This window comes from Phocaeicola sp. RTP21359st1_B8_RTP21360_211022, from assembly GCF_040911965.1.
GTDB classification, from domain to species: Bacteria; Bacteroidota; Bacteroidia; order Bacteroidales; family Bacteroidaceae; genus Phocaeicola; species Phocaeicola vulgatus.
In genome coordinates this window covers 57672-107351 of the sequence record NZ_JBDFXP010000016.1, presented here as the reverse complement: position 1 = coordinate 107351, position 49680 = coordinate 57672, and the positions used below count along the sequence as shown (strand labels likewise).

The following is a 49680-nucleotide window of genomic DNA, read 5'->3' as shown; positions in this document are numbered from 1 at the left end:
TCTGACTGAGCGAAGTTAGGACTTGCCCGATTTTTTTGCAAACACAAAAAAAGGCCGTCTCATTTTGAGACAGCCTCTTTTCTCGTTTTATTATTTTTCAAATTGGATTAGTGGCAATGTCCGCATCCACAGTTGTTTTCATCACTACAACCATCACCGCATCCACCTCCGCAGTCACCACAACCACAGCCGCATCCTTCTCCACTCATCATTTTTACCATTTCCTGAATTTCTTCATTAGTGGCTGTGCGGGATTCTACTACTTCACCTTCAAAAGTGAGATCTTTACCTGCATGAGGATGGTTTAAATCTACAGTAACAGTGTCATTGGTTACTTCGCTTACGGTAGCGTAGAAGTGATGGCCTTCATTGTCCTGTAAGGGAATGACAGCCCCCGGGAAGATACGTTCTTCATCAAAAACACCATCAATGGTGAACATATCTTTAGATACAGTGCGCACACCTTCGGGCATATATTCTCCGTAGGCTTCTGCGGTAGGAATGACAAATTCAAATTTATCACCCTTCTTCAAGGCTGTTATTTCTGTTTCAAAGCGTTCCAGTGTGGTTCCTAAGCCGGATATGAACTGGAAAGGATGTTCTACAGTTGCTTCTTCTACCAATGTTTTCTGGCCGTCTTGCATTACATAAAGTTTGTATGCTACGGTGATGTACTTATTTTCCATGTTTTCTTATTATAATAATGTAATATAAACTACTTACGTAAGTTTTCCGTTGGCAAAGATACGAATTAATTCCCCTTAATCCTTTGTTATTACGTTTATATTACATAAATTTGTTATTATGATACTATAAATGCATTTTCGGTGGCGTTTAATCCTTGATATAAATCAATTAACTGCTCGTTTTGATAGATGTTTGCTTTAATTAACAGATATATGACAACATGTTATAAAGCATGTTGTTATATTTGCAACGTAAAGAGAAAGAGATAACGAGATTGTTTTTAAAAGGTATTATTTAGTTCTTAGGTACTAAGTAAATTGTTTTTAGGTTTAACAAATTAAAATTTTAGGTATTATGAAACGTTTAGTATTGTTGGTTGTAGTGGCATTAGGAATGTCAGCTACAAGTTTTGCAGGAGAAAAAGTAGAAGGTAAAGATTGGAAGGTAGATGTTAACGTCGCAAAGTTGAGCAAATATTTGAATCTGGATGCACGTCAGATGGAGGAGGTTGCTAATATTTCTGATTATTTTGCTGACAAAGTGCAAAGCGCAAGCTACGCAAAAGAAGCTAAACAAGGTAAAAAATTGCGTGAAGCCGTATATGGAAACTTCAAACTGATGAAACGTACATTGACAAATGAGCAGTACAAGAAGTATGTGCAGTTGTTGAATGTCACATTGAAAAACAAAGGGTTGGATTCCTATATGGAAGATGCGGTGAATAAATAAATTTATAAAGTGAAATAAATGAATAGAAAAGAGAGTGCATTGGTTTGTATTCTCTTTTTTATTTATCCGTCGGAAGATATAGTGTATATTTGTGATAAAATGATTGTTTAAAGCCCGATTTAGTTACGAATGATAATTTATAAGAAAAAAAATCTTCATTTTATTTGTTTGTTACAAAAAACGCTTTACCTTTGCAGTCGTTAAAGAAACAAAGAAAACAGATATATGAATATTACTACTCTAAATAACCTGGCAGTCCTGCATATTATTCGCGTCGTGGTGGTCACACTGGGAGCGTGAGAAAGGTTGTGTATGTGTAGTTGTACATATAAAGAAATAATTGAAAGCCTTTCTCACATGGTGAGGAAGGCTTTTTCAATAAGTATAGGACGTTATAGATTTAGAATAAGATGAAGAATCAGTTACGCAGTTCGTTTAGCACACAGGGTCGCCGTATGGCAGGAGCGAGAGCTTTATGGGTAGCTAACGGCATGAAAAAAGAAATGATGGGCAAGCCCATTATAGCCATAGTAAATTCGTTTACACAGTTTGTTCCGGGACATACCCATCTGCATGAAATAGGTCAGCAAGTGAAAGCCGAGATCGAAAAACTGGGATGTTTTGCAGCAGAGTTCAATACAATTGCCATTGATGACGGAATAGCTATGGGACACGATGGTATGCTATATTCACTGCCCAGTCGTGATATCATTGCCGACAGCGTGGAATATATGGTGAATGCTCATAAGGCGGATGCAATGGTGTGTATCAGTAATTGTGACAAAATCACTCCGGGTATGCTGATGGCTGCCATGCGGCTGAACATACCGACTGTTTTTGTATCGGGTGGTCCTATGGAGGCAGGAGAATGGAATAACCAGCATCTTGATTTGATAGACGCCATGATTAAATCTGCTGATGCATCGGTCAGCGATGAGGATGTGGCTCAAATAGAAGATAATGCGTGTCCCGGCTGTGGATGCTGTTCAGGTATGTTTACGGCTAATTCCATGAATTGTCTTAATGAGGCTATTGGTCTGGGACTTCCGGGTAATGGCACTATTTTGGCAACTCATGCCAACCGTACTCAGTTGTTTAAAGATGCGGCTGCTCTGATAGTGAAGAATGCTTATAAATACTATGAGGAAGGAGATGACAGCGTGTTGCCACGCAGCATTGCTACTCGTGATGCTTTTCTGAATGCCATGACATTGGATATTGCAATGGGTGGTTCCACCAATACTGTGCTCCATCTTTTAGCTATCGCCCACGAGGCGGAAGTAGATTTCAAGATGGATGATATTGATATGCTTTCACGCCATGTGCCTTGTTTGTGTAAAGTAGCTCCGAACACACAGAAATATCATATCCAGGATGTGAACCGTGCCGGCGGTATCCTTAATATATTGGGAGAATTATCCAAGGGTGGTTTGCTGAAAACCGATGTGAAACGAGTGGACGGTCTGACATTGGCGGAAGCTGTCGAAAAATATAATATATGTAAGAAGGAAGTGGATACTGAAGCAAAACGTATCTATTCAAGTGCTCCGGGAAACAAATTCAATATAAAGCTGGGTTCTCAGAATGCTGTTTATAAAGAACTGGATACAGATCGTGCCAATGGTTGTATCCGTGATTTGCAACATGCTTATAGTAAGGACGGAGGTTTGGCTGTTTTGAAAGGGAACATTGCACAGGATGGTTGCGTAGTGAAAACAGCCGGAGTGGATGAAAGTATTTGGAAATTCTCGGGACCTGCCAAGGTGTTCGATTCGCAGGATGCTGCTTGTGAAGGTATTCTAGGAGGAAAGGTAGTCAGCGGAGATGTTGTTGTTATCACTCATGAAGGTCCGAAAGGTGGTCCCGGTATGCAGGAAATGCTTTATCCTACTTCTTATATCAAATCCAAGCATTTAGGAAAAGAATGTGCTCTGATTACCGACGGACGTTTTAGTGGAGGAACCTCGGGATTAAGCATCGGGCATATTTCTCCCGAAGCTGCAGCGGGTGGTAATATCGGAAAAATAGTGGATGGTGATATAATTGAAATCGATATTCCGAACCGCAGTATCAATGTGAAACTGAGCGACGAAGAATTGGCCGCCCGACCGATGGCACCGGTGACCCGCGACCGTAAAGTTCCTAAAAGCTTGAAGGCATACGCTAGTATGGTAAGTTCTGCAGATAAAGGAGGAGTGAGAATCATTGACTAAATTAGAAATTAAAAATTGAGAATAAAAAACAGTTTCGTTGTCATCGGCCAGTTGTCCGGCATCGTATTTTTTTGAATCTCAATTCTCAACTAAACAATTATGGCAAAAGAAAAGATAACAGGAGCAGAGGCGATGATGCGTTCTTTGGAGTATCAAGGAGTAAAAACTCTTTTCGGATATCCTGGAGGTTCTATCATGCCTACTTTTGATGCTTTATATCATCATAAAGATACATTGAACCATATATTGGTCCGTCATGAACAGGGAGCTGCCCATGCAGCACAGGGATTTGCCCGCGTATCCGGGGAGGTTGGTGTCTGTTTGGTGACTAGCGGACCCGGTGCGACAAATACCATCACCGGCATTGCCGATGCTATGATTGACAGCACGCCTATTGTGGTGATTGCCGGACAGGTAGGAGCTTCTTTTTTGGGTACGGATGCTTTTCAGGAAGTAGATCTGGTGGGTATCACTCAGCCTATTACCAAATGGAGTTACCAAATTCGCCGTGCGGAAGATGTAGCTTGGGCTGTAGCCCGTGCTTTCTATATAGCCAAAAGCGGACGTCCCGGTCCTGTTGTTCTGGACTTTGCCAAGAATGCACAAGTGGAGATGGTGGATTATGAACCGATGAAGCTTGATTTTATCCGTAGTTATGATCCGGAACCTAATCCTGATAAGGAATCTCTTCAGGAGGCTGCCGAATTGATAAACAATGCCCAAAGGCCATTAGTGTTGGTAGGGCAGGGGGTAGAGTTGGGTAATGCACAAGATGAGTTACGTGCATTCATAGAAAAAGCCGATATGCCTTGTGGCTGTACTTTGCTGGGACTTTCGGCTATACCGACTTCGCATCCTTTAAATAAAGGAATGTTAGGTATGCATGGAAATCTGGGGCCCAATGTCAAGACTAATGAATGTGATGTGTTGATTGCCGTAGGTATGCGCTTTGACGACCGTGTAACCGGAAAATTAGATACATATGCTAAACAGGCAAAGGTGATTCATTTGGATATTGACCATTCTGAAATAGACAAGAATGTAAAAGTGGATGTACCCGTATTAGGTAATTGTAAACATACGCTAGCTATGCTGACGCAACTTATCCGGGAGAATAAACACTCCGAATGGATTGATAGCTTTGCTGAATATGAAAAGACGGAATATGAACATGTTATCAGTAAAGAAATTCATCCTGTTGACGGGGCGTTGAATATGGGTGAAGTGGTGCGTGCGGTGAGTGAGGCTTCGAATAATGAGGCCGTACTGGTGACAGATGTGGGACAGAACCAAATGATGGCTGCTCGTTATTTTAAATACAGTAAGAACCGCAGCATCGTAACTTCAGGTGGATTGGGAACAATGGGATTCGGTCTTCCCGCTGCTATAGGCGCTACTTTCGGTTGCCCGGATCGTACTGTATGCGTATTTATGGGTGATGGCGGTTTGCAGATGAATATTCAAGAATTGGGAACTATCATGGAGCAAAAAGCGCCGGTAAAGATTATTTTGTTGAACAATAACTATTTGGGTAATGTTCGTCAGTGGCAAGCTATGTTTTTCGGTCATCGTTATTCATTTACTCCGATGTTGAATCCGGATTACATGAAGATTGCCGAGGCATACGAGATTCCTGCCCGTCGTGTCATGAAGCGCGAGGAATTGCAGGATGCTATCCATGAAATGCTGGCTAATGACGGGCCGTTCCTGTTGGAGGCTTGTGTGATAGAAGAGGGAAATGTATTGCCGATGACACCTCCGGGAAGCTCGGTGAATCAGATGTTACTGGAATGCTAATTTAATAATTATGGATAAGACATTATATACATTAATCGTTCATTCAGAAAATATCGCCGGTTTGCTGAATCAGATTACGGCTGTGTTTACTCGTCGCCAAATCAATATCGAAAGTCTTAATGTTTCTGCGTCTTCCATCAAGGGAGTGCATAAATATACTATTACTGTCTGGACTACTCAGGATGTGATAGAAAAGGTGGTGAAGCAGATTGAGAAGAAAATAGATGTTTTGCAGGCACATTATTTTACTGATAGTGAGATTTATCAGCATGAGATTGCTTTGTACAAGGTTTCTACTCCTGAATTTCAGGAGAATCCTATGGCATCTAAAGTTATCCGCCGTTATAGTGCCCGCATTGTAGAAGTAAATCCGGTTTTCTCTATTGTTGAAAAGAATGGAATGAGTGAGGAAATTACCGCTCTTTATGAGGAGTTGCGCGGATTGGGGTGTGTATTGCAGTTTGTACGTTCGGGACGTGTGGCGATTACTACCAGCTGTTTCGAGCGTGTGAACGAATATCTGACCCAACGCGAGGAAAAGTATCGCCAGCAAAAAACGGAATAATGATGAGTGAGAATAAAGTAGGAACATACAGATTTGTGGCAGAACCCTTTCACTGTGATTTCAGTGGAAAGTTGACTATGAGTGTGCTGGGTAACCATTTGCTGAATTGTGCCGGCTTTCATGCTGCCGACCGGGGATTTGGAATTGCTACACTCAATGAGAATCATTATACATGGGTACTTTCCCGTTTAGCTGTAGAGTTAGAGAATATGCCTTGTCAATATGAGGGATTCAGTATTCAGACATGGGTGGAGAACGTGTATCGCCTTTTTACAGACCGTAATTTTGCAATTTTGGATAAGGAAGGAAAAGCTGTCGGATACGCCCGTTCCGTATGGGCGATGATCAGTATGGAAACTCGCAAACCAGCTGACTTGCTTACGCTTCACGGAGGTAGTATCACTGATTATGTATGCGATAAGGAATGTCCTATAAGCAAGCCCGGTCGTATTAAGGTGACAGAGAAAACTCCGGTTTCTGAATACCAGACCAGATATAGCGATATTGATATCAATGGTCATGTGAACAGTATTAAGTATATAGAACATATTCTCGACCTGTTTCCTATAGAATTTTTTAAGGAGAAACGGATTAAACGTTTTGAGATGGCTTATGTAGCTGAAAGTTATTATGGTGATATATTGAGTTTCTACCGCGAGGAAGTGGGGGAGAAAGAATATGATATAGAGGTGAAGAAGAATGGCACAGATGTTGTCGTTCGCAGTAAGGTGATATTTATTTAGAATCTAATTTTTAATTTTTAATTTATAATTTAAAATGGCACAATTGAATTTTGGCGGCGTTACAGAAACTGTAGTTATCCGCGATGAATTTCCTTTGGAAAAAGCACGTGAAGTATTGAAAGATGAAACAATCGCTGTGATCGGGTATGGTGTGCAGGGACCGGGGCAGTCTTTGAATCTCCGGGACAATGGTTTCAATGTAATCGTTGGTCAGCGTCCGGGAAAAACATATGAAAAAGCAGTTGCTGACGGATGGGTTCCGGGTGAAACTCTGTTTGGTATTGAAGAGGCTTGTCAGAAAGCGACTATCGTAATGTGTCTGTTATCTGATGCAGCTGTTATGTCTGTATGGCCGACTATCAAACCTTGCTTGACTCAAGGCAAGGCACTTTATTTCTCTCATGGCTTTGCTATTACTTGGAGTGACCGTACAGGGGTAGTTCCTCCTGCTGATATTGATGTGATCATGGTAGCTCCTAAAGGGTCGGGTACTTCACTGCGTACCATGTTCTTGGAAGGTCGTGGTTTGAACTCTTCATACGCTATCTATCAGGATGTAACCGGCAAGGCTTATGAACGTACTATTGCATTGGGTATTGGTATCGGTTCAGGCTATTTGTTCGAAACTACTTTCCAGCGTGAAGCAACTTCTGACTTGACTGGTGAACGCGGTTCTTTAATGGGGGCTATCCAAGGATTGTTGTTGGCTCAGTATGAAGTATTGCGTGAAAACGGACATAGCCCTTCTGAAGCGTTTAATGAAACTGTAGAAGAATTAACCCAGTCATTGATGCCTTTGTTTGCTAAGAATGGTATGGACTGGATGTATGCTAACTGCTCTACTACTGCTCAGCGCGGTGCATTGGATTGGATGACTCCGTTTCATGATGCTATCAAACCTGTAGTTGAAAAGTTATATCACAGTGTGAAGACTGGCAACGAGGCTCAGATTTCTATCGATTCTAACTCTAAACCCGATTATCGTGAAAAATTGGAAGAAGAATTGAAAGCATTGCGTGAAAGCGAAATGTGGCAGACGGCTGTAACCGTACGTAAACTTCGTCCTGAAAATAATTAATAGTTAGTATTTAGTATAGAAAGCGGGGGTGCGATGAGGCATCTCCGCTTTCTTTTATATATATTAATGTTAGTGGTATTGTTTATATCATGTGTAGTCGCTAATTTTGTGAAAACTTGACTTAGACATGAATAATAGATTATCACTTTTATTAATAGGGTGCATATTTCCCTTTCTATCTTTTTATGCACAAAAGAATATGAATCTTCCACCATATTATCCCACAGTAAAAGGTATTACGGATTATGCTGTGTGGCAGCTTGTATATCCGGATTCTTTATTAAAGGCGGATATTGCAGGTGAAGCAGTGTGTACACTCCGCATTGATAGTTTGGGTATTGTCCGTAGTAAATATATTGAAGCCACTCATCCTTTGTTTGCCAAGGCGGCCGAAGATGTGATTGAGGGGATGCGTGAATGGCAGCCTGCAAAGAAAGCGGGTAGAGATATAGATAGTACTGTAGTCTTTCATATTCCTTTTAATCCTGATATTTACAGTGACCGTATTTGGCGGCAGCAGCAAGTTCTGGAATCTTGCAGGGGACAATTTGTCGATTCCATGCCTGTCTTTCCAGATGATATTCGTAGTCTTGTTATGGGAAATATGGGTTGGCCTGATGATAAAGTGGATAAAGCCGTTGCTATTTGCCGTTTTACGGTGAATGAAAACGGGGAGATTATGAATATCCGTGTGATAAAAGGCACTCATCCGGCTTTTGATAAAGAGGCTATACGTATTCTTTCTAATTTTCCCCGGCTGATTCCTGCCATGAAAAACAGCAAACCTGTGCCATATGATTATTTTTTGACTATGCGTTTTTGGAAAGAGGATCTGGAACATTATTTATTGTATAGGGAATGTGCACAGGAAGATTTGGAAAAGACCACTTGGGAGCCTTATAGATACTCTTCTTATCCCGGTGGTACTGTTGCTTTGACGCAATTTATAAATTCTCATCTGAAAATAACTCCCGAAATGAAAGCTACGGGAAAGCAGGGACGGGTGATTTATAGTTTCAATGTGGATATAGATGGTTCAATGAAAGATTTTCGGCTGGTGAGGGGACTTGATCCATTAATGGATGCCGAAGCATTGCGGGTACTTCAATTAGTGAATGAAAAATGGAGTACGGGGTATTATTTCAATTCAAAGAAATGGTATCGGGAGTTTTATGTGAATCAATTCACCATTCCCATTATTTTTAGTTGGTAGCTTATACATATTGCTACTTTGGACTTGAGATTTCGATGTTTTGACAGTTTTTGGAGTCCACCTGTAACATTAAGGAGGATTACCGTTCTTGAAGGATCATTTTGTTCTTCGGTCAACTTTCGGAAGTATCTCTGACCTGTCAGTTTTTCGATACAGGAACTTCGAGCATGTATGCCCTCATGCCCTTATTGTGTGTATAACAGGCTAATTATAAATTACTTATGTATTGACGGTAAAAATACTTGCTCTCACTTATACTCTCATGCCCTCACTATGTTTTGAAGTTTTTTTTTACATAACATGCTTGTTGTCAGTTATGTATATTTTTTACAGGCTGTTTGTGTTTGATGCAAAGTAGGACATTTTCAGGCTTTTCTATCGTAAGAAGTATGCATGAGAAGGGTTTCTACGAAATGAGGCTTACGATGGAATTTCCGGCAGGGGTAAAAAAGATCAAGACGTTTTTAAAAAAGCTCTTGTTCTTTTTTAAAAAGGCGGTTATCTTTTTTTAAAAGCTCTTGATCTTTTAAAAAAACGTCCTGTCACCAACGACAGGAAGAATATAAAAACAGGCTGTACCAATCATTTGATACAGCCTGTTTTTATATTTATAGGATTATATACTACAGATTAGAAGTACAGATAACGGTCATCTTTCACTTCAGCTTTTTTGTAGAGGTCATTGATGAAACTGCTAGCATAACGTCCTGCCATATTAGACAAGTTGTTTTCTTCGTTTTTAGCATCAAATTCTTCTGCACTTTTTTCTTTGTTATAAACCTGAATCATGTAAACACCTGCATTACCCTTGATAGGACCAGTTAACTTGTTTACTTCAGCTTTGCTTGCATAAGCACCTAAAGCTGGTTCGCTGGCGCGAGTTACTGAAACATATGCCGGAGCAGAGAAAGTGATATGTTTTACAGAATCGCTAACTGCATTTGCCATATTTTTCACTTGGTCAATGCTGTTTGCGCCTTTCATTTCAGCTATCAGTTTTTCAGCTTTTTTATCTTTGATGATTTCTGCTTTCAGCATGTCGGCAACCAAGTTGATATTACGATATCCGGCAGGATTAATCTTTTCAAGAGCAACTACCATCAGGTGATCGTTCTCACCACATTCATACAATGGAGACACTTCACCTTCTTTGGCTGCAAAAATCCATTTCAACGCTTCACGGGTTCCTTTTACACCACCCACACGGTGTTCTGCGCTACGGAAATCAGCACGTTCTAACAAGCGGTATCCGCTTTCTTCTGCATTGGCAACAATCTTATCCATTGTAGTGTTCTGCGCTACGAATTGGCTGAAATCATTGTATGCCTTGTTGTATGTTTCTTTGCTGAATTCAACCGGACGTTTAATCACTGCAACTTTATATTTATCTTTCATGGCTTTTTTATCCAACACTTGAAGAATAACGTTAGCTTGTCCGATCTGAAGATTGCTTAATTCTTTAACATTAGAGTTAATCAATGTGTTGATGTATTTAGCATTGTCAGCATCTAATGCAGCACCTTCATAGTTGCGTGCAGTCAACCAGGTTGCTTCACCTGTCTGACCATATTTTTTTGCGATATCAGCAAAGTCAGCTCCATCTTTCAGTGCATTGAAAATACTATCGGCTAAAGTTGCGGTTTTAGCAGCATCTTCAGCATATACCTGAATTTGACGATATTGGATTGAATCGGGAGCAGTCTGCTTGGCAATAATTTTAAAAGCATTATATGAATCATCTGCCTGATTATAGTAAGGACCATATACTTCGTTGATAGTTACAGAGTCCAAACGAGCAACTACATCATTAGGATATACAGTCTTGTTGATTGCAATTTCAGAAAAAGGAACAACAGAGCCGGTGGAACGGATGAATGTGTTCATGTCGGCAGCGGTACCTAGCTGGTTGGCATATTCGGTTACTTCATTTAATACTTCTTTGCGATCTTCTTCAGATGGAGTTACCAATACATCAATGTATTTGATATTACGAGTTTCAACCGGCTGTTCGAAAGAACTTTTTTTCTTGTTATACAGATCTTTGATTTCGCTGTTTGAAACCGTGATAGTTGAATCGCTGATAGAAGAATAAGGAATTGCAGCCAGTAAAACGTCTGATTGTTCAGTGCGTGATGTAAACGCATCTTCAGCTGCAACCGGATTTGAGATCAATGATTTTGCAATCAGGTTCTGATATTTTTCAGCTAAAGTAGATTGGATCAAAGTCTTTTCAATAAAATTCCAAAAAGCTCCCATTTTTTGATAGTATTCTACATATTGTGCAGGCATTTTGCTTGCATCCAGGTGAGCGTAATCTACCAGGAATTTTTTCAGCATATCTTTGTCGAAAGCACCGGTTTGCGGATTGCGGAACGGAGTTTGCATTAATAAGGGGTTAGTACCCTCCTCAATGATTGCTTGAACTTCAGCTTTGCTGACAGTCAGTCCCAATTTTGCAGCTTCTGCTGCGATTAATTGGTTATTTACGTAAGATTGCCATACTTGGTCTTTCACTTGAGTCAGTTGGTCGTCATTTAATGCAGAAACACCTTGTGTCAATTTAATGACTTCTGTGTATTCGTCTACCATTTTTTGATACTCTTGTGCTGTAAGTGTTTTTCCATTCACTTCACCTACGTCTTGTTTACCCTGATGTGGTTGGAGAACCTTCCATGCGTCTCCGGCAATGAATGCGAAGAGGGCAAGTCCGATTACAACGACCAACAGAGGGCCTTTACTTCTGATTGTTTGTAATGTTGCCATTTAATTTTACTATTTTTGTTTATTGTTTTTTTATACTTCATAGATTTAGCGCACGAAGATACAAAAAATGCAGCTTACAAGCTATTTTATTGTGAAAAAAATCTATTATTCGGTTACTTTCAACTTTACTAATTCAATTTTGGTTGCTGTTACTTTAATTATTTTGAAATGGAATTTATCGAAAGTGATCTCTTCATGTATTTTGGGGAAGCTTTGGTATTGGTGCAGGATGAGTCCACCGATAGTTTGGTAATCATCATTTTCCGGTAGGCCAAGTGAGAACAATTCATTGGCTTTTTCTATTTCCAGACGTCCGGAAAGGATGTATTCATTGTCACCGACAGATTTGGCTATGTAAGAAGTCGTGTCATGCTCATCTTCTATTTCACCGAAAATTTCTTCCACTAAATCTTCTAGCGCCACGATGCCGGATGTACCTCCGAATTCATCGACTACTACAGCTAAGGATTTCTTTTGCTGCATGAATAGTTTCATCAGCTTATGCGCTCCCATCGTTTCGGGAGCAATAGGTAGTTGGCGGACACTCTTAGTCCAGTCGGTCTGTTCACGAAACATTTCAGAAGAATGGATATAACCTATAATATTGTCAATGTTTTCTTTATAGACAATGATTTTACTGATTCCGCTTTCAATGAAGCGGGCTTTTAGTTCTTCTATGGGAGTTCCATATTCTATGGCAACAATTTCGGTTCTAGGTACCATACAATCCCTAATTCTGATATTCGAAAAATCTAGTGCATTTTGGAATATCTTGACTTCGGTGTCTATGTCTTGTTCATTTTGAACATCTTGTATACTGCTTTGAATAAAGTAATCTAGATCGACTTTGGTAAAAGCTTTTTCATTGGCTTCTTTATTTGTTTTAATGCCTATAATGTAAAGTAATATATTGGATATTCCCGAAGCAAACTTGCTGATGGGATAGAGCAAGACATAGCAAATGTAAGTGGGAACTGCAAAAATATTCAGAGTGAAATTGGGATTAATCTTAAATAAGGTTTTAGGCAGGAACTCTCCTGTGACCAAGATGATTAATGTGGAAATAATTGTTTGGATCAGTACTAATAAAAAGTGGTTGTCTATCAATCCTGCCAGCAAGTTTTGTTCAATGACTTGTGCCATCAATATACCGTAAATGACCAAAGCGATGTTGTTCCCTACCAACATGGTAGAGATAAAATTGTTCGGATTATGAAAGAAGATGGAAAGTATACGTGAATTTATGCTTTGGCTGTTACGATCCATTTCAAAACGTAATTTATTGGATGAAACAAAGGCTATTTCCATGCCGGAGAAAAAAGCGGAAAAAGCCATTGTGATAAGAATTTGTATAATAATACCCATAATAGTGAGTGAATTAGCGTATCGAATCAGTTCTGGTGCTATTTGCAACAGCTTTTGTACTGTCTGCTGGTGCTGTATCTTCTACAGTGAAAATACCTGTGTTATTATAAATTTGATATTCTGTCATTTGCTGGTTGGATTCAAATCCATAACCGGTAATGATTTTGTCTTCTTGTTCAATGCGGATAAATTTGTCAGAATAGACCCTTTCCTGTTTTTCATCCCAAAAGAGCAGGTCTGTGTCAAATTTGTCGCCTCTTTGGCTGCGGATATGCACATTGCTTCTCAATTCCCAAAGTTTCTTTTTCTCGTAGTAATAGGCTGTATCGGCTTTTATGCTGGCATCAATATGGAATAGGGAATCAAACTTTTCCAGATAAACTCCTTTTTCAAAAGCCCAATAAGGAGGGTTCTTTTTATCATAAATTTCCCATTCTTCTGTGATAATTTTGTAGCGGGTAATACCGGAATCGGATATAAGGGTAGTAACCCCCAATGTTTTCATGCTAGGCAATGAATCTCTTTCTGTAATGGCTTCCGCCAGATTTTTTTCGCCTCCTGAGCATGCTGGGAATAAAACAAACATAACAGTTGCCCAAATGGCAACTGTTATGTTTAGAAATATAAAGTGTGATTCTTGTTTTTTTTCAGACGACATAATTATCTGATAGTTGTTGTTTCACCAATCCATCCACCGATTGTAACAGAGTCACCTTTCTTCAAGCTGAGGAAGAACAAGTCTGCGTCTTTAGGAGTATGGGCTGCATAAGTACCAATTAGTTTATTTGCTTCTTCAGCAACACTAGGATCTACACTTTTTGCTTTCTGTAATTTGTCGATAACAGCAAAATAAGTACACTTGTTCAATGCGGCTTCATCACTCCAGTTAGGGCTTGATGCATACATATTAGCAATTAAAATGTAAGGCTTACCATTGTTTCCATCCAATGAGATTGACTTCAGCGCATATTGTTTTGCCTTGCTCAACTGTTTTTTGCTGAATAAAATAGCAGCGGTTTTGTATGCATAGTCGGCTTTCTTTAATGGGTCTTGTTCTAAGTTGATAGCCTGATCAAAATAGTCGATACATTTGTCCATATCACCTTTCTTGTAATACATGTATCCGCAACCTACAGCAGTTTCGGCAGTCGGTTCGATGGCATGTGCGGCTTCAGATGCAGCAAAGTAAGCTTCCTGTTCTGTACAGTTTAGCATCTGCATTACAGAAATAACTTGCTTCAGATAATCCAAATTAGTTTTGTTTTGTTCAACTTTCGGAGCATAGATAGCTTGTAGGTTGTCGCAAGTCGCTACACCACTGTTAATGAAAAATGCATCGATATTGTCTTTTGCCACTTTCAATAATTTTTTGTCATTTTCCTTTGTAGCAGCTTTTAAAGCTCCATCAGCAACTCCTGATGCAAACAAGTAATCCTGAATGAATTGTTCTTTGTATGCTTCATCACTCTTCATTTTACGGGCAGCAGCATCCATGAATTCTTGTAATACAAAATAGTCGGAATTTTCTTTTTCAAGTTCAATGGCTTCTTTGAACATGTTGTATGCTTCATTCATGTCCTGTCCACCCATTGTGAAGTAGTCATGTGCCTTCATTCCGATAATTGAACCCTTTGTAGCATCTCTTTTAACCAACTTGTTCAAATCGTCCAGATATTGGATACGCTGGTCGTGAACTTTCATCAGTTCATTGAAGTATTGTTTTTGCTTAGCTGCATCTTTTTCACCGGCTATTAAAGCACGAAGAATTTTTGCACCATTAGTATAAGTACTTACTTGAGCTTTGGGGGCTTCTGTAAATACGCTCATCCAAGGAGTATAGGCGTCCTTGAAATTGTTAGTTTTGACATACTCAGTGTAAATACTGATATTTTTCAAGCATCGGATACTGTCTTCACCATGTCCGAATCTTGATCCGTCTGACGCTCCGGTCTGAGCGAAAGAAGCTGTTGTACCTAAGGAAAGAACGAACAGCGCTGTTACCATCTTCATTTTCATCGTATATAAATTTAGTTGTTGTTATTTATTTGCTTCTCTCCATTTATTAATCCACTTTCCATTTCATGAACCAACGTTCATTGAAAGTGAGCCCGATATTGATTCTCAAATAGTTCTCTTCCATTAATCCTTTAAATTTAGGACTGACTTTAATGTATTGTCCGGAAATGTTCAGCATAGATTTACTTTGGAACATGGGAAGTCCGAAACCTACACTGACGCCATATTCGCGTGCACCGTCTTGAAAACTGGTTGCTCCTGTGTCCGGATCAGTATAGCTTACCTTATTATAAGGAGTTGAATAATAAGCTCCCATACGGTAACGGATACGCTTCAGATAGTTGTGGCTGATATAACTTGGTACGAATTCCGCACCAAAAGCTATTTTTGTGCGGTTATTCATTTCCACACTTTCTTTGTTGAACTTGCTCCAAGTCAGATCGGCTGTATTCCATTTTTGTAAAGTATAGTCAATCCCAATCGTCAGGCGGTTGTCATATACATAAGTAAGACCTGCACCAAATGTATGTGGCATTTTAAACGGGTTTGGAATAGTATCGCCAGTTTGTGACTGTACATAAATGGAACCATTACTTTCCGTACCTGTCTGATGATATTTATATGCATCTCCGTGCAAGGTATGTCCCAGTGTATAAACGGCACCTACATTTATTGTGTTTTTCTTGTTTAACTTATAAGTATACTGTAAACCAAAATCCAATTTATAATCACTGATGGAAAATTTGTCTAATTTGATACTACGTGTATCTGTCGCTCCAATAGCTGTCATGGATTGATGGGTAATGTCTCCATAAAGATATGAAAAATTTGCACCAACAGACAAATTATTAAATACTTTATAACCTAATCCTACAAAAACCTGGTGAAAGCCTCCGTCGCCATTATAAGATTCGGCCCACTTTCCGTTATTGTCTACATCCTCAAAATCATGTGTTTTGGAAATGTTGTAACCTACTGTAGAAAATGGAAGAAAACCAACTGTCATTCCCATTTTTTGCCATAGACGGAATTGCATGGCCAAATAGTCAAAACTTGAGTTTTTAGCATTGGTTTTTACATTACCATCCTTGAAGTTCGCATTTTGAAGAGTCATTCCTGCATCGAACAAGAATGTCAATGAATCGATAGCTGTATAAGATGCCGGATTAGACGCGTTGATTTGGTAGCCGTTTCGCAAACCGTATGCTATTCCTCCCATTGCTTTACTGTTACCAAAATTTTGATCAGCTAACTGACCAAAGCCGTAGCGTGTATAGGGAGAATTTGTGCTTGTTTGGGCTACGGCCAGCCCTGTGACTGTGAGTAATATTGACGCACTAATCAGTCTTTTATAATTTATCATTATAGCTTAATATTCTGTTTAAACCTTTCAATACTAAAAATCTATCTGCAAAGATGATACTTTTTAATTTTGTATCAAAAGAAAATTCATCTCCGCCCGTTAAAAAAACCAAAAGCTCCGGATAATTCTTTTGAAGATGGGTGATATAGCCGCTCATTTCAAATTCCATTCCGCGAATGACTCCTGCCCGGATAGCCGTTTCTGTAGATTGTCCATACATCGGAACTTCTCCTTTAGCGCTTACTTTGGGAAGTTTGTCGGTGAATATGTTCAATGCCTTGAAACGCATACGCATTCCTGGAGAAATATTGCCTCCATGATAGGCTCCGTCAGCGTCAATAAAATCGTATGTGACACAGGTTCCTGCATCAATAACCAGCACATCGTGTCCAGGCTTCAGCCAGTTTGCTGCGACCACAGCTGCTAAACGGTCCATGCCCAGTGTTTGAGGCGTTTTATATAAATTAGTGACGGGAACAGGGGTTTCATGACTTAATTCGATGATGTTAAAAGGCAATCTTTCCAGTTGGTGCCGGATCGTATTGCTTAGTGTTATGACAGAAGCTATGATACCTCGTTTCAACGGGTATCGGGAGCAAAGCATCGGGAGGCAATCTAAAGAATGATTGGAGCCACGAAATACTTCAACTAACTCGCCTTTGTCGAATATAGCCAATTTGGCTACTGAGTTTCCTATGTCGATTATTAAATTCACAACTTTGCTTTTTCGGCTGCAAAGTAACGCAAAAAATAAATAGGAATAGCAATAAAAAATGGTATTTGTGAGGAATTAATTAATATTTAGGTGTACTTTTGCATCGGTAAACAGAGAATGGAATTTATGAATAAATTAATTATAGCATTGATATTGTTATTCTTTTTCTTGGGTCAATCGGTTAGAGGTCAGGAAGATAACATAAAGGTAAGTCTGATGACTTGTGCTCCCGGTACGGAAATATATGCTTTGTTCGGGCATACGGCATTGCGCTATGAGGATAAGGCACGTGGAGAGGACTGGGTGTTTAATTATGGTATGTTCAGCTTTAATACTCCCCATTTTATCTATCGTTTTGTCAAAGGAGAAACTGATTATGAATTGGGCGTAACCCGTTATCCTTATTTTGAAGGCAGTTATGCTATGCGTGGTTCCTCTGTTTATCAGCAGACATTGAATTTGACTATTTCGGAAAAACAGGAGCTCAGAAGATTGCTGGAAGAGAATTATCTGCCGGAGAATAGGGTTTACCGTTATAACTTTTTCTATGATAATTGCACTACCCGTGCGCGTGATGTAATAGAAAGGTGTATTGAAGGGAAGGTTGTTTATTCTGAAGGAAAGGAGGGACTCTCTTTTCGGGATATTGTCCATCAATATACTAAAGGACACAAATGGGATGAACTGGGCATTGATATGTGTTTGGGCAGTGAAGCTGATAAGCCTATTGATGCGCGTAAGCAGATGTTCGCCCCTTTTTATTTGCTGGAAGCGGCAAAAAAAGCGACTATAGTAGTAGGTGACAGCGTGCGTCCTTTGATTCTGCATGAAAAAAAGGTGGTGGATGCAGAACCGGAGAATGTTGGTGACGGTTTTCCATTGTCACCCCTGGCGTGTGTCTTTATTTTAATAGGAATTACTTGTTTTGTAGGATGGTTGCAGTTTAAAACCAGGAAAATAATCTGGATTTGGAATTTGCTTCTTTTTGGTGTACAAGGGTTAGCGGGGTGTGTCATTACTTTCCTGGTCTTTTTTTCTACTCATCCTACGGTAGGGTCCAATTGGCTTATCCTTTTATTGAATCCTATCCCTTTAATTTACCTTCCGATCATGGTTTGTCGAGCTATAAAAGGTAAAAAAGACCTCTATCATACAATAAATGTAGTGTATTTAACACTTTTTATAATGATAATGCCGTTTGTACAGCAAAAATTCAATGTAACGGTATTACCTTTGGCACTGTGTTTGTTGATATGTTCTGCAAACCACGTTTTATTATATTACAGACAAAACAATAAATGAAAGGACGCATCTTAACTTCTCTTTTGACTGTTATCGCATTAACAGGGTTGCAGGCACAGAACATTCCTGCGGTTCCCAGGTTGGTGGTCGGATTGACTATTGACCAGTTGCGGACTGATTATATAGAGGCTTTTTCGGCTTTATACGGTGAACGTGGTTTCAAGCGGTTGTGGAGAGAAGGACGGATTTATCGGAATGCCGAATATGACTTTATTAATGTGGATAAGTCATCAGCTGTAGCGGCCATTTATTCTGGCACTACACCTTATACCAACGGAATCGTGGGGGATAACTGGATGGACCGCAGTACTCTGCGAGTCCTTAATTGTGTGGACGATGCTGATTTTATGGGTATTTACACTTCAGAGTCCACTTCTCCGCAGAAAATGAAGGTGTCGACTTTGACAGATGAGTTGGTAATAGCCACACAAGGAATAGCTGAAGTTTATTCTATCGCTCCTACACGTGAAATGGCGGTGTTGGCTGCCGGTCATGCTTCGAAAGGTGCATTCTGGTTGAATGATGAAACAGGAAAATGGAGTGGCAGTACATATTATGGTACATTTCCTGCATGGGTGACTACTTATAATGACCGTGAAGGATTGGATTTCCGTATCGGCAATATGTCGTGGGAGCCTTATTTGCCTGTGACTGTCTATAAATATTTGACTAGCGAGAACAAACAAGTTACGTTCAAGCATAATTTCGATGACGAGCGGAAAAATAAATACCGTAAATTGAAAACAAGCCCTTATGCTAATGATGAGGTAAACCGTTTGGTTAATGCTTGTTTTAGTAATACTTCCATTGGAAAGGATGCTGTTCCGGACTTTTTGTCACTGGCATATTATGCCGGGAATTATGATCATAAGGCTCCTGCAGAACTCCCGATGGAAATGCAGGATACCTATGTACGTCTGGACAACAGTATTGCTGAATTATTGGAATTGATAGACCGGAAGGTTGGTTTGAACAATACTTTATTCTTTATAACCTCTACAGGATATGCTGACGCTGATCCTGTTGATTCTCCTCAATATAAAATACCGGGTGGAGAATTCCATATTGAACGTTGTTCTGCTCTGTTGAACCTTTATTTGGCAGCTATTTACGGTGAAGGACAATGGGTGGAGGCGCATTTTGAGCAGCAAATATACTTGAATCATAAGCTGATAGAGCAGAAACAACTGAATATATCCGAGATATTAAATCGTGCGGCAGAATTCTTGGTACAGTTCAGCGGAGTGAAAGATGTGTATTCTTCACAACGTTTGCAATTGGGAGCGTGGACTCCTACCATTGATAAAATTAAGAATTACTATAACCCGATATGTTCCGGAGATTTATGGATAGAAGTCTTACCAGGCTGGACTGTATTCCGTGAACATTCGCTTGATACGCAGGTGCAACGCTATTCATATGCGTCGGCTCCATTGATTTTCATTGGGAACGGAATGAAACCGGAAATAATCCATGCGCCTATAAAAATAGGCAATATAGCACCCACCGTAGCCCATTACATGCGTATTCGTGCTCCTAATGCAGCCGTTCTGGCACCAATGACAGACATCAGAAAATAATATTAAGGAGAGAAGTGCAAATAAATCAGCATTTTATTGTAACTTTGCACTTTCAAAAGTAATCAAATTAGAAAATAATAAAAACAAAAAATACAATGGGATTTAATGAATTTATTGGCAAATTGTTTGGAAATAAGGCCACTCGTGACATGAAAGAAATCAAGCCATGGGTTGATAAAATAAAGGCTGTTTATCCGGAAATTGCCAAATTGAGCAATGACGAGCTTCGTGCAAAAACAGTAGAATTAAAGAAGTACATTTCTGATTCGGCTGCTGAGGAACAAAAGAAGATAGAAGAATTGAAAGGTACTATCGAAACTACAGAACTGGAAGATCGTGAGGGCATCTTCGCGCAGATAGACAAACTGGAAAAAGAAGTGCTGGAAAAATATGAAAAAGCACTGGATGATGTACTTCCGCAGGCTTTTGCCATTGTAAAAGACACTGCACGCCGTTTTTCTGAAAATCCGGAATTGGTTGTAACCGCTACCGATTTTGACCGTGAACTGGCTGCTCAGGGAAAAGATTTTGTGCGTATTGAGGGCGATAAGGCGATTTGGCAGAACCATTGGATTGCTGGTGGTAATGACATGGTATGGAGCATGGTGCATTACGATGTGCAGTTATTCGGTGGTGTAGTGTTACATAAAGGCAAGATTGCCGAAATGGCTACTGGTGAAGGTAAGACGTTGGTAGCCACTTTGCCTGTGTTTTTGAATGCACTGACCGGTAATGGCGTACATGTAGTTACTGTTAATGATTACTTGTCAAAACGTGACTCGGAATGGATGGGGCCATTGTATCAGTTCCATGGATTGAGTGTGGACTGTATTGATAAACACCAGCCCAATTCTGATGCACGCCGCAGAGCTTATATGGCCGATATCACTTTCGGTACGAACAATGAATTCGGTTTCGATTACTTGCGTGACAATATGGCTGTCAGTCCAAAAGACTTGGTGCAGCGTAAACATAATTATGCTATTGTCGATGAGGTGGACTCTGTATTGATTGACGATGCTCGTACTCCGTTGATTATTTCTGGTCCTGTTCCTAAAGGTGAGGATCAGTTGTTTGAGCAACTCCGTCCTTTGGTAGAGCGTCTGTTTGAAGCTCAGAAAAAGTTGGCTACCCAATATTTGGCCGATGCCAAACGCTTGATTGCATCGGATGACAAGAAAGATCAGGAAGAGGGATTTTTGGCATTGTTCCGTAGTCATAAGGCACTGCCCAAAAATAAGCCGTTAATCAAGTTCCTAAGTGAACAAGGTATTAAGGCAGGTATGCTGAAGACAGAGGAAATTTATATGGAACAGAATAACAAGCGTATGCCTGAGGCCACTGATCCATTGTATTTCGTAATTGATGAAAAGCAAAACAGCGTAGATTTGACCGATAAAGGTATCGACCTGATTACAGGAAATGCGGCAGATCCTACTTTATTCGTTTTGCCTGATATTACTTCCCAATTGTCTGCTTTGGAAAATGAGACAGATTTGACAGAAGAAGAAAAACTGGCCAAGAAAGATGAACTGATGACAAATTACGCTATCAAGTCTGAACGCGTACACACTATCAACCAGTTGCTGAAGGCTTATGCCATGTTCGAAAAGGATGACGAATATGTTGTAATCGACGGACAGGTTAAGATTGTTGACGAACAGACAGGACGTATTATGGAAGGCCGTCGTTATTCTGACGGTTTGCATCAGGCTATTGAGGCCAAAGAAGGCGTGAAGGTGGAAGCTGCTACCCAGACCTTTGCTACCATCACTTTACAGAACTATTTCCGTATGTATCATAAATTGTCGGGTATGACCGGTACAGCGGAAACGGAAGCGGGAGAACTTTGGGATATTTATAAATTGGATGTCGTTGTTATTCCGACGAATCGTCCTATTGCCCGTAAAGATATGAATGATCGCGTTTATAAGACAAAACGTGAGAAGTATAAAGCTGTCATCGAAGAGATTGAAGAAATGGTAAAAGAAGGACGTCCTGTTCTGGTAGGTACCACTTCGGTGGAAATCTCTGAAATGTTGAGCAAAATGCTTGCAATGCGCAAGATTGAGCATAATGTGTTGAATGCGAAACTGCATCAAAGAGAGGCGGATATTGTGGCACAGGCAGGTCAGAAGAGTATCGTGACTATTGCTACCAACATGGCAGGTCGTGGTACCGACATTAAGCTGAGTCCGGAAGTGAAAGCTGCGGGCGGTTTGGCTATTATCGGTACGGAACGTCATGAAAGTCGCCGCGTGGACCGTCAGTTGCGTGGTCGTGCCGGTCGTCAAGGGGATCCGGGTTCATCTGTGTTCTTTGTATCATTGGAAGATGATTTGATGCGTTTGTTCTCTTCAGATCGTATTGCCAGTGTAATGGATAAACTTGGCTTCAAAGAAGGTGAGATGATTGAGCACAAGATGATTTCAAATTCCATTGAACGTGCTCAGAAGAAAGTGGAAGAAAATAACTTTGGTATTCGTAAACGCTTGCTGGAATATGATGATGTGATGAACAAACAGCGTGTGGCTGTTTATACCAAACGTCGTCATGCCTTGATGGGTGAGCGTATCGGTATGGATATCGTGAATATGATTTGGGATCGTTGCGCTTATGCTGTAGAATTGGGCGACTTTGATAATGTGAAGATGGAAATATTGCAGACATTGGCAATGGAAGTACCATTCACAGAAGAGGAGTACAACAAGATGAGAAAAGAAGATCTTGCTGAGAAAACCTTTGAAGCGGCAATGAACAACTTCAAGCGCAAGACAGACCGTATGGCCCAGATTGCCAATCCCGTTATCAAACAGGTATATGAGATGCAAGGACATATGTACGAAAACATCATGATTCCTATTACGGATGGCAAACGCTTGTATAATATCTCTGTCAACTTGAAGGCGGCTTATGAAACAGAAGGCAAGGAGATTGTGAAGTCATTTGAGAAGGCGATTCTGCTTCATACTATTGATGATGCATGGAAAGAAAACCTGCGTGAACTGGATGAACTGAAACATTCTGTACAGAATGCTAGCTATGAGCAGAAAGATCCGCTGCTGATCTTTAAGTTGGAATCTGTCAATTTGTTTGACAACATGGTAAATAAGATCAATAACAATACCATTTCTGTATTGATGCGTGGACAAATCCCGGTTCAAGAACCGGAACAAGTTCGTGAAGCTGCTCCCGAACCGCAGGCTCCTCGTCAACAGTATAGAGAGGAAAAGCAGGATTTAAGTGATCCTCACCAGCAAGCTGCTGCCGAACATGACACCCGCGAGGTAAAGCGTGAGCCGGTTCGTGCGGAAAAGACAGTGGGTCGTAACGATCCTTGTCCTTGCGGAAGCGGTAAGAAATATAAGAACTGTCACGGGCAAAATGCGTGATAAATAACGATTATTATAGAAACGTTCGGGTAGAATTTACTACCCGGACGTTTTTTTTATTCCTTTTAACTTACTTCTTACATAAATAAGCGTATTTTTGTTCCCTAAGAAAAAATGATAATATGAAAAGATCCGCCTCATTAATAATTCTAGTTGCCGGGACACTTTTTGCTTCCTGCAGCAGTTTGCAGACCATATCTTTTGACCAGTTACAGGCAGCCGATGTCAGTTTTCCGGATGCTGTGAGAAAAGTGGCTGTGATAAACAATATGCCTGTACTGAAAACTAAAGATAATCATGAAATACTGAGCAGCGAATTGGAAGGCGATGGTAAAGTGGCATCCGAAGCTTTGGCAGAGAATATTGCCAATGTGAATTATTTCGATCAGGTCATTATCTGTGATTCTGTATTCCGGGCACAGGATAAAGTGCCACGGGTTAATGTCATTCTGACTAAAGAGGAAGTACGGAAACTGAGCGAGGACTTGGGAGTGGATATGATATTGTCTTTTGATCGTATTCATATTCAGACTAAGCCCGGCGTACTGTTCTATCCGGATTTTCCTATGCCTATAGATGCTGTAGATGGAATTATATCTCCGATTGTTAGAGTATATATTCCCAATCGTGATAAACCTTTGTTTGTAGTTGCCAAGCAAGATACCATTTCCTGGGAAATAGAACCAGCTCTTTCTGACCGGAAGATAGTAAAAGAAGCTTCGGAATATGCCGCTTCTATTCCAGTAGAACATCTGTTGCCACATTGGGATGAGGTGGCTCGTTTTTATTACGATGGCGGGAATATTGAAATGCGCGATGCCGGTGTATATCTTCGTGAGAACAATTGGGATGAAGCGTATAGTCAGTGGAAGATAGCCTATGAGAAGAGAAAAGGCCAGCAAAAGATGAAAGCGGCTTTTAATATTGCACTATATTATGAAATAAAGGATAATGTAGAACAGGCCAAGGAATGGTTGGGTAAAGCGAAGAATTTGGTGAAATCAGGCAGCAGGGATGAACAATTGATAGCCTTTTATTCATTGGAGTTAGAGAAAAGAGAGAGTAAGCTATCCCAATTGAGAATACAAATGAAACGTTTTGATGATAATTTTTAGAGAATAAGTGTTGAGAGAAAGATTTTTTTTGTACTTTTGGATATAAATAATATATAAAATTGATTTTGGTATGAAACTCAGTGCACAGTCACATGCTTCTATTGCGTCTTCGCTTCGGGAAGCGGTTGATAAATATATAGCGGATGGAGAGAGAACGGTAGTCACCGATATCCATTTGCAACCTAAGCAGGACAGTGGTGAATTAGTTATTTTTAATGATGATGACGAAGAATTGTCACGTACCATAATTGAAGAGTGGGTGGATTATAGTGAAGATGATTTTTATACAATAGTAGAGCGTATACTTCGTGGGGAGATCAACGCATTGAAAGATACGGGAGTTTTGGATAAGTTAGCTATAATGAAGCCTTATTCTTTTGTTTTGGTTGATGAGGATAGGGAAACTGTAACCGAACTTTTATTGATAGATGATGAAGACACTTTATTGCTGAATGATGAACTTTTAAAGGGGTTGGATGAAGAATTGGATGCATTTTTAAAAGACTTGCTTGAAAAATAGATAAAATAATAGGAGCATCGGGATAGTAAAGTTTCCGATGCTTTTTTATATCATAGGTGAGGAAAATGTTTTTTCAAGAGTGGCGTTTAAAATATTGTTTTCTCATCCATCGGTCAAAAACCATGAATAAGGGTATAGTTATGATGAATAGCAGATAAATGAGAGGAATTTGTATTTTTAAAACATGACTGCCAGCAAGAAATGCATGATACATAGTTTCCTTAATGTGATTTCCAAAATAAATATACAGGCCGATGCTGCCGCTTATTATTAAGAATAGAGAAGCAGCAATAGTAGCTAGTAACATCTTTCTCTCCTGTTTCTTTTCACGTAAGAGTATAGCTTCCTCTACTTTCTGCATGGTGCGGAAAGTAAAATTGGAGGTCAGCCGGAATTGGGGCTGTTCTTTTACAGCCTTCATTAATCCTTTATCTTTTTGTTTCTCGTTCATTCTGCTTCTGTTATGAGTATATATAATTTTTTTCTTATTCGATGCAATTTTACTTTTGCATTGCTTTCCGTCAGTCCCAGGATAAGAGCGATTTCACCGATAGTTTTCTCTTCATTATAAAATAGGGAAATCAAGGCGCGTTCTTCTGCATCCAGTTTCTTGATGGCCTTATTGAGCTTTCCTACCCGTTCCCCGCTTTCATCATTCAGGGCATCGTCTATTTGCTGGTCGGATATATTCATTAACATGGCACTGTCCATAACAATTAACTCTTGCTTTCTTTTTCTGGTTGCCGATATGGCGGTGTTATATGCAATGCGGTATATCCATGTAGAGAAACTACTCTCTGCTTTAAACGACGAAAGATGTTCAAAGGCTTTCAAGAACGTATCCTGGGTCAACTCTTCCGCATCCTCCTGATTCTCCACGATGCGTATAATCAAGATAAATACTTGCTGACTGTATTTATCCAAGAAGTATTCGTAGAGAGAAGTTTCTCCTTTTAATATCCTATGAATAATATGTGTTTCGTCGTTTTCCATTTTGTCTATTAGACGCAGGGCTGGGAGAGAGGTTACATAAAAAGAGAAAATATTTTTTTCTTTCTCAAAAGTGTAACCTCTTTGGCTACGCAGCGTCTAATGAATACAAAGGAACAAAATTAATAACTTAAATACGAATAAATTATGGGTTACATTACCGGTTGGATTGTTGTAGGTATCATTACATTAGGAATCTACAAATTATTTGAACTTTTTGTTGGTAAGAAAGAGCGTCTTACTATGATAGAAAAATTGGGAGACAAGTTAGATCCTTCCATGTTGGGGAACAGGCTTAGCCTGCCTCTTCCTGTAGGAACTCCTTTCATGTCATCTTCTCCGATTTCTTTTTCGGCCTTGAAATTTGGCTGTTTGTTGCTGGGTATGGGACTAGGGTTGTTGACTGGTTATATTATTTGTGCAACCACGGTTCCCGATTATTTCACAGAGCGTAATTGGCGCATGAGCGAGTTAACTTCATTGATTTATGGTGCAAATGTCTTGCTTTTTGGTGGTTTGGGCTTGGTAGTTGCTTTTATAGTAGAATTGAAAATTTCTCAGAAAAACAGGAAAGATCATACCCGTTGAATAATGAAAGACAATTAGAAAAAAGAAAGAGATGTGTCAAAATTTGAAGTAATTATCAAAACTATCCGAGCTTTGCAGCAAGACAATAGCAGAATTACTTTTGACACATCTCTTTATTAAAAAAGAAGTGATGACCGCTTTACATAGAATGTTGCAATCTCTGTAAAGCGGTATATTTTTTTATTTTTTCAAAGCAGCAATACTTTCTTTTAAAGAAGCTATTTTGCTTTCTGCATCAGCCTGTTTCTTGCGTTCCATATCAATAACATTGGCTGGTGCTTTGCTGACAAATTTTTCATTGCTTAATTTTTTCAATACACTTTGCAAAAAGCCTTCCTGATATTTTAAATCAGCCTCCAGTTTTGCCAGTTCTTCTTCTGTGTTGATTAAATTGCCCAATGGTATGGCATATTCAGTGGTACCTACCATAAATGAGCCGGAGCCGTCAACTTTATTCTCTACGGCTTCGATAGAAGAGAGGTTACACAATTTAGTAATAACAGGATTGAATGTAGCTACTGGATTTACACCTACTACTTGCAACTCCAAAGTTTCTTTCTGTGCAATGTTTTTCTGTAAACGAATAGTACGGATACCACCGATTACTTCTTTCACTACTTCAAATTCTTTGACGATAATCTCATTACAAGCAGTCGGAATGTTCAATTGCTGGACCATCAGGCTTTCCCCTTCTTTGCGGTCATATATATGTTGCCATAACTCTTCGGTAATGAAAGGCATGAACGGATGCAGCAACTTCAGCAAGTTATCAAAGAAGCCTAAAGTTTTTTCATAGGTCGCTTTGTCAATGGGTTGTCCGTATGCCGGCTTGATCATTTCCAGATACCAGCTTGAGAATTCGTCCCAGAATAATTTGTATACAGCCATCAGTGCTTCGCTCAAACGATATTTGCCGAATAAGTCAGCTACTTCTGCAGCTGTTTTTGCCAACATGGATTCAAACCATTCAGTGGCCAGTCTTGCATATTCGGGCTGTGCAATATCGGCAACTTCCCAACCTTTCACCAAGCGGAATGCATTCCATATTTTGTTATTGAAGTTACGTCCTTGTTCACATAACGCATCATCAAATAAAATATCGTTTCCTGCGGGAGCGGCAAGCATCATACCCATTCGCACGCCATCGGCACCATACTTGTCAATTAGTTCCAACGGGTCGGGTGAATTGCCCAAAGACTTTGACATCTTACGTCCCAGTTTGTCGCGTACGATACCAGTGAAATAAACGTTTTTGAACGGCATATCACCTTTATATTCATATCCTGCCATAATCATTCGTGCCACCCAGAAGAAAATGATATCCGGTCCTGTAACCAAGTCACTAGTAGGATAATAGTAGTTTATTTCTTCATTATTAGGATTATTGATACCGTTAAATAAAGAAATGGGCCACAGCCATGAAGAGAACCAAGTGTCCAGACAGTCATCGTCTTGACGTAAATCTTCCATTTTCAGATTGGTATTACCGGTTTTTTCTTGTGCCAACTTCAAAGCTTCTTCCGCTGTTTCGGCTACTACATAACCGCCTTCAGGCAGAAAGTATGCCGGAATGCGATGTCCCCACCAAAGCTGGCGGCTGATACACCAGTCTTTGATATTTTCCAGCCAGTTTTTGTAGGTGTTCTTGTATTTGGCAGGATAGAATTTCAGTTCATCATTCATTACAGGAGGCAATGCCATGTCTGCAAAATGTTGCATCTTCAAGAACCACTGCATGGACAGTTTCGGTTCGATGGCTACATTGGTACGTTCCGAGAAACCTACCTTATTAGTATAAGCTTCTACCTTTTCCAGCAATCCGGCAGCTTGCAAGTCTTGTTCAATCTGTTTACGTACATCAAAACGGTCCATACCTACATACAGTCCGGCAGCTTCGCTCAGTGTTCCGTTATCATTGAAGATATCAATGCTGGGCAAGTTATATTTTTCGCCAAGCATATAGTCATTCACATCATGGGCGGGTGTTACTTTCAGACATCCTGTACCAAATTCAATGTCTACGTAGTCGTCTTCGATAACCGGAATGATACGGTTTACCAGTGGTACAATTACCTTTTTGCCTTTCAGCCATTGGTTTTTCGGGTCATTGGGATTGATACACATGGCAGTATCTCCCATAATTGTTTCGGGACGAGTGGTAGCAACTACCGCATAGCGTCCTTCAGCATCACCTTCTACTTTGTAACGGAGATAATACAGTTTGCTGTGTTCTTCCTTATAAATAACTTCTTCATCACTGAGAGCTGTCAGTGCTTTTGGGTCCCAGTTTACCATGCGTACACCGCGATAGATCAAACCTTTGTTGTAAAGGTCTACGAATACTTTGATGACACTTTCGCTACGTTCTTCGTCCATGGTGAATGCTGTACGGTCCCAATCGCAGGATGCACCTAGTTTGCGCAGCTGTTTCAGGATAATACCTCCATGTTCTTCTGTCCACGCCCAGGCATGTTTCAGGAATTCGTCACGGCTAAGGTCAGTTTTCTTTATACCTTGTCCGGCCAGTTTGTTCACCACTTTGGCTTCTGTGGCAATGGAAGCATGGTCGGTTCCCGGCACCCAGCAGGCATTCTTGCCTTCCATGCGGGCACGGCGTACTAATATATCCTGAATGGTATTGTTTAGCATGTGTCCCATATGGAGTACTCCGGTTACGTTGGGTGGTGGAATGACGACTGTGTAAGGTTCACGTCCGTCGGGTTTTGAACTAAAGAGTTTGTTGTCCAGCCAATACTGATACCATTTTCCTTCCACGTCAGCGGGATTGTACTTACTTGCTAATTCCATTTTATATTTTATTTATTTAATTGATTATCGCATAATTGAGTGCAAAATTAATAAAAGTCGTTGGATTATTATGTACTTTTGCACTACAAAATGATATTAATAAACTGATTATGCATACAAGAAAAGAACAAATGGAAGCATTTGGCCGCTTCCTCGATATTTTAGACGAGTTGCGAGAGAAGTGTCCTTGGGATCGGAAACAGACGAATGAAAGTCTGCGTCCTAATACGATTGAAGAAACTTACGAACTTTGTGATGCTTTGATGAAGGATGACAAGAAGGATATCTGTAAAGAGTTGGGTGATGTGTTGTTGCATGTGGCCTTTTATGCAAAGATAGGTAGTGAAACAGGAGATTTTGATATCAAGGATGTGTGTGACTGTCTTTGTGAGAAGCTGATTTTCCGTCATCCTCATGTTTTTGGCGAAGTGAAAGCCGAGACTGCCGAGAAGGTGACTGAAAATTGGGAACAGTTGAAGATGAAGGAAAAGGATGGTAACAAAATGGTTTTGAGTGGAGTACCTTCTGCTTTACCTTCGCTAATCAAGGCATACCGCATTCAGGATAAGGCTCGTAACGTGGGATTTGATTGGGAGGAGCGTTCGCAGGTTTGGACTAAAGTAAAAGAGGAGATCGGCGAGTTTGAAGCTGAGGTGGAGAACATGGATAAGGAGAAGGCGGAAGCGGAATTCGGTGATGTAATGTTCAGTCTTATAAACGCGGCCCGCCTTTACAAGATTAATCCGGATAATGCATTGGAACTCACTAACCAGAAGTTTATCCGTCGTTTCAATTACTTAGAGGAACACACCATCAAACAGGGAAAGAACTTGAAGGATATGACTTTGGAAGAGATGGATGCTATATGGAATGAGGCTAAAAAGGAAGAAAAATAGTAGGGTTGGAATTGTTTTTTATGATGTGTGCTATTTTTGTCTTGCTTGTTTTTCTGTTTTAATCAATAAAGGGTATTGTATTTATTCTAGGTAATTTAATGTATGGTGATATCAAATTGTGTTCTATAAGAATGAGGGGCTGTCTTTTTTATGACAGCTCCCCATTCTTTATGAAATAAGTTTTATATGAATTTTATTCTACCCATTCTTTGATGGCTTGTGAAGGATCAGGATTTAAAACAGCACCTTTGTTGAATACATTTTCATAAAGACTGATAAAGATATTCATCCAGGGCGCACAGTAGCCTTCTATTGAATTAAATCGATATCCAATAGGAGCATTAGTACCCGGATAACCACGAACAACTTGTAACTCTAACCGTTTGTAATCCCAAAAGATGATCCCTTCACCCCAGAATTCAATACGTTTCTGTTCAACAACCTTCTTTTGAAACTCTTTTAGATCATTTACTTTACATGTATAGCTACCCACAGAAGTATTATAACGAAATGTGTTTACGAAATCTTCTAATTTAGAAATACCGGCTGCTAATCCTTGGCTCATTCCTATTGCTTCGGCTTCGATTAAATACATTTCCTCTATACGCATTAACGGATAGTCAACGGCAGCTCCGATTGTATAATCGTTCATTTCTCCATTTTTAGGTCGGAATTTGATACCTGTATATGGAGGCATATCAGCGAAATCATCATCGGTCAACAAAGTTCTATATTTAGTTCCGGGAGCTTTGTGTGCATCTTCAGGAGCAATCCAAGTTGTTTTTCGCCAGTCTGCATTTGGTATTTGATCGAACAATTTTTTGCCGATAAGCTTGTATCCTTGCCATTTTCGGTTACCGTAACCGAAAGTTTGTTCAGGACACATGCTTCCGGCAAAGTTGAGCCAATAGCTATGTACATCCTCGGTAGTCATGATGGATCCCCATACCCATGAATTGGTTAGTACACTGTTGAATCCGGTAGTATAGCTGTCTCCGCCAAACCATTCCTTTTCGGTCAGAGGCATTGCTCCGCTTTCGTTAATGACTTTGCGTGCGTATTCGGCTGCTTTAGTGAAACAAGTTTCTTTTGATGCAATGTTTAAATCTGTATTGTTGTTTAGGGTGTTGAGATCTTCAGGGTAAAGTTCGAAACGAGATCCCATTTCCAGCCATATACGTGCCATCAGACCATGGACAACTGGGGTACAGGGCAAGTTTTTGGTTGGGCGTTGATAATCACTCAAAAGCTCCTCAGCTGAGGCTAGGTCATCTAATATGAATTTGTATACGGCATAGAAGGGAGCACGTGGATTATTACGCCCTTCTTCTTCTGTGGTTTCAGCGGTAATAATAGGTACGGTTATGCCATATAAATTTTTACTGGCTGCTTCTGCATCTAATTTCTCTACTCCTGTTTTTTTATATTCATACATTCGGACTAAGTCCATGTATATCATGGCTCTATAAGATAGGCATATACCTTTATAATACTTGTTTTCGGGTGCATCATCTGCTTTTTCTAAAGCACTCAGTGCATTATTTACATTATTCAGAAACTTGTAGTTATAATACCAAATGGTATTGACAACATCGGCGTCACCCAAATCATTACATACTCCATAAGTATCAAAAAAGTCAAATTTGGGTTCGTGGCAGAAGAAGTCTTCGCATGCACTTTCTCTGATTAAATTATATCCACTATATCCAAAATCATGATAAAATTGTGGACCGTAACTTCTAAATGCATTAATAAATGCGACTACTGAATTTACCATTGCGCTGATAGCTTGGTCAGATTTTCCTATTTGGTCTATGGTAGCTGTGCTACTTTCTGGAAATACCTCTTCGATACAACTGTTTAAGCTTAATGCTGATGACAGACATGCAGCAATCATTAGTTTGGTAATATATTTCTTTTTCATATTCTTGATTGTTTATGTGTTGATTAGAATTGTAAACTTAGACCGGCGGAGAATGCGCGTACGGCTGAATATTCTCCGGATGAATCTTTATTTCCGTTCCATGTTACGCGTGAATCGAAACCTTTTCTTTTTGACCAATAATAAACATTGTCACAGGCCACATAAATGCGCAGATTAGTTAGATATAGACTTCTAAGTGTTTTTTTGCTGAAAGTATATCCTAATTGAATGTTTTGAATACTTATGGAAGATGCATTAGTTAGAAACCTGTCGGATGTTTTTACACTGTACAGGTCATTGAATTGCCATTGTGGAATATCACTTTGAGTATTCTCCGGGCTCCATGCTTTATAAATATCTTTGTGAACATTGTATCCTAAATGAGTTGAAGTAGGAGGTGACATTAATGCTTGGTAACCATAGTCGTATGCCTGACCTCCTATACTGTAGTTTATTTGTGCAGAGAAATCAAAACCATAAAATGAAAGAGAGGTATTGATACCACCGTATAGGTCTGGAACAGCGTCACCACATAAGTATAGATCAGCTTGAGAATAGGTGGTTGTTGTTTTCATCTCACCGGTTTGCTTATCTGTATAATACCATTGTGGTTTGCCTTCTTCGGACACACCTGCATATTTTTGAACATAGTTAGTATACATTGGAAGTCCTTCTCCGTAATAATACAGACCGTTTACATAACCGGCATGTCCATCTATAATGTCTGTTTTTTTACTTTCTGCAAGACGGCTGATCTTATTTCTATAATGTGTTGCATTAAAGCCAATATTCCATGTTACGTTTCTAGTCTTGACTGGTATATATTTTAAATCAATTTCAACACCTTTGTTATTCATGTCACCAATATTGTCATAATAGCCTGAGTACCCTAATGATAAAGGTACAGAAAAACGGTTAAGCATATCAGTTGTTCTGCGATTGAAATATTCTATGCTACCACTTAATCTGCCTTTTAATAGTTCGAATTCTATACCTAAATTTATATTTGTATTGGTTTCCCAGGTAATATTTTTATTTCCTTTTCTGGAAAAACCTAATGATAACTCATTATTGCTGTTATTGATATTGTAAGTATCTACATATAAGAAATCGTCTATTCTGTCATTACCCTGTTGACCTACAGAAAACTTTAGTTTTAATAAATCGAGCCATTTAATGTCATCCAACCATTTTTCTTTGGTAAGAATCCAGGCAGTTCCCACAGAGTAGAAATTACCCCAGCGATTATCCGGGTGAAAGCGGGAAGAGGCATCGCGCCGGTAAGAAAGTTGGAAAAAATATTTGCCGTCATAGTCGTACATACCTCGGAATAAATATCCTTCAGTATTGTATTTACTCTTATAGGATGACTCATCGTTGGTACCACTGATGGCACCGTTTAATTCTTGATTCTGAAAAAAAGAGAACATACTGTTTTTGGCTGCGTATAATTCTTCATAAACGTTATTAAAGCTTTCATGACCTGCCATCAATGAAACGTTATGTAATCCGAAGCTATGATTATAATTTAATATTTGTTGTAGGTTGAGGGTTGTTCGACGCCAATGCTGGACATTGATGCTTCCATTCAAAGAATTTGCTGTTCCATAAAAAGGATTTAAAGCATTTTTGTACCGGCTGTCACGTATCGAAGTGCCTGCATTGAATGTGAATTTGAAGTCTTTCAGGAAATTAATATCTATAAATGCGTCTCCATTCAAAGTATTTGCAGAGGTGTTATATGTATCGAGCTGACTTAATTTTATTCCGTTAGAGTTCGGGTTGATAGGACGGTTTAGAGGACCTTGGTTGGATACTCCGAAATCGTACATATCACCATTTTTATCCTGCATGATCTTACCATTTGTATCACGTAGGTAAAGTGGATATATGGGAGCTGTATTGAAAGCTTGGCTAAAACCGCCAGCAGCTGAATTCTGTATTGAATGTGTATAACTGATGTTGGCGCCAAATCTCATCCACGGTTTAGCCTGATATGTGGTTTTCAAACGACCGGTGATACGGCTATAATCAGACCCTTCTGCTATACCGTCTTCATCTAAATATCCAAAAGAAGCATAGATTTGTGCTTTATCACTTCCGCCTGAAATATTGACGTTGTATTCTTGGCGTAATGCTGTATGATATACAGCATCGACCCAATTGTCGGGAGTGAGATAATAACCGTTTACTATCCGTCCTAATTTTGCATTAGGATTAAGAAGACCGTTTTTACCAATCAGATATTCTCCTTCAGGATATGAATATACGTTGTAGGATAAACCACCGGTTTGACTGTTGGTTCCTATCATATTAGTATTTGCGCTGACATATGCTTGGTCAGGAGTTTGTCCTTGGGCATTTAAATAATAATTGTATAATGCTTTATAGTGTGCTTGATAATATTCTCCTGGATCTTTTATGTAGTCATATTCTATTTCACCACGGGTATTGGCACTCCATTTAGCGTCTACTGTGATTTTTGCATCGCCTGCTTTAGCTGATTTTGTTGTTATAATTATGACACCGTTAGCACCTCGAGCACCATAAAGAGCTGTGGATGCTGCATCTTTTAGTACAGAAATAGATTCTACATCTGCTGGATTGATGTTATTCCATCCTCCTTCGTATGGCATACCGTCTAATACGATGAGGGGATCTGTTTTTGCGCTCATTGAACTGATGCCACGTATCAGAATGCTTGGAGTTTCTCCAGGCTGCCCATTTGTCATTGTCATTTGTAGGCCTGCCACTTGTCCAGATAAACTTTCTATGACATTAGTAACCGGACGTTTAGTTATTTGTTCTGTATGAATCATTTTTGCAGATCCTGTAAAAGCTGATTTTTTTGCAGTACCATAAGCAACTACCAAAACTTCTTCCATCACTTCTGTTGTTGAAGTCATAACAATTTTCATTTCCGGCTTGATGGTTACTTCTTGGGTTTCCATTCCAATGAAAGAAACAATAATTGTTTTGTTGGTAGGTGAGATGTTTGTAAGTGTGAACTGACCATTGATGTCGGTGATTGTTCCATTGGTTGTTCCTTTTACCAATACGGAAGCTCCGATTACCGGTTCGTTGTTTTCGCTTGAGATAACGGTTCCTTTCACTGTTACCTGTGCTTGTGCATGGCTTATTCCTACGAATAAGCATACGAATAGTAGTAATAGTGTCTTTTTCATAATGTTTGTAATAGATTTGTGAGTTTATGGTTTGTACAAACCTAGGAATAAAATCTAATAAATCAAAATATTTTCGATGGTAAATGTTTAAAAATAAAAGTATATTCTAATCAATGTAATAAAAACTTAAACAAGCAAGAAAATTAACTTGTTTTTATAAAAGAAACATCTTAATCATTTTGTCGTTCCTCTGAACTTTTTAAATACAAAAATCCCCAAATCTAAGTTGATTGATAGATTTGGGGAAAAAGTTGGAAATATCTCTTGTTGCTTTTATTTTTTTTGAGATTGGTGCATAATTTTTAAGATATCACGGTGGAATTTAATCTCTGCACGTTGTAACTTATATATTTTCTTGGGAGATAAGATTTTTTTAAAGCGCTGTAGATATTCCAAATCCAATTTATCGGCTTCAATCCTTGCTTTGACAATACCTTCTATAATTTGTTCGTATTCGGCATCGGTTGTTTTAGGATTTTTGCCTTTGCGTGCTTGCTCCCATGCTTTATCATTTACTGTTTTTTTACGGTCTTGTAATTCGAAGTAGATAGGGAAGAATTTAGTGGCCTCTTCTTGCGTTATTTCTGCTTTTTGCGTGAGATATGCTTCTTGTCTAGCTCTGAATTCTTCTTTGGTGAAACCAGGTTTCTTTTTGTCTTGCGCCTGTAGCGAAATGCTTATATATAAAGTGATAAGCAAGGTTGCCAGTCTTTGTATCATGTGGTTATTATTTAATTATACATATCTGAATTTGCATCTGTCAAGTATTGATAGAGCGTATAATCATCCATCATGGAATGATCTAAAATCGTTTCAATATATTCGTCTGAGAATTGTTCAGTTTCCGCTGCTGTAAAAATAGGAGTGTCTTGTTTAGGGGGACCTACAACAACTCTGACGCTGAACATCAATCCACAAAACATAGCTGCCATATATATCCAAGGCTTGATACGTTGCCAAGTAGTTATTGTTTCTTGCGGAGTAGAAGTTTGTTCCTTCTCCGGCAATTTATTCATCAACTCTTTTGAGAAGTTGTCGAAATAACCTTCGGGTACCATGAATGGATTTTTTGTCCCGCATTTTTTTAATAGTTCATCTTCTTCCTTCATAGTGGTTCTCCTTTCTTTGTTAGATACATTTCTTTTAAAAAGGTTTAAAGGCATTCTTTTAAAAAGTTCTCTATTTTTTTCACTGCATGGTGGTAGGAGGCTTTCAGTGCCCCTATACTTGTTCCTAATATTTCAGACATGTCTTCATATTTCATTTCTTGAAAATATTTTAAATTGAATACTATACGCTGTTTTTCAGGAAGCGTCAGTAATGCTTTTTGAAATAATATTTGAGTTTCATCTCCATTAAAATATGTATCACTTTCCAGTTTGTTCACCATATCTGCATCAGCGTCGTCTATGGATAATTGGTTGGTGACACGTTGTTTATTTAAAAAGGTTAAGCATTCATTCAAAGCTATGCGGTAAAGCCAGGTCGACATTTTGGCTTCGGCACGAAAATACTCTAGATTAGTCCATGCTTTGATAAATGTATTCTGTAACAGATCATTGGCATCTTCATGAGAAAGTACCATCCGGCGTATCTGCCAATATAGCTGTTCGCTGTATTCGTTGACAATACATTCGAAGGCTTCTTTTTGTCGTGCCGGGTCCTGTAATAACGCTATTATTTCTTTCTCATTATAAGTGTTCATGTTCCTATTTTTAAATTAGATATCCGGTTTATGTTATGGTTTAATGGATTCTATTGAAATTTTTAATGTTTCCCGTGCAAGTAGAGTGTTAGGAAAAATATCCGATGCTTCCTGTAACAATATGCTTTCATCTTCGTAGCGGGCTGAAAAATGTCCTATAAGAAGTTGTTTTACTTTTGCGGTACGGGCGATTTCTCCAGCTTGCGAAGCAGTTGTGTGAAAGGTTTCTTTCGCACGGGCTTGTTCGCTTTGTGCAAAGGTGGCTTCATGAAATAACAGGTCCACTCCGTATATTTGTTCTATGATACGTGGCAAATAAATAGTATCTGAACAATAGGCATATCGGCGGGGAAGGGCAGAAGGGATAGTCAATTTGTTGTTTGGTACTATTTTTCCGTCCGGTAATGTGTAATCGGCGCCATTCTTTATCCGGTTGAGTTCGTATACGGGGATTTCATAAAAGTCAATCATGTCGCGACGAATATGGGCGGGGGTCTGTTTCTCTGAAAAGAGGAATCCGCATGTTGGTATCCGATGACGTAAGGGAATTGTTTCTATGGTTAGTGAACGGTCATCATAAATTATTTCAGCTTTGCCCGGATCAAAAGTTTGGAAAACGACTTTGTAACTCATACCTTTGCAAAAAAAGTCGAGTTGCGGAGTAAGAAGACGTTCTAATTCTGCGTGACAGTGAATATAGAGTGTGGCTGTCCTTCCCAGCATACCGAAAGTTGATATCAGTCCCATTAGTCCGAAACAATGATCACCGTGCAAATGTGAAATGAATATATGGTTTAGCCGGGTGAATTTCAGTTTTGATTTGCGTAATTGCATCTGTGCTCCTTCGCCACAGTCTATCATAAATAGTTTTTCACGGATATTTACGACTTGTGATGTCGCAAAATGCCGTGTGGTCGGCAATGCTGACCCGCATCCTAATATATGTACTTCAAATTTCTCCATCGTTACAAAGATACTATCTTTTTTGAATGGAAAATAAAAAATGCCGTAAAAACGGCATTATAGGATTGAACTATTTCTTAAGTTTTATTTTCACGGCATTCATGCCACGTGACCCTTTTTCTAGTTCAAAAGTCACGATGTTATTTTCTATGATATTGTCTATCAGTCCACTAATATGAAAGAAGTATTTCTCTGCATTCTTCAAATCTTTTACAAATCCATATCCTTTGGATACATTGAAGTGTTCTATTCTTCCTTCATGTACTAGTTCTATCGGTTCTTCAGTTCTACGAGGAGTTGAAACTTCAATGGTGGACATATCCACTTCTTGTGGTTTATTATTAGGAGTGGGAGGAGTATCGGTTATCATACCGTTCTCGTCTACATAGGCAATCATATCTTCAAAGGAAGATGTGCCGTTACTTTTTCTTTCTTCTTTTTTTTGCTGTTTTGCTAAACGCTTTTCTTGTTTTTTCTTTTCTAGATCTCGTTTGGTAAATGAAATAGGTTTCGCCATTTGATTCTTTTTAAATTAGTAATATACAGTTCGGCCTGCTACGGGGAAGTGTATGGAATTAATAGTGAGGTAATAAGAAAACGGGGGAGAAGTCGTTATGAAATACTAACTCGAAATTTTATTACTCTATAAAGATACGGTTTTATTACGGATATCCCATAGAATATTTTCCTTTTTAAGAAATAATGGCATAAAAAAAGGATGCATTTTAATAAATGCATCCTTTTGGCTTATCTTAAAGTAAACTGATTACTTCTTTTTGTTTTCCAACTGTTCTTTCAAAGCAGCCAAAGCATCGATATCGCCTAAAGTGGTAGAGGCTGCCTGATTTTGGATAGCAGGAGCTTCTTCTCTCTTAGTTGTTTTCTTTGCATTAGAAGCTGCTTTCTTTTCAGCTCTTTCTTCTGCCTTGGCAGCATCTTCGAAAATGCGGCTGTGAGACAGGATGATTCTCTTGGCATCCTTGTTGAATTCAATTACTTTGAATGACAGTTTTTCATCCAATTGGGCTTGAGAGCCATCTTCTTTTACCAAGTGTTTCGGAGTTGCAAAACCTTCTACACCATAAGGAAGAGCTACAACAGCACCCTTATCCAACATTTCGATGATAGTACCTTCGTGTACAGAACCTACAGTAAATACAGTTTCGAATACATCCCAAGGATTTTCTTCCAACTGTTTGTGACCAAGGCTCAAGCGACGGTTTTCTTTGTCGATTTCCAATACCTGAACTTCGATGTCTGCACCGATCTGAGTGAATTCAGAAGGATGTTTTACTTTCTTAGTCCAAGACAAGTCAGAGATGTGGATCAATCCGTCTACACCTTCTTCGATTTCTACGAATACACCGAAGTTAGTGAAGTTACGAACTTTTGCAGTGTGCTTGGAACCTACAGGATACTTTTCTTCGATAGTTTCCCATGGATCTTGTTTCAGCTGTTTGATACCCAAAGACATCTTACGTTCGTCACGGTCAAGTGTCAGGATAACAGCTTCTACTTCGTCACCTACCTTCATGAAGTCCTGAGCAGAACGCAAGTGCTGTGACCAAGACATTTCAGATACGTGGATCAAACCTTCTACGCCCGGAGCGATTTCGATGAATGCACCGTAGTCAGCCATAACGACTACTTTACCTTTCACCTTGTCACCTACCTGCAGGTTAGCATCCAAAGCATCCCATGGGTGCGGAGTCAGTTGTTTCAAACCAAGAGCGATACGTTTCTTTTCGTCATCGAAGTCAAGGATAACAACGTTCAACTTCTGGTCGAGTTCTACAACTTCTTTCGGATCGCTTACACGGCCCCAAGACAGGTCAGTGATGTGAATCAAACCGTCTACGCCGCCAAGGTCGATGAATACACCGTATGATGTGATATTTTTAACAGTACCTTCCAGTACTTGTCCTTTTTCAAGTTTACCGATGATTTCTTTCTTCTGCTGTTCAAGTTCAGCTTCGATAAGAGCTTTGTGAGAAACAACAACGTTTTTGAATTCCTGGTTGATTTTAACCACTTTGAATTCCATTGTCTTACCTACAAATACATCGTAGTCGCGGATAGGTTTCACATCAATTTGAGACCCCGGCAAGAATGCTTCGATACCGAATACGTCCACAATCATACCACCCTTAGTGCGGCACTTGATGTAACCCTTAATAATTTCTTCATTTTCAAGAGCAGCGTTTACGCGGTCCCAAGAACGAGTAGCACGTGCTTTTTTGTGTGACAGAATTAACTGTCCTTTTTTGTCTTCCTGATTTTCAATGTATACTTCTACAGTATCACCTATTTTCAAATCTGGATTGTAACGGAATTCATTTAAAGGAATGATACCGTCTGATTTGTAGCCGATATTGACAACTACTTCGCGTTTGTTCATTGCAATAACAGTACCGTCTACAACCTCGCGGTCGTTTACTTTGTTCAGCGTACCGTCATAAGCTTTTTCAAGATCTTCGTGGCTCATGCTGGTTACAGCTTCGCCGTTTTCATAAGCATCCCAGTTGAAATCTTCAACAGGAGTGATGTTTTTTAAATTTTCCATTAATAAAATTGTTAAAATTCTCAGTTAATTACGTTAGACATTATATTGTTTATCTAATTTCGGGCGCAAAGATACAACAAAATACTGAAACACAAACAAGTTTACTGAAATTTCTTGCTGATTAAAATTTAAATGGGATGTAATCGTTGTTTTTAATTTATGTTTGTACATTTGTAGAAATTTAACCTATTAAAATATGGTAGCGTTCATTTTAGTTTGTTTGGTTCTACTTTTAGGTCTTTTATGGGGATGGGAGATAAGAAAGAGGAAAAGTTGGGAACAGGAGTTCGTTAAGAAGAAAAATGGGGTGTGTTTGGTGAAAAAAAAAATCGGATACCATATTGTATAATGTGGATGCATATATAATTTTGGTTGATCGGAATTTTTTGGTTGAAAAGACCAATTACTATAATTTGAATAATACTTCTGAAAGATAAGCGGAAAGTAATGTCCAGAGGCTTTAACGGTTATTTGTCCAAGCCTCTGAACAAAGAAGCTTTGTTTGATATGCTCCGCCAAATGGGAATTTAATCTTCCAAAGAGTAATCAATGGTGGTTACAACGCGGATGCGTTTGATGTAAGGAGTGTTGGCGTCACGATCCTCAATGCTGAATTGTCCCTGATAGGCTCTTTTTATCTTACCAAGTTCGCTGTCCGAGTCCTTGGCGAATTTAACGGCTGCCGCCCGTGCGTTTTTAGTTGCTTCCTCTATCATTTGAGGCTTGATGTCGTTTAAACCGGTGTAGTCATATTGCACATTGTAACGATAATCTCCACCCGTAATAGCGATACCTTGCTTTAAGAGTTCGCTTTGTTCGCTGATCATCTTTCTCACCAGATCTACTTTAGTTGAAGTAACCGTGATGACAGAGGTCACATTATAGCGGAAGGGAACTGAATTATTATTATAACGTTCGGCTTGCATGTCTATAATTTCCGGTGCATTGATACTGATTTCGTTTTCAGTGATTCCTTTCTGTTTCAAAAAACCGACAATTGCTTGGTTAGTTGCATTTATTTTGTTATATAAGGTCGGGAGGTCATTTCCCAGGTCTTTATACATCAAAGGCCAAGTTACTTTATTAGCCGGCACCTCCATTTCTGCCAGACCTTTCACATTCACTACTCTGTCTTTACCAGAGAAAGTATCCAATCCCTGTTTGATAAAATACCCCATCACCAACATGCCTATAGCAAGGATGATGGCTTCCAGTTTCCAACTTTTCATACTTCAGTTGTTTTTAGTGATACAATTATTTGTTTTGTAAGCGTCCAATGCCTTTTTAACAGAACCCTGTTCTTGCAGGAATTGTTTTGCTTCTGCTTTATTAATATGTAATTCGTCAATCAGCATTTGCACTCCTCGGTCTATTAGTTTTCGATTGCTGAGTTGCATGTTTACCATCCGGTTTCCTTTTACTCTGCCCAGTTTTATCATGACGGTGGTACTTATCATATTCAGTATCATTTTTTGCCCTGTGCCGCTCTTCATGCGCGAGCTGCCTGTGATAAATTCCGGACCTACTATCATTTCGATGGGTATATCTGCCACACTCGAGAGTGGAGAGCCCGGATTGCTGCTGATGCTTGCTGTTAATATTCCGTGTTCTCTTGCTTTTTGCAGTGCTCCTATTACATAAGGAGTTGTTCCCGATGCCGCTATGCCTATCAGAATGTCTTTATTTGTGATGTGATGGTCTTGCAGTTCCATCCAGCCTTTTTGACTATCATCTTCAGCATTTTCTACGGGACGTCTCAAAGCCTGTTCGCCACCGGCTATAATACCTATGACACAGGTATCAGGCATACCGAAAGTGGGTGGAATTTCAGAAGCGTCCAATACTCCTAGGCGTCCACTGGTTCCGGCTCCCAAATAGAATATGCGTCCTCCTTGATGCATACGTTCTACTATTTCATTTACTAGTTTTTCAATTTGTGGTATGCAGGCATGAACGGCTGAGGCTACTTTCCGGTCTTCTTCGTTGATACCTTCCAGTAACTCTCTGACGGATTTTTGTTCCAAATCCTCATATATGGACGGTTGTTCGGTTATTTTTATAAAATTCATACTTCGAAATGATAATCCTTTAATCCTTCCAGTGGACTTTTTAAAACTTTTCCGATGGACACATTCAGTCTTAGAGCTGCTTCTTTTACTTCTTCTTGAAAGAAAAATGCAATAGAACCTGTGAAATGTACAAGAATATCATGATATTCGTATTGCATAACATTACGGGTGAAGAAATCAGTGAAGCAGGAAATTAATAGATTCCGTATCTCTGGTCTGTGCTTGTGGGCGAAAAGAAAAGGAGTCAGACCCGCCAGAAAGCGGTTGGCTAAAGGCTGTCGGTATACTTTATCTAAAATCAGTGCCGGGGTCAAATCGTATTCTTTAAGGAAATCTTGGCAAAGGTCATCGGGAAGTTGGTGTTTCAGTAAATCACCTACCAGACGTTTCCCTAATACGGCTCCGCTACCTTCATCTCCTAAAATATACCCTAACGGAGAAATATTAGCTGTTATTTTTTCCCCGTCATAAAAGCAAGAGTTGGATCCGGTTCCTAAAATACATGCAATTCCTGCCGTTTTACCACATAGGGCGTGGGCGGCACCTAACAAGTCACTTTCGACAAGGATATTCGCTTTGGGGAAGTTCTGCGCCAAAGCTGTTTTCACTATATTCGTCTTTTCGGGAATACATCCTGCACCATAGAAATAAATAGTTGTAAATTCAGTGGTGTCTCCCAACTGGGGAATTAGTGTGGAGGCAATCACTTCTTTTATTTCATCAACTGATTGGTGGAAGGGGTTGATACCTCCTGTTCGAACTGTCCTGCTGTTTGTCTTGGTGTTACCCAGACACCAGTCTGTTTTGGTGGAACCACTGTCTGCTATTACTATCATATCGGATAATAAGATGATTGTTAGTCTTACAAAAATAGTATAAATTTATCCGATATCCATTGTTTTCCGTATTTATTTGTCGGGCTCTTATATTATTTTAGTAACTCTGTTCCTATTACTTATAAGTTAGTGCTTTTTCATATAAACAGACTTTTTTAATAATTGAGCCACAGCTTCATTGCAGCTATCTTTTCTCTGCTTACAGTAATTTTATCTTTAAATGGCGGTTTTACCTGTACTATTATTTTTCCTAAAAAATAGTTTTCTATTTTCTGTATGGCATGTACACTGACCAATGTTTGCCGGTTGGTGCGGAAAAAAATATCGGGGTTTAGTTGTTCGGACAGTTTGTCGAGCGATAAATCTATGATATGCTCTTTTCCTTCTTTTGTGACGGCAAAGGTAATTTTGTTTTCAGAATAGAAATAAGCTATATCTTCTACTTGCAAGGTATACAGCTTTTCGTCTCTTGATATCAGGAAGCGGGTACGGTATTTTTTTTCCGGATTACTTATATTTTTCAGTAGGTTCAGTAATTCATTGGATGAGTTCGATAGGGTGGTATTGCCATATCTGGCAGTTAATCTTTCAAACTTTTCGATGGCTTCGGCCAATCTTTCCCTGTTTATTGGTTTCAGCAGATAGTCTATGCTGTTTACAGTAAAAGCACGTATGGCATATTCGTCGTAAGCGGTGGTAAAAATAATCATACTTTCGGGTTGGGCCTGTTCTATGAAAGCGAAAGAAATGCCATCGGTCAGTTGGATATCCAGAAAGATTATATCCGGGTGTGGATGCTCCTGAAACCATTTTACAGATCCCTCTATGCTGCCGGGCAATACAACTATATCCCAGTCTGGCCTTAATCCTGACAACATTTTATGTAGCAGGCGTCCTGCAGGAATTTCATCTTCTATAATAGCGGCTTTTATCTTATTCATTCAGTAAAGGTATTTTTACGGTGAAATATTCAGAATCGTCAATAATTGTGATATGCAAGTTGCAAATCAGCAGATAGCGGGCAGATAAGTTCTTCAGTCCCATTCCTGATTTTGCAACATCCTTTTTTAATTTGATCTTGTTTCTTACGGAAAGAGTTTGATCTTTGTCAGAATAATCCAAATGGATGACCATTGGATTTTCCATATTGATGATGTTATGTTTTATCACGTTTTCGATAAGTAACTGTAGGGTTAATGAAGGGATTTTCTTGTTCAATAACGTGGGGGTCATTTTGTTTTCCAGTTGAATGCATTTTCCCAGACGCACTTGATGCAGATAGATATATGAATCCAGAAATTCCAGTTCATCACGTAAAGTGACAAGTCCTTGTTCCTGACTTTTTAGGATATAACGGTAAACATCTGATAGCTTTTGTGTAAAAACTACTGCGTTTTCCGGATTATATTCTATTTCGGATATTAAAGTATTCAAACTATTGAACAGGAAATGTGGATTTAATTGATTTTGTAAAGCCGTGTATTGCGCTTTGATGGAACTTTCTTCCAGCTTGGTTGTTTTTTCATGCAGAATAACCAGCTGCCTGTAAAAAGCGCTCGTGATACTTAAACTCACAATCACAATTTCTACCAACCATATAATCATGATCAAGCGCAGACCCGGACTGCTCAGTACAAATGGGAAAGGCAGTTCCAGCAATACTTTACAGATGGTCAGAGTAGCGTAATTCATGAAGAAAAGAATAGCTGCAATCAAAATGCAGTTGATAATCAGCTTGTTTCTCTTCTTGATAAAGAATAGAGAGCTTTTTTTCAGCCACCGGTTGATGACTATCAGACTGAAGCCTACCAGATTGAATATGAACACCACAGAAATAAATCCCAGAGAGGAGATTAATATTTTCTGATGTTGAGGCGTAAGGTCGGTATATAGTACCAGCGAAAGGTATGAGAAACATGCCAGCCCTGAAAACAGGAAAAAGTTGAAGAATTGATTGTATTTATTTTGCATAGCCATTCCGCTGTTGAAAATGATTTGGGTTATTTTACAAAAATATGAAAAAAAGAGGAAATTCAGAAAAGAATAGAATACTTTCCAAATCTCCTCTTTTATGAGCAAACGCTTAGTATGGATTAAAAACAAACTCCTACACGTACACCCATGCTATTCCTTCCATCTTCAGAATAAGTCAGGATATCGGTTTTATTGGTTGCGTAGCTATAATATACGGCTACATGAAATCCCAGACGTTGATAAGGCACCGGATGAATATCCATTCCCAGTTCGGGTGAAACATAGAATCCCCACGGGCGTTCATACCATTGTACCAGATTGTTGTAAATGGAGTTTTGGGAATACATGGCACCCGATTTGACTCCGAAGTAAGGTTTTACATACCTGTTATCCGGTAACTTGTAGGATACAGATATTCCGAAGGGTAGTTGGAACGCTGATTGTTGCTGGTCTGTTGTCAATGAAGCCGTTGGGGTGAGGGGGATGGTCCGGCGGTCCACATATCGGTGATTGGTATGAAAATTAAGGAAAGCTCCTATAGCCCAATAGGGCGTCAGATCATATTTTCCTTCAAAGTTCATTCCCCACCCGCTGAATTTATCGGCAAAGTTGCTGTTCAACGGCACATTCATCTGCCAGTCTACGTTAAAATGTATATTTTCCCAGGTCTGTGCTTTACTTGTGAAACAAAAGAGAACTAGTAACATTCCGATGAGGATACGTTTGGGAACTCTGTGTTTTAATATTTTCGTTTTCATGATTTTCCGGTTTTATTGTTTGTTTGACAGATAAGGAGATTGTGCAAATGCCTGATTGACGGCATTTAATGTCAACTGCATATTGAAATGGGAGTTTCCGTATAGCAGTCCTGACGCATAGGCATGCCAGATGACAGGCAGTTTGTTCTGGTTGGACTTATCGGCAGGTTGTCTTAAATCAACCATCTCCATAATCAGGGTTCCTGTGTCATAGCTGTAAGTTACCGGATAAGGATAATACCATCCTCCTCCCCAGTAGGGCCCCCAGAATCCGGCATCCCACCAGCCGCCATACCATCCTCCTGTGGTCATTTGTATTCTTTGTTGGGCGTATGACAACTGAATGCCTACATTGGCTTTTTCTTTATCTTCCGTCCGTACATAGCCTTTCTGTTCCATTTCATGGGCCACTGCACTGATAATGTTTTGGGCATTTTCATCTTTCCAATAATTGGCTTTCAGGCTGTTGTCCGGAACCAGAATGCTATCTGGCAGGTAATAGGTGGAAAACTCATTGAAATGTACACTGTTGTCATAATCAGTGTAAACGCTGTAGTCACTATCCAGTTTATTCATATCCGGATCTTTCTCGCACGAGGTAACTATCATGGCAAGCATGAATAGTGGAAATAGTAGCTTCTTCATATTCCTATAATTTTAGTTAAGTAGTTTATAGTGAGCGTCCTTTAAACACATTGGCTTTCTTTAGTGGCAATATTTGACCGGATAAAGTCATGTGGCTGGAATTAAAGTTCGGAAGAATATCTACAGTCGCATTGTTGCTTCCATAAGGTATGTCAATGTTTACTTGGGCTGAGATTCCGATTCCCATCACGTTCATACTGACATGAATATTACCTTTTTTGTCGGTTTTTACTTTATAGTTCGAAGCATTACCGTCTACGGTAATACCTCCTAGTCCGTTCGGACCGCTGAAAGGTACATTGAATGCTACTTGCACCACGGCCTTGTCACCGTCCAGTCCTACAAAGTTGGTGTTGGATGAAACGAAAGCGGAGGTTCCGTATTTAAAGTAAACTCTGTCCGCTTCCAGTACAAAGGTTTGGTTGTCTATTGCCTCTTTGGCTTCCTGAAATAACATTTTGTCCAAAGCTTCCTGAGCCGCTTTTTTTTCCTGACGTGTCATTTCCTTTTCTGTTGTTTGTGCCTGTGAGTATTCTACGCAGGTAAACAAGGTTACTAATGTTAATATTACAACTTTTCTCATAATACCTACTTTTTTATTTTATGTTGTTTTCCTATTGAAATCCGGTATAAATATAATAAGCTTTGTCATAAACAGGTAGTAATTTATTACTGAAACGGAAAAACCGGTTGCTGAAGTGTGTTTTGGAGGAGCTGAAATTAAAGGTGTGAAGAGGAATGAATGAGAAAAGAACAGCCCTGGAAATCTGCTTTAACAAAATTTCCGGGGCTTATTTTCTATGAACTATAAAGAAGTGATTAGAAAGACCTTCCTTTAAATATATTTGACTTGTCAAGCGGTAGTATTTCACCGGATAAAGTCAGACGGTTGGAATTGAAGTTGGGGCGTATATCTACGGTGGCATTGTTGCTTCCATAAGGTAATGTTATACTTACCTGAGCAGATATACCTACACCCATTACGCTCATTGTCAGATATATGCTTCCTTTCTTGTCGGTTTTGATCTTGTAACCGGAAACATTGCCGTCTACAGTGACACCTCCTAATCCGTTAGGACCGCTGGCAGGAATGTTGAATGCTACCTGCACGGATGATTTATCACCGTCTACCATTACAAAATTGGTATTAGAAGAAACAAAGGCATTTCTTCCTCTTTTAAATATAACCCGGTCAGCTTCCAGTGTGAACGCTTTATTTTCTATAGCTTGTCTGGCTTCTTCGAACAAGGCTTGTTCCATAGCTTTTTGCGCCTCTTTCTTTTCCTGACGAGTCATTTTTTTTGTTGTTTGTGCTTGTGAGTAGCCTACGCAGCAAAACAAGGTGACGAATACTAATAAAATAATCTTTTTCATATATGTATCTTTTATGTTATTGTTTGGATATGAAACAAATATAATAATTATTTTGTTGAAAGGACTTTATCTTATTTTTAATTAAAAGCTTCTATGACTTTATATTTTGTACAATGTGTCAAAAAGGGGGAGGACAGTATGGCGAATCCTGGCGCAAAATCCAATGGAACTTGGTGCAAGATTGGGTAAACCTTGTAACAAGATATTGCGGAACTTGATACACATAAGTACGTGTTGGCTTATGCTTGCGTATATGTAGCCCGATGCCAGCGTATGTTGCAAGCTTACGTTACTGATGTTGTTGAATATGTCTTCATGTTTTTAGAAAACATCAGCACCTTTTTAAAAAAGGTCAGCATGTTTTAAAAAAAGGTCAGCATGTTTCAGCGTACATGCCTATCATGTTCAGCGTACATTACTCCCTCACTAAGCCGATATTCTTCCTTCTCCATTTATCCTTTCATCTTATTAAAAACACACAGTCAATCAAGCGGTTAAAACTGGAACCGCTTCCCCTCACTCCCGTTTCAACGGTAAGCGTCTCCGCGATTCTATCTTGTCGCCCTTTTTTCATTCTTATATTTTTGCCATGTATAAAAATGAAGCATTATGGATTTAGCAGAAAAGGAGGATGAAAGGACAATGACGGGATGTTCCTTCATCACCGGAACACCCACCGGCAGGGCGTTTTGACGGTAAATGAAAGGAGGAGGGAAAAACGAATTAAAACAAATGCTGAAGTGCGGAGCCTATAATTTCAGAATTTCTAACGGAACCCTTCCCAACTGTGCCGCTATATTTGAGAATGAACTCTGAAAAGAACCATAGATTTTTTGTGTGCGGGCCAGCGTGTACATATCTGCGACACCCTCCCTGATTCCTTCCAGAGAGCCATAATCCGCCTGTCTTTCCGAGGACAGGCTGAAATAAAGGTCGGATCAACCTTTCTTCTTGCCGAACTCCGGATCAATTTTTAGCAGAGCCGTTACTCCGAAGGTGATAACGCAGCATATCATAATCCAGATAAAGAAATGGTTGTATCCCATCTGCTCCTGAAGCCAGCCGGCAGCCATTCCCGGAATCATCATGCCTAATGCCATAAATGCGGTACAAATGGCATAATGTGCTGTTTTATGTTCTCCGTCTGCAAAATAAATAAGGTAGAGCATATAGGCTGTGAAACCGAATCCGTAACCGAATTGCTCTATAAAGATGCAAATATTGATGAGATATAGAGAATCAGGCT

General features: G+C 39.4%; 42 protein-coding genes and 1 pseudogene (1 of these 43 cut by a window edge). 14 read left to right on the top strand and 29 right to left on the bottom strand.

Annotation, left to right across the window (positions count from 1 at the left end):
* Positions 1–107: 107 nt before the first annotated feature.
* On the bottom strand, positions 108–686 hold the full coding sequence (locus AB5062_RS10505; RefSeq protein WP_005847229.1) for a peptidylprolyl isomerase: 579 nt from the start codon (positions 684–686) through the stop codon (positions 108–110).
* A 355-nt stretch (positions 687–1041) separates the two neighbouring features.
* On the opposite strand from AB5062_RS10505, the gene AB5062_RS10500 reads away from it, so the two are divergent.
* From AB5062_RS10500 to AB5062_RS10470, 7 genes are all read left to right on the top strand, one after another.
* Complete coding sequence (locus AB5062_RS10500; RefSeq protein WP_032952467.1) at positions 1042–1416, top strand: hypothetical protein; 375 nt, start codon at positions 1042–1044, stop codon at positions 1414–1416.
* Positions 1417–1826: 410 nt separating this feature from the next.
* A complete protein-coding gene (ilvD, locus tag AB5062_RS10495) occupies positions 1827–3629 on the top strand; it encodes a dihydroxy-acid dehydratase (protein ID WP_005847233.1) in 1803 nt (600 codons plus the stop codon).
* A 99-nt stretch (positions 3630–3728) separates the two neighbouring features.
* Positions 3729–5426: a biosynthetic-type acetolactate synthase large subunit gene (ilvB, locus tag AB5062_RS10490; protein ID WP_005847235.1), complete on the top strand. Its 1698-nt coding sequence runs from the start codon at positions 3729–3731 to the stop codon at positions 5424–5426.
* A gap of 10 nt (positions 5427–5436) precedes the next feature.
* Positions 5437–5991, top strand: a complete 555-nt coding sequence (ilvN, locus tag AB5062_RS10485) for an acetolactate synthase small subunit (protein ID WP_005847237.1) — start codon at positions 5437–5439, stop codon at positions 5989–5991.
* The gene (locus AB5062_RS10480) at positions 5991–6734 is read left to right on the top strand and encodes an acyl-[acyl-carrier-protein] thioesterase (RefSeq protein ID WP_005847239.1); all 744 of its coding nucleotides are present in this window, start codon (positions 5991–5993) and stop codon (positions 6732–6734) included. The genes ilvN and AB5062_RS10480 overlap by 1 nt, the downstream gene beginning before the upstream one ends.
* A 34-nt stretch (positions 6735–6768) precedes the next feature.
* On the top strand, positions 6769–7812 hold the full coding sequence (gene ilvC, locus AB5062_RS10475; protein ID WP_005847241.1) for a ketol-acid reductoisomerase: 1044 nt from the start codon (positions 6769–6771) through the stop codon (positions 7810–7812).
* A 127-nt stretch (positions 7813–7939) separates the two neighbouring features.
* Complete coding sequence (locus tag AB5062_RS10470) at positions 7940–9025, top strand: energy transducer TonB (protein ID WP_008669942.1); 1086 nt, start codon at positions 7940–7942, stop codon at positions 9023–9025.
* Between the two features lie 630 nt (positions 9026–9655).
* Here AB5062_RS10470 and AB5062_RS10465 read toward each other — a convergent pair.
* From AB5062_RS10465 to AB5062_RS10440, 6 genes are all read right to left on the bottom strand, one after another.
* Positions 9656–11788, bottom strand: coding sequence for a peptidylprolyl isomerase (locus tag AB5062_RS10465; RefSeq protein WP_005847247.1), 2133 nt, complete (start codon positions 11786–11788; stop codon positions 9656–9658).
* Positions 11789–11893: 105 nt separating this feature from the next.
* Positions 11894–13153 carry a hemolysin family protein gene (locus AB5062_RS10460; RefSeq protein ID WP_005847249.1) on the bottom strand — a complete coding sequence of 420 codons (1260 nt, stop codon included), beginning with the start codon at positions 13151–13153 and terminating at the stop codon, positions 11894–11896.
* A 13-nt stretch (positions 13154–13166) separates the two neighbouring features.
* The gene (gene lptC / locus AB5062_RS10455; protein WP_005848207.1) at positions 13167–13811 is read right to left on the bottom strand and encodes an LPS export ABC transporter periplasmic protein LptC; all 645 of its coding nucleotides are present in this window, start codon (positions 13809–13811) and stop codon (positions 13167–13169) included.
* Between the two features lie 2 nt (positions 13812–13813).
* Positions 13814–15169, bottom strand: a complete 1356-nt coding sequence (locus AB5062_RS10450) for a hypothetical protein (protein WP_005848206.1) — start codon at positions 15167–15169, stop codon at positions 13814–13816.
* 46 nt (positions 15170–15215) lie between these two features.
* Positions 15216–16532, bottom strand: a complete 1317-nt coding sequence (locus AB5062_RS10445) for a membrane protein (RefSeq protein WP_005848205.1) — start codon at positions 16530–16532, stop codon at positions 15216–15218.
* Positions 16519–17247 carry a type III pantothenate kinase gene (locus AB5062_RS10440; protein WP_005847258.1) on the bottom strand — a complete coding sequence of 243 codons (729 nt, stop codon included), beginning with the start codon at positions 17245–17247 and terminating at the stop codon, positions 16519–16521. The genes AB5062_RS10445 and AB5062_RS10440 overlap by 14 nt, the downstream gene beginning before the upstream one ends.
* Before the next feature lie 126 nt (positions 17248–17373).
* On the opposite strand from AB5062_RS10440, the gene AB5062_RS10435 reads away from it, so the two are divergent.
* The 5 genes from AB5062_RS10435 to AB5062_RS10415 all read left to right on the top strand — a co-directional run bounded on the left by AB5062_RS10435 (position 17374) and on the right by AB5062_RS10415 (position 25156).
* Complete coding sequence (locus tag AB5062_RS10435; protein WP_032952581.1) at positions 17374–18549, top strand: DUF4105 domain-containing protein; 1176 nt, start codon at positions 17374–17376, stop codon at positions 18547–18549.
* On the top strand, positions 18546–20129 hold the full coding sequence (locus tag AB5062_RS10430; protein WP_011965647.1) for an alkaline phosphatase family protein: 1584 nt from the start codon (positions 18546–18548) through the stop codon (positions 20127–20129). Before AB5062_RS10435 ends, AB5062_RS10430 begins: the two co-directional genes overlap by 4 nt.
* Before the next feature lie 95 nt (positions 20130–20224).
* On the top strand, positions 20225–23521 hold the full coding sequence (secA, locus tag AB5062_RS10425; RefSeq protein ID WP_016270178.1) for a preprotein translocase subunit SecA: 3297 nt from the start codon (positions 20225–20227) through the stop codon (positions 23519–23521).
* Positions 23522–23643: 122 nt separating this feature from the next.
* Positions 23644–24636: a DUF6340 family protein gene (locus tag AB5062_RS10420; protein ID WP_005847266.1), complete on the top strand. Its 993-nt coding sequence runs from the start codon at positions 23644–23646 to the stop codon at positions 24634–24636.
* Positions 24637–24706: 70 nt separating this feature from the next.
* A complete protein-coding gene (locus tag AB5062_RS10415) occupies positions 24707–25156 on the top strand; it encodes a hypothetical protein (protein ID WP_005847268.1) in 450 nt (149 codons plus the stop codon).
* Between the two features lie 73 nt (positions 25157–25229).
* Here AB5062_RS10415 and AB5062_RS10410 read toward each other — a convergent pair whose 3' ends face one another.
* Together AB5062_RS10410 and AB5062_RS10405 are read right to left on the bottom strand one after the other, a co-directional pair.
* Positions 25230–25607, bottom strand: coding sequence for a hypothetical protein (locus tag AB5062_RS10410; RefSeq protein ID WP_032952280.1), 378 nt, complete (start codon positions 25605–25607; stop codon positions 25230–25232).
* Positions 25604–26149: an RNA polymerase sigma factor gene (locus tag AB5062_RS10405; RefSeq protein WP_005847272.1), complete on the bottom strand. Its 546-nt coding sequence runs from the start codon at positions 26147–26149 to the stop codon at positions 25604–25606. The genes AB5062_RS10410 and AB5062_RS10405 overlap by 4 nt, the downstream gene beginning before the upstream one ends.
* Positions 26150–26293: 144 nt before the next feature.
* On the opposite strand from AB5062_RS10405, the gene AB5062_RS10400 reads away from it, so the two are divergent.
* Positions 26294–26734, top strand: coding sequence for a DUF6249 domain-containing protein (locus tag AB5062_RS10400; RefSeq protein WP_005847274.1), 441 nt, complete (start codon positions 26294–26296; stop codon positions 26732–26734).
* Positions 26735–26914: 180 nt separating this feature from the next.
* Here AB5062_RS10400 and AB5062_RS10395 read toward each other — a convergent pair whose 3' ends face one another.
* On the bottom strand, positions 26915–29542 hold the full coding sequence (locus tag AB5062_RS10395) for a valine--tRNA ligase (RefSeq protein WP_032952279.1): 2628 nt from the start codon (positions 29540–29542) through the stop codon (positions 26915–26917).
* Between the two features lie 110 nt (positions 29543–29652).
* Here AB5062_RS10395 and mazG point away from each other — a divergent pair, with 110 nt between their 5' ends.
* Positions 29653–30438, top strand: coding sequence for a nucleoside triphosphate pyrophosphohydrolase (gene mazG, locus AB5062_RS10390; protein ID WP_005847278.1), 786 nt, complete (start codon positions 29653–29655; stop codon positions 30436–30438).
* Positions 30439–30631: 193 nt separating this feature from the next.
* Here the strand turns inward: mazG and AB5062_RS10385 are convergent, their stop codons facing one another.
* From AB5062_RS10385 to AB5062_RS10295, 19 genes and pseudogenes are all read right to left on the bottom strand, one after another.
* On the bottom strand, positions 30632–32362 hold the full coding sequence (locus tag AB5062_RS10385) for a RagB/SusD family nutrient uptake outer membrane protein (protein ID WP_032952277.1): 1731 nt from the start codon (positions 32360–32362) through the stop codon (positions 30632–30634).
* 23 nt (positions 32363–32385) lie between these two features.
* Positions 32386–35547, bottom strand: coding sequence for a TonB-dependent receptor (locus AB5062_RS10380; RefSeq protein ID WP_022185179.1), 3162 nt, complete (start codon positions 35545–35547; stop codon positions 32386–32388).
* Positions 35548–35820: 273 nt separating this feature from the next.
* On the bottom strand, positions 35821–36267 hold the full coding sequence (locus tag AB5062_RS10375; protein WP_005847287.1) for a hypothetical protein: 447 nt from the start codon (positions 36265–36267) through the stop codon (positions 35821–35823).
* Positions 36268–36278: 11 nt separating this feature from the next.
* Positions 36279–36656, bottom strand: a complete 378-nt coding sequence (locus AB5062_RS10370; protein ID WP_005848193.1) for a hypothetical protein — start codon at positions 36654–36656, stop codon at positions 36279–36281.
* A 44-nt stretch (positions 36657–36700) separates the two neighbouring features.
* A complete protein-coding gene (locus AB5062_RS10365; protein WP_032952272.1) occupies positions 36701–37252 on the bottom strand; it encodes an RNA polymerase sigma factor in 552 nt (183 codons plus the stop codon).
* Positions 37253–37285: 33 nt separating this feature from the next.
* On the bottom strand, positions 37286–38215 hold the full coding sequence (locus AB5062_RS10360; protein ID WP_007837771.1) for a ribonuclease Z: 930 nt from the start codon (positions 38213–38215) through the stop codon (positions 37286–37288).
* Positions 38216–38285: 70 nt separating this feature from the next.
* Entirely contained in the window at positions 38286–38732 is a 447-nt protein-coding gene (locus tag AB5062_RS10355) for a cold-shock protein (RefSeq protein WP_005847295.1), read from the bottom strand.
* Positions 38733–38981: 249 nt separating this feature from the next.
* A complete protein-coding gene (rpsA, locus tag AB5062_RS10350; RefSeq protein WP_005847297.1) occupies positions 38982–40778 on the bottom strand; it encodes a 30S ribosomal protein S1 in 1797 nt (598 codons plus the stop codon).
* A 527-nt stretch (positions 40779–41305) separates the two neighbouring features.
* Positions 41306–42007, bottom strand: a complete 702-nt coding sequence (locus AB5062_RS10345) for an SIMPL domain-containing protein (RefSeq protein WP_032952271.1) — start codon at positions 42005–42007, stop codon at positions 41306–41308.
* Positions 42008–42010: 3 nt separating this feature from the next.
* Positions 42011–42847: an N-acetylmuramic acid 6-phosphate etherase gene (gene murQ / locus AB5062_RS10340; protein ID WP_032952268.1), complete on the bottom strand. Its 837-nt coding sequence runs from the start codon at positions 42845–42847 to the stop codon at positions 42011–42013.
* Positions 42844–43683, bottom strand: a complete 840-nt coding sequence (locus tag AB5062_RS10335; protein ID WP_011965655.1) for an ATPase — start codon at positions 43681–43683, stop codon at positions 42844–42846. Before AB5062_RS10335 ends, murQ begins: the two co-directional genes overlap by 4 nt.
* Before the next feature lie 155 nt (positions 43684–43838).
* The gene (locus AB5062_RS10330; protein WP_368326877.1) at positions 43839–44624 is read right to left on the bottom strand and encodes a LytR/AlgR family response regulator transcription factor; all 786 of its coding nucleotides are present in this window, start codon (positions 44622–44624) and stop codon (positions 43839–43841) included.
* Positions 44617–45660, bottom strand: coding sequence for a sensor histidine kinase (locus AB5062_RS10325; RefSeq protein WP_005847311.1), 1044 nt, complete (start codon positions 45658–45660; stop codon positions 44617–44619). The genes AB5062_RS10330 and AB5062_RS10325 overlap by 8 nt, the downstream gene beginning before the upstream one ends.
* A 116-nt stretch (positions 45661–45776) precedes the next feature.
* Entirely contained in the window at positions 45777–46415 is a 639-nt protein-coding gene (locus AB5062_RS10320; protein WP_032952265.1) for an outer membrane beta-barrel protein, read from the bottom strand.
* A gap of 12 nt (positions 46416–46427) precedes the next feature.
* Positions 46428–47060: a DUF4136 domain-containing protein gene (locus AB5062_RS10315; RefSeq protein WP_005847315.1), complete on the bottom strand. Its 633-nt coding sequence runs from the start codon at positions 47058–47060 to the stop codon at positions 46428–46430.
* 25 nt (positions 47061–47085) lie between these two features.
* Positions 47086–47643 (bottom strand): DUF4251 domain-containing protein, encoded by a 558-nt coding sequence (locus AB5062_RS10310; protein WP_005847317.1) that lies wholly within the window; start codon positions 47641–47643, stop codon positions 47086–47088.
* 236 nt (positions 47644–47879) lie between these two features.
* On the bottom strand, positions 47880–48434 hold the full coding sequence (locus AB5062_RS10305) for a DUF4251 domain-containing protein (protein ID WP_005847321.1): 555 nt from the start codon (positions 48432–48434) through the stop codon (positions 47880–47882).
* A gap of 749 nt (positions 48435–49183) precedes the next feature.
* Positions 49184–49351, bottom strand: a pseudogene (locus AB5062_RS10300) (glycosyl transferase); the annotation flags it as partial.
* A 21-nt stretch (positions 49352–49372) separates the two neighbouring features.
* A protein-coding gene (locus AB5062_RS10295; protein ID WP_005848180.1) for an MFS transporter crosses the window boundary here: on the bottom strand, positions 49373–49680 show its final stretch. Its footprint extends 967 nt past the window's final position; 308 of the gene's 1275 nt are visible here — the last part of the coding sequence; the start codon falls outside the window, past its right edge; the stop codon is at positions 49373–49375.

Coding starts and splice junctions, on each gene's coding strand:
- AB5062_RS10420 (WP_005847266.1), top strand. CDS start 23,644: ATGAAAAGATCCGCCTCATTAATAATTCTAGTTGCCGGGACACTTTTT.
- mazG (WP_005847278.1), top strand. CDS start 29,653: ATGCATACAAGAAAAGAACAAATGGAAGCATTTGGCCGCTTCCTCGAT.
- AB5062_RS10335 (WP_011965655.1), bottom strand. CDS start 43,683: ATGATAGTAATAGCAGACAGTGGTTCCACCAAAACAGACTGGTGTCTG.
- AB5062_RS10435 (WP_032952581.1), top strand. CDS start 17,374: ATGAATAAATTAATTATAGCATTGATATTGTTATTCTTTTTCTTGGGT.
- rpsA (WP_005847297.1), bottom strand. CDS start 40,778: ATGGAAAATTTAAAAAACATCACTCCTGTTGAAGATTTCAACTGGGAT.
- AB5062_RS10500 (WP_032952467.1), top strand. CDS start 1,042: ATGAAACGTTTAGTATTGTTGGTTGTAGTGGCATTAGGAATGTCAGCT.
- AB5062_RS10375 (WP_005847287.1), bottom strand. CDS start 36,267: ATGATACAAAGACTGGCAACCTTGCTTATCACTTTATATATAAGCATT.
- AB5062_RS10465 (WP_005847247.1), bottom strand. CDS start 11,788: ATGGCAACATTACAAACAATCAGAAGTAAAGGCCCTCTGTTGGTCGTT.
- lptC (WP_005848207.1), bottom strand. CDS start 13,811: ATGTCGTCTGAAAAAAAACAAGAATCACACTTTATATTTCTAAACATA.
- murQ (WP_032952268.1), bottom strand. CDS start 42,847: ATGAATTTTATAAAAATAACCGAACAACCGTCCATATATGAGGATTTG.
- AB5062_RS10355 (WP_005847295.1), bottom strand. CDS start 38,732: ATGGCGAAACCTATTTCATTTACCAAACGAGATCTAGAAAAGAAAAAA.
- AB5062_RS10385 (WP_032952277.1), bottom strand. CDS start 32,362: ATGAAAAAGAAATATATTACCAAACTAATGATTGCTGCATGTCTGTCA.
- AB5062_RS10505 (WP_005847229.1), bottom strand. CDS start 686: ATGGAAAATAAGTACATCACCGTAGCATACAAACTTTATGTAATGCAA.
- AB5062_RS10430 (WP_011965647.1), top strand. CDS start 18,546: ATGAAAGGACGCATCTTAACTTCTCTTTTGACTGTTATCGCATTAACA.
- AB5062_RS10370 (WP_005848193.1), bottom strand. CDS start 36,656: ATGAAGGAAGAAGATGAACTATTAAAAAAATGCGGGACAAAAAATCCA.
- AB5062_RS10380 (WP_022185179.1), bottom strand. CDS start 35,547: ATGAAAAAGACACTATTACTACTATTCGTATGCTTATTCGTAGGAATA.
- AB5062_RS10450 (WP_005848206.1), bottom strand. CDS start 15,169: ATGAAAATGAAGATGGTAACAGCGCTGTTCGTTCTTTCCTTAGGTACA.
- AB5062_RS10330 (WP_368326877.1), bottom strand. CDS start 44,624: ATGAATAAGATAAAAGCCGCTATTATAGAAGATGAAATTCCTGCAGGA.
- secA (WP_016270178.1), top strand. CDS start 20,225: ATGGGATTTAATGAATTTATTGGCAAATTGTTTGGAAATAAGGCCACT.
- AB5062_RS10320 (WP_032952265.1), bottom strand. CDS start 46,415: ATGAAAACGAAAATATTAAAACACAGAGTTCCCAAACGTATCCTCATC.
- AB5062_RS10470 (WP_008669942.1), top strand. CDS start 7,940: ATGAATAATAGATTATCACTTTTATTAATAGGGTGCATATTTCCCTTT.
- AB5062_RS10395 (WP_032952279.1), bottom strand. CDS start 29,542: ATGGAATTAGCAAGTAAGTACAATCCCGCTGACGTGGAAGGAAAATGG.
- AB5062_RS10445 (WP_005848205.1), bottom strand. CDS start 16,532: ATGATAAATTATAAAAGACTGATTAGTGCGTCAATATTACTCACAGTC.
- ilvD (WP_005847233.1), top strand. CDS start 1,827: ATGAAGAATCAGTTACGCAGTTCGTTTAGCACACAGGGTCGCCGTATG.
- ilvN (WP_005847237.1), top strand. CDS start 5,437: ATGGATAAGACATTATATACATTAATCGTTCATTCAGAAAATATCGCC.
- AB5062_RS10310 (WP_005847317.1), bottom strand. CDS start 47,643: ATGAGAAAAGTTGTAATATTAACATTAGTAACCTTGTTTACCTGCGTA.
- AB5062_RS10480 (WP_005847239.1), top strand. CDS start 5,991: ATGATGAGTGAGAATAAAGTAGGAACATACAGATTTGTGGCAGAACCC.
- ilvB (WP_005847235.1), top strand. CDS start 3,729: ATGGCAAAAGAAAAGATAACAGGAGCAGAGGCGATGATGCGTTCTTTG.
- AB5062_RS10400 (WP_005847274.1), top strand. CDS start 26,294: ATGGGTTACATTACCGGTTGGATTGTTGTAGGTATCATTACATTAGGA.
- AB5062_RS10315 (WP_005847315.1), bottom strand. CDS start 47,060: ATGAAGAAGCTACTATTTCCACTATTCATGCTTGCCATGATAGTTACC.
- AB5062_RS10360 (WP_007837771.1), bottom strand. CDS start 38,215: ATGGAGAAATTTGAAGTACATATATTAGGATGCGGGTCAGCATTGCCG.
- ilvC (WP_005847241.1), top strand. CDS start 6,769: ATGGCACAATTGAATTTTGGCGGCGTTACAGAAACTGTAGTTATCCGC.
- AB5062_RS10345 (WP_032952271.1), bottom strand. CDS start 42,007: ATGAAAAGTTGGAAACTGGAAGCCATCATCCTTGCTATAGGCATGTTG.
- AB5062_RS10410 (WP_032952280.1), bottom strand. CDS start 25,607: ATGAACGAGAAACAAAAAGATAAAGGATTAATGAAGGCTGTAAAAGAA.
- AB5062_RS10305 (WP_005847321.1), bottom strand. CDS start 48,434: ATGAAAAAGATTATTTTATTAGTATTCGTCACCTTGTTTTGCTGCGTA.
- AB5062_RS10325 (WP_005847311.1), bottom strand. CDS start 45,660: ATGGCTATGCAAAATAAATACAATCAATTCTTCAACTTTTTCCTGTTT.
- AB5062_RS10415 (WP_005847268.1), top strand. CDS start 24,707: ATGAAACTCAGTGCACAGTCACATGCTTCTATTGCGTCTTCGCTTCGG.
- AB5062_RS10460 (WP_005847249.1), bottom strand. CDS start 13,153: ATGGGTATTATTATACAAATTCTTATCACAATGGCTTTTTCCGCTTTT.
- AB5062_RS10405 (WP_005847272.1), bottom strand. CDS start 26,149: ATGGAAAACGACGAAACACATATTATTCATAGGATATTAAAAGGAGAA.
- AB5062_RS10365 (WP_032952272.1), bottom strand. CDS start 37,252: ATGAACACTTATAATGAGAAAGAAATAATAGCGTTATTACAGGACCCG.